Raw genomic sequence first — 57,671 nt, forward strand, 5'->3', positions numbered from 1 at the left:
TAAAGTGGTGAGGAGGGGTGAGACTGGCATGTTCCGTGGAGCTACGTTAGTCAATCTCGACAGCAAAGGGCGTTTATCGGTACCAACCCGATACCGCGACCAGCTGATTGAGAACGCTGCGGGTCAAATGGTTTGCACCATTGACATTAACTCCCCCTGCCTGCTGCTTTACCCCTTGCCTGAATGGGAAATTATTGAGCAAAAGCTGTCGCGACTGTCGAGCATGAACCCGCAGGAACGCCGCGTGCAGCGGCTGTTATTGGGACATGCCAGTGAATGTCAGATGGATAACGCAGGGCGATTACTGATTGCCCCTGTGTTGCGGCAACATGCCGGTCTGACCAAAGAAGTGATGCTGGTCGGGCAGTTCAACAAGTTTGAACTGTGGGATGAAACGACCTGGTATCAACAGGTCAAGGAAGATATCGACGCTGAGCAGTCTGATTCCGCGACATTATCGGAACGGCTGCAGGACTTGTCTCTATAAATATGATGGAAAATTATAAACACAAAACGGTGTTACTGGACGAGGCCGTTAACGGCCTGAATATTCGTCCGGATGGCATCTACATTGATGGCACGTTTGGTCGCGGTGGTCACTCGCGTTTGATTCTCTCCCAGCTTGGAGAGGAGGGACGTCTGCTGGCAATCGATCGCGATCCGCAGGCTATTGCCGTTGCACAGACCATCAATGACCCACGCTTTTCCATCGTGCATGGACCTTTCTCTGCGCTCGCGGAATATGTCGCTGAGCGCGGCCTGACGGGCAAGATCGACGGGATTCTTCTCGATCTTGGCGTCTCTTCACCTCAACTTGATGATGCTGAACGTGGTTTCTCCTTTATGCGAGATGGTCCGCTGGACATGCGGATGGACCCGACGCGCGGTCAGTCTGCCGCTGAGTGGTTACAGACCGCTGACGAAGCCGATATTGCATGGGTCATCAAAACGTTCGGCGAAGAGCGCTTTGGCAAACGTATTGCGCGCGCCATCGTTGAGCGCAATCGCATTGAGCCAATGACCCGCACCAAAGAGTTGGCCGAAGTGATCGCGGCGGCGACGCCGGTGAAGGATAAGCACAAACATCCCGCGACCCGTACCTTCCAGGCGGTTCGCATCTGGGTAAACAGTGAACTGGAGGAAATAGAGCTGGCGCTAAAAAGCTCGCTCGACGTGCTGGCCCCGGGTGGGCGGTTATCCATCATCAGCTTCCATTCGCTGGAAGACCGTATTGTGAAACGCTTTATGCGTGAACAAAGCCGCGGTCCACAGGTACCAGCGGGGCTGCCGATGACGGAAGAACAACTCAGGAAGCTGGGTGGCCGTCAGTTGCGAGCATTAGGCAAGTTGATGCCGGGCGAAGAAGAAGTGGCAGAGAATCCACGCGCCCGTAGTTCAGTGCTGCGTGTTGCAGAGAGGACGAACGCATGATCGGCAGAGTGACAGAGACCCTAAGCAAAGTTAAGGATTCGTTAGGAAGCAACGAGCGCCATGCCTTGCCTGGCGTGATCGGCGACGATCTTTTGCGGTTTGGGAAACTGCCACTCTGTCTGTTCATTTGCATCATTGTCACGGCAGTTACGGTGGTGACCACCGCCCACCATACACGTTTATTGACTGCGCAACGCGAGCAGATGGTACTGGAACGCGATGCGCTGGATATTGAATGGCGAAATTTGATCCTTGAAGAAAACGCGCTCGGCGATCACAGCCGGGTTGAACGGATCGCAACGGAAAAGCTGCAGCTGCAGCATGTTGATCCTTCGCAGGAAAATATCGTAGTACAAAAATAAGGGAAAACGCGACGCATGAAAGCAGCGGCAAAAACGCTAAAACCAAAACGTCAGGAAGAACAGGCCAACTTTATCAGTTGGCGTTTTGCGTTGCTTTGCGGCTGCATTTTACTGGCGCTGGGTTTCCTGCTGGGACGCGTGGCCTGGCTACAAATCGTCGCTCCTGACATGCTGGTACGCCAGGGCGATATGCGCTCTCTGCGCGTCCAGGAAGTGTCGACATCCCGTGGGATGATCACCGACCGCTCGGGTCGTCCGCTGGCGGTGAGCGTGCCGGTGAAGGCAATCTGGGCCGATCCGAAAGAGCTGCATGATGCTGGCGGTATCACGCTTGATAACCGCTGGAAGGCCCTTGCGGACGCGCTGAAGATGCCGCTGGACCAGTTAGCTTCACGCGTGAATACGAACCCGAGAGGGCGTTTTATCTATCTGGCGCGTCAGGTGAACCCTGACATGGCGGACTACATCAAGAAGTTGAAGCTGCCGGGGATCCACCTGCGTGAAGAATCCCGTCGTTATTATCCTTCCGGCGAAGTGACCGCTCACCTCATTGGCTTTACAAACGTCGATAGCCAGGGGATTGAGGGCGTCGAAAAAAGCTTTGATAAATGGCTGACCGGCCAGCCCGGCGAGCGCATTGTGCGTAAAGACCGCTACGGTCGCGTGATCGAGGATATTTCCTCAACGGACAGCCAGGCCGCACACAACCTTGCGCTGAGTATCGATGAGCGCTTACAGGCGCTGGTTTACCGCGAGCTGAACAACGCCGTGGCCTTTAACAAAGCGGAATCGGGCAGTGCCGTGCTAGTTGATGTCAGCACGGGTGAAGTGCTGGCGATGGCCAACAGCCCGTCCTACAACCCTAACAATCTCACCGGTACGCAGAAGGATGTTATGCGTAACCGTACCATCACCGACGTGTTCGAACCGGGTTCGACCGTTAAGCCGATGGTGGTCATGACTGCACTTCAGCGCGGTATCGTCAATGAAAACACCGTACTGAATACCATTCCTTACCGAATTAACGGTCACGAAATCAAAGACGTGGCGCGCTACAGCGAATTGACCCTGACCGGGGTGTTACAGAAGTCGAGTAACGTCGGTGTTTCAAAGCTGGCGTTAGCGATGCCGTCCTCAGCGTTAGTAGAGACTTACTCACGTTTTGGGCTTGGAAAGGCGACCAATTTGGGGTTGGTCGGAGAACGCAGTGGCTTATATCCTCAAAAACAACGGTGGTCTGACATAGAGAGGGCCACCTTCTCTTTCGGCTACGGGCTAATGGTGACACCGTTACAGTTAGCGCGAGTCTACGCAACGATCGGCAGCTATGGCGTTTATCGTCCGCTGTCGATTACCAAAGTTGATCCACCGGTTCCCGGTGAGCGTATCTTCCCGGAATCGACCGTCCGTACTGTTGTTCATATGATGGAAAGCGTGGCGCTGCCCGGCGGCGGCGGCGTGAAGGCGGCAATCAAAGGTTATCGCATCGCCATCAAGACCGGTACGGCGAAAAAAGTAGGGCCGGACGGCCGCTATATCAACAAATACATTGCCTATACCGCAGGCGTTGCGCCTGCAAGCAATCCGCGTTTTGCGCTGGTGGTCGTCATAAACGATCCACAGGCGGGTAAATACTACGGCGGCGCCGTCTCCGCGCCTGTGTTCGGGGCTATCATGGGCGGCGTGTTACGCACCATGAACATTGAACCGGATGCGCTGGCGACGGGCGAAAAAAGTGAATTTGTAATTAATCAAGGCGAGGGTACAGGTGGCAGATCGTAATTTGCGCGACCTTCTCGCTCCGTGGGTGCCAAATGCACCGGAGCGAGCACTGCGAGAGATGGTACTGGACAGCCGCGTGGCTGCTTCTGGCGATCTTTTTGTGGCGGTGGTTGGTCATCAGGCGGACGGGCGTCGTTATATCCCGCAGGCGATTGCGCAAGGTGTGGCTGCCATTATTGCTGAGGCCAAAGATGAGGCAACCGACGGTGAGATCCGTGAAATGCACGGGGTGCCGGTTATCTATCTCAGCCAGTTAAACGAGCGTCTTTCCGCGCTGGCGGGGCGTTTTTATCACGAACCTTCCGACCAGCTGCGCCTGGTTGGCGTGACGGGTACCAACGGTAAAACCACCACCACGCAGCTGATGGCGCAGTGGGCCCAGCTGCTGGGTGAAACCGGTGCGGTGATGGGGACCGTGGGTAACGGCCTGCTCGGCAAAGTGAGCCCGACGGAAAACACCACCGGCTCGGCGGTAGACGTACAGCATGTGCTTGCCGGTCTGGCAGGGCAAGGGGCAACCTTTGCTGCAATGGAAGTCTCTTCCCACGGTCTGGTACAGCACCGCGTCGCGGCGCTGAAATTTGCCGCTTCAGTATTTACCAATCTGAGCCGCGATCATCTTGATTATCATGGTGATATGGAGCATTACGAAGCCGCGAAATGGCTGCTGTTCTCTACTCACCATTCCGGACAAGCGATCATCAACGCCGACGACGAAGTGGGCCGCCGCTGGCTGGCGAAGCTGCCGGATGCGGTTGCGGTGTCGATGGAAGACCATATTAATCCGAACTGCCACGGCCGCTGGCTGAAGGCGGTTGCGGTGAATTATCACGACAGCGGGGCAACAATCCGCTTTGCCTCTTCCTGGGGTGAAGGCGAAATCGAAAGCCGCCTGATGGGCGCGTTTAACGTCAGCAACCTGCTGCTGGCGCTGGCGACGCTGCTGGCGCTGGGTTATCCGATGGCTGACCTGCTGAAAACCTCAGCGCGTCTGCAGCCGGTTTGCGGCCGCATGGAAGTGTTCAGCGCGCCGGGCAAGCCGACCGTTGTGGTTGATTATGCCCACACGCCGGATGCGCTGGAAAAAGCGCTGGAAGCGGCACGCCTGCACTGCACAGGGAAGCTCTGGTGCGTGTTTGGCTGCGGTGGCGATCGCGATAAAGGCAAACGCCCGCTGATGGGGGCTATTGCCGAGCAGTTCGCAGATTTTCCGGTAGTCACCGATGACAACCCGCGTACGGAAGAGCCGCGCGCCATCATCAATGACATTCTGGCGGGCATGCTGGACGCGGGCCGCGCTCGCGTGGTGGAAGGCCGTGCGGAAGCCGTGACGAACACCATCATGCAGGCGCGCGAGAATGATGTTGTCCTGCTGGCGGGTAAAGGCCATGAAGATTATCAGATCGTTGGCAACCGCCGTCTGGACTACTCGGACCGCGTAACGGCAGCTCGTCTGCTGGGAGTCGTGGCATGATTAGCATCACCTTAAGCCAGGCCGCTGCCATCCTGCAGGGCGACCTGCACGGGCAAGACCTGACGATTGATGCCGTAACGACGGACACCCGCAAAATCACCGCAGGCTGTCTGTTTGTGGCGCTGAAAGGCGAGCGTTTTGACGCGCATGATTTTGCTGAACAGGCCAAAGAGAACGGCGCCGGTGCGCTGCTGGTCAGCCGCAAGCTTGAAATCGATCTGCCGCAAATTGTGGTGAAAGATACGCGTCTCGCGTTCGGTGAGCTGGCCGCCTGGGTTCGCCAGCAGGTCCCTACGCGCGTTGTCGCCTTGACAGGATCATCAGGAAAGACGTCGGTGAAAGAGATGACGGCGGCGATCCTTAGCCAGTGCGGCAATACGCTTTATACCGCGGGCAACCTCAATAATGACATCGGCGTGCCGATGACATTACTCCGCCTGACCAAAGAACATGAATTTGCGGTGATCGAGTTAGGGGCAAACCACCAGGGCGAAATCGCCTGGACCGTGAGCCTGACCCGCCCGGAAGCCGCGCTGGTGAATAACCTCGCAGCTGCGCATCTGGAAGGCTTTGGCTCGCTGGAAGGCGTAGCGAAAGCCAAAGGTGAGATTTACACCGGTCTGCCGGATGACGGTATCGCCATCCTGAACGCCGACAACAACGACTGGCTGAACTGGCAGAGCATCATTGGTTCGCGTAAAACCTGGCGCTTCTCGCCGAATGCGGCCAACAGTGATTTTACCGCGACCAATATCCATGTGACGTCGCACGGCACGGAGTTCACCCTCACCACCCCAACAGGTGGCGTCGATGTGCTGCTGCCACTGCCGGGTCGCCATAACATCGCCAATGCGCTTGCGGCGGCGGCGCTGTCGACGGCGGTGGGCGCGTCGCATGAAGCGATTAAAACCGGGCTGGCGAACCTGAAAGCCGTACCGGGACGCCTGTTCCCGATTCAACTTTCGGAAAACAAGCTGCTGCTGGATGACTCCTACAACGCGAACGTTGGCTCGATGACGGCGGCGGTGCAGGTGTTATCTGAAATGCCGGGCTACCGCATCATGGTGGTTGGCGATATGGCAGAGCTGGGCGACGAAAGTGAAGCCTGCCATACCCAGGTCGGTGAAGCGGCGAAAGCGGCGGGGCTGGACTGCGTGCTGAGCGCAGGAAAACTGAGCCAGGCGATTAGCCATGCCAGCGGCGTTGGCGAGCATTTTGCTGACAAAACCGCGTTGATAGCGCGCCTTAAGGCGTTAATTACAGAAAAACAAATTGTGACTGTGTTAGTGAAAGGTTCACGTAGTGCCGCCATGGAAGAGGTTGTGCACGCATTACAGGAGAACGGGACATGTTAGTTTGGCTGGCCGAACATTTGGTCAAATATTATTCAGGCTTTAACGTCTTTTCCTATCTGACGTTTCGCGCCATCGTCAGCCTGCTGACTGCGCTGTTCATCTCGTTGTGGATGGGCCCGCGCATGATTGCCCGTCTGCAAAAACTCTCTTTCGGCCAGGTTGTACGTAACGACGGTCCGGAATCGCACTTCAGCAAACGCGGCACGCCGACCATGGGCGGGATCATGATCCTGACCGCCATCGTCGTTTCCGTGCTGCTGTGGGCGTATCCCTCCAACCCGTACGTCTGGTGCGTTCTGACGGTACTGGTGGGTTACGGGATCATCGGTTTTGTTGATGATTACCGCAAAGTCGTTCGTAAAGATACTAAGGGCCTGATCGCACGCTGGAAATATTTCTGGATGTCGGTCATCGCGCTGGGCGTGGCCTTCGCGCTGTATCTGGCCGGGAAAGATACGCCAGCCACCGAGCTGGTCGTGCCGTTCTTTAAGGACGTGATGCCACAGCTGGGGCTGTTCTACATCCTGCTGGCCTACTTTGTGATTGTCGGTACCGGCAACGCCGTTAACCTGACCGACGGTCTGGATGGCCTGGCCATTATGCCAACCGTCTTTGTGGCCGCCGGTTTTGCGCTGGTGGCGTGGGCGACCGGTAACATGAACTTTGCGAACTATCTGCACATCCCTTATCTGCGTCACGCGGGTGAGCTGGTGATCGTCTGTACGGCGATAGTCGGCGCGGGGCTGGGCTTCCTGTGGTTCAACACCTATCCGGCGCAGGTCTTTATGGGTGACGTCGGCTCTCTGGCTTTGGGCGGTGCGCTCGGCATTATCGCTGTACTGCTGCGTCAGGAGTTCCTGCTAGTGATCATGGGCGGCGTGTTTGTGGTTGAAACCCTGTCGGTGATTTTGCAGGTCGGTTCCTTCAAGCTGCGCGGTCAGCGCATCTTCCGTATGGCGCCGATCCACCACCACTATGAACTGAAAGGCTGGCCGGAGCCGCGCGTGATTGTGCGCTTCTGGATTATTTCGCTGATGCTGGTGCTGATTGGCCTGGCAACGCTGAAGGTACGTTAATCATGGCAGATTACCAGGGCAAAAAAGTCGTTATCATCGGGTTGGGCCTCACGGGGCTCTCCTGCGTGGACTTTTTCCTCGCACGCGGCGTGACGCCACGCGTGATGGATACGCGTGTCTCTCCGCCGGGTCTGGACAAACTGCCTGAACAGGTTGAACGCCACCTTGGTGGTCTGAATGATGACTGGCTGCTGGCAGCCGATCTGATTGTCGCCAGCCCGGGTATGGCGCTGGCGCATCCTTCGCTGAGCGCTGCCGCGGATGCGGGCGTTGAGATTGTCGGCGATATCGAGCTGTTCTGCCGCGAAGCGCAGGCGCCCGTTATCGCGATTACCGGTTCTAACGGTAAAAGCACCGTCACCACCCTGGTGGGTGAAATGGCGAAAGCGGCGGGCAAGAACGTCGGCGTTGGCGGTAACATTGGCTTACCCGCTCTGATGCTGCTGGACAAAGGCTGCGAGCTGTATGTTCTCGAGCTTTCCAGCTTCCAGCTGGAAACGACCTCCAGCCTGCATGCTGCGGCTGCGACGATCCTCAACGTGACTGAAGATCATATGGACCGGTATCCATTTGGCCTGCAGCAGTACCGTGCCGCCAAGCTGCGCGTTTATGAAAATGCCAAAGTCTGCGTTGTTAACGGCGATGACGCGCTGACTATGCCCGTACGCGGTGCAGACGATCGCTGTATCAGCTTCGGTATCACGATGGGGGATTACCACCTGAACCGCCAGCTGGGCGAAACCTGGCTGCGCGTGAAGGGTGAGAAAGTGTTGAACGTGAAAGAGATGAAGCTCACAGGTCAGCACAACTACACCAATGCCCTGGCGGCGCTGGCGCTGGCGGATGCGGTAGGACTGCCGCGCTCCTCCAGCCTGAAAGCGTTAACCACGTTTTCTGGCCTGGCACACCGTTTCCAGCTGGCGCTGGAGCACAACGGCGTACGCTGGATCAACGACTCCAAAGCCACCAACGTGGGAAGCACGGAGGCCGCGCTGAACGGCCTGCACGTTGACGGTACGCTGCATTTGCTGCTGGGCGGCGACGGTAAATCCGCTGATTTTTCCTCCCTGAAGCCGTATCTCTCCGGTGATAACGTCCGTCTTTACTGCTTCGGCCGTGACGGCAGCGAGCTGGCTGAACTGCGTCCTGACGTTGCCGAGCAAACCGAAACCATGGAACAGGCGATGCGCCTGATTGCTCCTCGCGTGAAGCCTGGCGATATGGTGCTGCTCTCTCCGGCCTGTGCCAGTCTCGATCAATTCAAGAATTTCGAACAGCGTGGTGATGTCTTTACCCGACTGGCGAAGGAGTTAGGCTGATGCGTTTATCTCTCCCTCGCCTGAAAATGCCGCGCCTGCCAGGATTTGGGATCCTGGCATGGGTGTTTGCGGCGCTCAAAGGCTGGGTGATGGGCTCTCGTCAAAAAGATAACGACAGCCTTGTCATGTACGATCGCACGCTCTTCTGGCTCACGATGGGGCTGGCGGCGGTTGGCTTTATTATGGTGACGTCAGCCTCAATGCCTGTCGGACAGCGTCTGGCGAATGATCCTTTCCTGTTTGCCAAACGTGATGGTCTTTACATCATCCTGGCGTTTTGTCTGGCGCTGGTGACCTTGCGTCTGCCGATGGAGTTCTGGCAGCGGCACAGTACGGCGATGCTGATCGCCTCGATTATTATGCTGCTGATCGTACTGGTGGTGGGGAGCTCTGTTAACGGGGCATCGCGCTGGATCGCCTTTGGCCCGCTGCGTATTCAGCCTGCGGAATTTACCAAGCTCTCCCTGTTCTGCTACCTGGCTAACTACCTGGTGCGTAAGGTAGACGAAGTGCGTAACAACCTGCGCGGCTTCTTAAAACCGATGGGCGTGATTCTGGTGCTGGCGGTATTACTGCTGGCGCAGCCTGACCTCGGTACCGTTGTCGTGCTGTTCGTTACCACCCTGGCCATGCTGTTCCTGGCGGGCGCGAAGCTGTGGCAGTTCATCGCTATCATCGGGATGGGGATTTCGGCGGTTGTGCTGCTGATCCTCGCCGAGCCTTACCGTATTCGCCGTGTGACCTCGTTCTGGAACCCGTGGGAAGATCCGTTCGGCAGCGGTTACCAGCTGACGCAGTCGCTGATGGCCTTTGGTCGGGGTGAAGTCTGGGGACAGGGGCTGGGTAACTCGGTACAGAAACTGGAGTATTTACCGGAAGCGCACACTGACTTCATCTTCTCCATTATTGCGGAAGAACTGGGTTATATCGGTGTGGTATTAGCGCTATTAATGGTATTCTTCGTCGCTTTCCGCGCCATGTCTATCGGCCGGAAAGCGCTGGAGATCGATCACCGCTTCTCAGGATTCTTAGCCTGTTCAATTGGTATCTGGTTTAGCTTCCAGGCATTGGTTAACGTCGGGGCCGCAGCGGGTATGCTGCCGACCAAAGGTCTGACGTTGCCGTTGATCAGTTATGGTGGTTCGAGTCTGTTGATCATGTCGACAGCCATTATGTTTTTGTTACGCATAGATTATGAGACGCGTCTGGAAAAAGCCCAGGCGTTTACACGAGGTTCACGATGAATCAACCGAAGCGGTTAATGGTGATGGCAGGTGGTACCGGCGGACACGTGTTCCCGGGACTGGCGGTTGCGCACCATTTAATGGATCAGGGCTGGCAGGTACGCTGGCTGGGAACCGCAGACCGCATGGAAGCCGATCTGGTACCGAAGCACGGTATTGAGATCGACTTTATTCGTATTTCCGGCCTTCGGGGCAAAGGCCTCAAGGCAATGCTGCTGGCACCGGTGCGTATTTTTAACGCCTGGCGTCAGGCTCGCACCATCATGAAGCGCTTTAAGCCCGATGTGGTGCTGGGCATGGGCGGCTATGTCTCGGGTCCTGGCGGGCTGGCGGCGTGGTCGTTAGGTATTCCCGTCGTGCTGCATGAGCAGAACGGTATTGCCGGTCTGACCAACAAATGGCTGGCGAAAATCGCCACCAAAGTCATGCAGGCGTTTCCCGGCGCGTTCCCGAAAGCGGACGTGGTGGGTAACCCGGTGCGTGTGGACGTGCTGGCGTTGCCGCTCCCGGATGCTCGCCTGACGGGCCGTGAAGGGCCGGTTCGTGTACTGGTCGTCGGCGGCTCTCAGGGCGCGCGTATCTTAAACCAGACGATGCCGCAGGTTGCCGCAAAGCTGGGGAACGCCGTGACGATCTGGCACCAGAGCGGAAAAGGCGCTCAGCAGACCGTTGAGCAGGCTTACGCAGACGAAGGTCAGCCGCAGCATAAAGTCACAGAGTTTATTGACGACATGGCGGCAGCGTATGCCTGGGCCGATGTCGTGGTCTGTCGTTCAGGTGCGCTGACGGTGAGCGAGATCGCCGCCGCCGGTCTGCCTGCCCTGTTTGTGCCGTTCCAGCACAAAGACAGACAGCAGTACTGGAATGCGCTCCCGCTTGAGAAAGCCGGTGCCGCGAAGATATTTGAGCAGCCACAATTTACCGCCGACGCGGTCGCCACCACCCTGGCGGGCTGGAACAGAGACGCACTGCTGGAGATGGCGCAACGCGCGCGCGCGGCCGCTATCCCTGATGCGACGGAACGGGTGGCAAAAGAAGTGAGCCTGGCAGCCCAGGCTTAACCCTCGCAGCGCGTGTTGCGCTGCACGAATTTTAAGTAGTCGATGGCGTTTAGAGAATGAATACACAACAACTGGCAAAACTGCGTTCAATCGTGCCCGAGATGCGTCGCGTCCGGCACATTCACTTTGTTGGCATCGGTGGTGCTGGCATGGGCGGTATTGCCGAAGTGTTAGCTAACGAAGGCTATCAGATCAGCGGGTCTGACCTGGCGCCAAACCCTGTTACGCAGCAGCTGGCGTCGCTTGGGGCGACTATCTATTTCAACCATCGTCCGGAAAACGTGCGCGATGCGAGCGTGGTGGTGGTCTCGAGCGCCATCTCCTCTGACAACCCGGAAATCGTTGCCGCGCACGAAGCGCGCATTCCGGTGATCCGCCGTGCAGAAATGCTGGCGGAACTGATGCGTTTCCGTCACGGCATCGCCATTGCCGGGACCCACGGTAAAACCACGACCACGGCGATGGTCTCCAGTATTTATGCGGAAGCGGGTCTCGACCCGACGTTCGTCAACGGCGGTCTGGTCAAAGCCGCAGGCGTACATGCTCGTCTGGGCCACAGCCGTTATCTGATTGCTGAAGCGGATGAGAGCGACGCGTCGTTCCTGCACCTGCAGCCGATGGTGGCGATTGTCACTAACATCGAAGCTGACCATATGGATACCTACCAGGGCGACTTCGAGAACTTAAAGCAGACCTTCATCAACTTCCTGCACAACCTGCCGTTCTATGGACGCGCGGTGATGTGCGTAGACGATCCGGTTATCCGCGAGCTGCTGCCGCGCGTGGGTCGTCAAATCACCACTTACGGCTTCAGCGAAGACGCTGACGTCCGCGTGGAAGAGTACAAACAGATTGGCGCGCAGGGACACTTCACGCTGGCGCGTCAGGACAAAGAGCTGCTGCACGTCACGCTGAATGCGCCAGGTCGCCATAACGCCCTCAATGCCGCAGCGGCAGTGGCCGTTGCGACGGAAGAAGGCATTGACGATGATGCGATTCTGCGCGCGCTGGAAAGCTTCCAGGGCACCGGCCGTCGTTTCGACTTCCTCGGTGAATTCCCGCTGGACGCCGTGAACGGCAAAGCCGGCACAGCGATGCTGGTGGACGACTACGGCCACCATCCGACCGAAGTTGACGCCACCATTAAAGCCGCACGTGCAGGCTGGCCTGACAAAAATCTGGTGATGGTCTTCCAGCCGCACCGCTTCACGCGTACGCGCGATCTGTATGACGATTTCGCCAGCGTCCTGTCACAGGTAGACACCCTGTTAATGCTGGATGTGTACGCCGCAGGCGAGACGCCGATTCCAGGGGCCGACAGCCGTTCTCTGTGCCGTACCATCCGTGGGCGCGGTAAAGTTGACCCTATTCTGGTTTCTGACCCTGCACAGGTGGCGGAAATTCTGGCTCCGGTCCTGACAGGTAACGATCTGATTCTGATTCAGGGTGCGGGAAATATCGGCAAAATCGCCCGTACCTTAGCTGAAATCAAACTGAAGCCGCAAACCCAGGAGGATGAGCATCATGGCTGATAAGATTGCTGTCCTGTCTGGCGGCACCTCCGCCGAGCGCGAGGTTTCCCTGAATTCCGGCGCGGCCGTGCTGGCGGGCCTGCGTGAAGGTGGCGTCAATGCGCACCTGGTCGACCCAAAAGAGGTCGACGTGACGCAATTGAAAGCCATGGGCTTCGATAAAGTCTTTATCGCTTTGCATGGTCGTGGCGGTGAAGACGGCACCCTGCAGGGGCTTCTGGATTTGATCGGCATGCCGTACACCGGCAGCGGCGTGATGGCCTCCGCTATCTCTATGGATAAACTGCGCAGCAAGCTTCTGTGGCAGGGCGCGGGGTTACCCGTTGCGCCATGGGTTGCGCTGACGCGTCGCGAATTTGAATTGGGCCTGCCGGATAGCGTTAATACACGCATTGCTGAACTGGGCTTACCGGTTATTGTAAAGCCCAGCCGGGAAGGCTCCAGCGTGGGAATGTCCAAAGTCGACAAAGCTGAAGATCTTTCGTCCGCTTTAGCACTGGCATTTCAACATGATGAAGAAGTTCTGATTGAAAAATGGCTCAGCGGGCCGGAATTTACCGTCGCGATGCTTGGCGAAGAAATTTTACCGTCAATTCGTATCCAACCGGCCGGAACCTTCTATGATTATGAGGCGAAGTATCTCTCTGATGAGACGCAATATTTCTGCCCTTGTGGTCTTGAAGCTGGGCGTGAAGCAGATTTACAGTCCCTGGTGCTTAAAGCCTGGCATGTTCTGGGTTGCCGCGGCTGGGGACGCATCGACGTGATGCAGGACAGTGATGGACAATTTTATCTGCTGGAAGCCAATACCTCTCCGGGAATGACCAGCCACAGCCTTGTGCCGATGGCCGCGCGTCAGGCGGGGATGAGTTTCTCGCAGTTAGTCGTACGCATTCTGGACCAGGCGGGCTGATATGTCTCAGGCTGCATTGAACACGCGCAACCGCGATGACGAGGATGAATACACCTCTTCACGCCGCAGTAATGGAACGCGTCTTGCAGGCATCATTTTCCTGCTCGGGGTGCTGTGCACCGTGTTTATCAGCGGCTGGATGGTCCTGGGCTGGATGGAAGATGCGCAGCGGTTGCCGCTTTCTAAGCTGGTGGTCACCGGTGAGCGTCACTACACGCGAAACGACGATATTCGCCAGTCAATACTGGCGCTGGGCTCGCCTGGCACCTTTATGACGCAGGACGTCAATATTATCCAGAGCCAAATAGAACGTCTGCCATGGATAAAACAGGCGAGCGTAAGAAAGCAATGGCCTGATGAATTGAAGATTCATCTGGTTGAATATGTGCCCATTGCGCGTTGGAATGATCAGCACATGGTTGACGTAGACGGAAATTCCTTCAGCGTCCCGGCCGATCGTGTCAACAAGCAAAATTTACCGATGTTGTATGGCCCTGAAGGCAGCGAAAACGAAGTGTTACAAGGTTTTCGCGAAATGGGGCAGGTGCTGGCGAAGGACAGGTTTACGTTAAAAGATGCAGCCATGACGGCGCGCCGTTCCTGGCAGCTGACGTTAACGAACGGCATTAAGCTCAACCTGGGACGCGGCGACACAATGAAGCGTCTGGCGCGTTTTGTCGAACTTTACCCGGTTTTACAGCAGCAGGCACAGACTGACGGCAAACGGATAAGCTACGTTGATTTGCGCTATGACTCAGGCGCAGCAGTCGGTTGGGTACCGGCTCCGGTCGAGGAACCTAATCAGCAACAGAATCAGGCACAGGTACAGGCAGAACAACAATGATCAAGGCGACGGACAGAAAACTGGTAGTTGGACTGGAGATTGGCACCGCGAAGGTTGCCGCTTTAGTAGGGGAAGTTCTGCCCGACGGTATGGTCAATATCATTGGCGTAGGCAGTTGCCCGTCCCGTGGTATGGATAAAGGTGGGGTTAACGATCTTGAATCGGTGGTGAAATGCGTTCAGCGCGCCATCGATCAGGCTGAATTGATGGCAGATTGCCAGATTTCTTCTGTCTATCTGGCCCTTTCTGGTAAGCACATTAGCTGCCAGAACGAAATTGGTATGGTGCCGATTTCCGAAGAAGAAGTGACGCAGGAAGACGTTGAAAACGTCGTGCACACGGCGAAATCCGTGCGTGTCCGCGACGAACATCGCGTGCTGCATGTCATCCCGCAGGAATATGCGATTGACTACCAGGAAGGGATCAAGAACCCGGTCGGCCTTTCTGGCGTACGTATGCAGGCAAAAGTGCACCTGATCACATGTCACAACGATATGGCGAAGAACATTGTAAAAGCCGTTGAACGTTGTGGCCTGAAAGTTGACCAACTTATTTTCGCGGGTCTGGCGGCAAGTTATTCCGTGCTGACCGAAGATGAACGTGAACTGGGTGTCTGTGTGGTCGATATTGGTGGTGGTACAATGGATATCGCCGTGTATACCGGCGGTGCGTTGCGCCACACCAAAGTGATCCCTTATGCCGGGAACGTTGTGACCAGCGATATTGCTTACGCTTTTGGTACGCCGCCGAGCGATGCAGAAGCGATTAAAGTGCGCCACGGCTGTGCGCTGGGGTCTATCGTTGGCAAAGATGAGAGCGTTGAAGTGCCGAGCGTCGGTGGTCGTCCACCGCGTAGCCTGCAGCGCCAGACGTTGGCAGAGGTGATTGAGCCGCGCTATACCGAGCTGCTCAACCTGGTCAACGAAGAGATTTTACAGTTACAGGAACAGCTTCGTCAGCAGGGCGTTAAACATCATCTTGCGGCGGGGATTGTATTAACCGGCGGTGCAGCGCAAATTGAAGGTCTTGCGGCCTGTGCTCAGCGCGTGTTCCATACGCAGGTGCGCATTGGTGCGCCGCTGAATATCACCGGTTTAACGGATTATGCTCAGGAGCCGTATTATTCAACGGCTGTGGGCCTGCTCCACTACGGGAAGGAATCTCATCTCAGTGGTGAAGCAGAAGTGGAAAAACGCGTCTCAGTGGGGTCGTGGGTCAAACGGCTGAACAACTGGTTGCGAAAAGAGTTTTAATTTTTTTAAGAGACCGGAGAGAATTAGCGGTCTCGGGCGACAGGCACAACGGAGAGAGAAATTATGTTTGAACCTATGGAACTGACCAACGACGCGGTGATTAAAGTCATCGGCGTCGGTGGCGGCGGCGGTAACGCCGTAGAGCATATGGTGCGTGAACGCATTGAAGGTGTTGAATTCTTCGCAGTTAACACCGATGCGCAGGCACTGCGTAAGACGGCTGTAGGCCAGACTATCCAGATCGGCGGTGGTATCACCAAAGGGCTGGGAGCAGGGGCTAACCCGGAAGTCGGTCGCAATGCGGCTGAAGAAGATCGTGAAGCCCTGCGCGCTGCACTGGAAGGTGCGGACATGGTCTTCATCGCAGCAGGTATGGGTGGCGGTACAGGTACCGGCGCAGCACCTGTTGTGGCAGAAGTGGCAAAAGATTTAGGTATCCTGACCGTTGCTGTCGTGACCAAGCCTTTCAACTTTGAAGGCAAGAAGCGTATGGCCTTCGCGGAGCAGGGTATCACCGAGTTGTCCAAGCATGTGGACTCGCTGATCACCATCCCGAACGACAAGCTGTTGAAAGTTCTGGGTCGCGGTATCTCCCTGCTGGACGCATTCGGTGCAGCAAACGACGTGCTGAAAGGCGCGGTTCAGGGTATCGCTGAACTGATTACCCGTCCTGGCCTGATGAACGTTGACTTTGCAGACGTTCGCACCGTGATGTCCGAAATGGGCTACGCGATGATGGGCTCTGGCGTGGCGAGCGGTGAAGACCGTGCAGAAGAAGCGGCTGAAATGGCTATCTCTTCTCCACTGCTGGAAGATATCGATCTGTCTGGCGCGCGCGGCGTGCTGGTCAACATTACCGCTGGCTTTGACCTGCGTCTGGATGAGTTCGAAACCGTGGGTAACACTATCCGTGCGTTCGCCTCTGACAACGCTACCGTGGTAATCGGTACTTCCCTTGACCCAGAAATGAACGACGAGCTGCGTGTGACGGTTGTTGCGACCGGTATCGGTATGGACAAACGTCCTGAGATCACCTTAGTGACCAACAAGCAGACTCAGCAACCGGTAATGGATCGTTACCAGCAGCACGGTATGTCTCCTCTGACTCAGGAGCAGAAACCGGCCGCGAAAGTGGTGAACGACCCAACGCCGCAAACGGCGAAAGAGCCAGATTATCTGGATATCCCGGCGTTCCTGCGTAAGCAAGCTGACTAAGAATTGGCTGGAATTAGGGGATTTGCGCTCTTTGTGCTAAACTGGCCCACCGTTAGTGATATACACTCTCGGTTGGATAGTTAATTTGGCGAGATTATACGATGATCAAACAAAGGACACTTAAACGTATCGTTCAGGCGACTGGTGTCGGTTTACATACCGGCAAGAAAGTCACGCTGACGTTACGCCCTGCGCCGGCCAATACCGGGGTCATCTATCGTCGCACCGACTTGAATCCACCGGTAGATTTTCCGGCCGATGCCAAATCTGTGCGTGATACTATGCTCTGTACTTGTCTGGTGAACGAGCATGACGTGCGGATTTCTACCGTAGAGCACCTGAACGCCGCCCTGGCGGGTCTGGGTATCGACAACATTATTGTTGAAGTCGATGCGCCAGAAATCCCGATTATGGATGGCAGTGCTGCACCGTTCGTCTATCTGTTGCTGGATGCCGGCATCGAAGAACTGAACTGCGCGAAGAAATTTGTACGCATCAAAGAGACCGTTCGCGTCGAAGATGGCGACAAGTGGGCTGAATTCAAACCGTACAATGGTTTCTCGTTGGACTTTACCATCGACTTTAACCATCCGGCGATTGACTCCAGCACCCAACGCTATGCGATGAACTTCTCTGCCGATGCGTTTATGCGCCAGATCAGCCGAGCCCGTACATTTGGCTTCATGCGTGATATCGAATATCTGCAGTCCCGCGGCCTGTGCCTGGGCGGCAGCTTCGATTGTGCCATCGTTGTTGACGATTATCGCGTACTGAACGAAGACGGCCTGCGTTTCGAAGATGAATTCGTTCGTCACAAAATGCTGGATGCTATCGGCGACCTGTTCATGTGTGGTCACAACATCATTGGTGCATTTACCGCGTTCAAATCCGGTCATGCGCTGAACAACAAATTGTTGCAGGCGGTCCTGGCAAAACAGGAAGCCTGGGAATATGTGACCTTCGAAGACGAAGCTGAACTGCCGCTGGCTTTCAAAGCACCAAGCATGGTTCTGGCGTAACGGTTCAAACCTTTTCGTAAAAAAATCGACTGGTTAACCTGGTACTCTCTCCGACCAGGAAGACCAGTCGTTTTTATTTTTACCCTTCTTCGTTTGCCCCGGCGTCATCTCTCGTTTGTCTTACGCAGAAAATGTGTGCGTTAGCTGCATTCTTGACCGTTTTTCCACGCGGCGACACCTCATTCCTGCTGATGTATATTGGCTTTAGTGATACTATCTGGGCGCTAAAAAGAATAACTGAACTCAGCCTCTGCAAGGCTGGCTTATTGGGTGGAGCAGGTGAGCGGAATACTGACGCGCTGGCGACAATTTGGCAGACGTTACTTCTGGCCGCATCTCTTATTAGGGATGGTCGCGGCGAGTTTCGGCTTGCCTGCGCTCTGCAACAGTGCCGAAGCGGCGACGCCCGCAAAAACCTCTACCACCAAACACGATCTCAACACGCGGGTTAACTTTACTAACCTCGCATGGCTTGAAGCCAACCGCCGCCCAAACTTCTCGGTCGATTACTGGCACCAGCACGCTATCCGCACGGTTATCCGCCATCTGTCCTTCGCGATGGCGCCGCAGGCCATGCCTGTTGCGGAAGAGACGCTGCCGGTGCAGGCTCAGCATCTTGCCCTGCTGGACACGCTCAACGCGCTGCTCACGCAGGACAGCCAGCCGCCGGTCATGGTTCGCCAGACGACGCAACGTGCGTTGGTTTCACCGGTTTCATTCTCTGTTTCAACCTGGATTAGCCAGGCCCACGGCATTCGCGCCGGGCCGCAACGCCTCAGCTAAATTAACTTTTTCAATACCTTAATTTATCTGCCCACTCTGGGGCGTTTGAGAATTTATTATGCTAATCAAATTGTTAACTAAAGTTTTTGGTAGTCGTAACGATCGTACCCTGCGCCGTATGCGCAAAGCAGTTACCGTCATCAACGGTATGGAACCGGCGATGGAGAAGCTCTCTGATGACGAGCTGAAAGCGAAAACGGCGGAATTCCGTGCGCGTCTCGAAAAAGGCGAAACCTTAGAAAGCCTGATCCCGGAAGCGTTTGCTGTCGTGCGTGAAGCAAGTAAGCGCGTATTCGGCATGCGTCACTTCGACGTTCAGCTGCTGGGTGGTATGGTGCTTAACGAGCGCTGCATCGCGGAAATGCGTACCGGTGAAGGTAAAACCCTGACCGCAACGCTGCCTGCTTACCTGAACGCGCTGACCGGTAAAGGCGTTCACGTCGTTACCGTCAACGACTATCTGGCGCAGCGTGACGCCGAAAACAACCGCCCACTGTTCGAATTCCTCGGTATGACCGTCGGCATCAACATGTCCGGCCTGCCAGCGCCAGCCAAGCGCGAAGCGTATAACGCGGACATCACCTACGGCACCAACAACGAATACGGCTTCGACTACCTGCGTGACAACATGGCGTTCAGCCCGGAAGAGCGCGTACAGCGTAAACTGCACTATGCGCTGGTGGATGAGGTGGACTCCATCCTGATCGATGAAGCGCGTACCCCGCTGATCATCTCCGGCCCGGCTGAAGACAGCTCCGAGATGTACCGTAAAGTCGACAAAATCATTCCACACCTGCTGCGTCAGGAGAAAGAGGACTCGGATACCTTCCAGGGTGAAGGCCACTTCTCCGTAGATGAAAAAGCGCGTCAGGTGAACCTGACCGAACGCGGTCTGGTGAAAATTGAAGAGCTGCTGGTCGCTGAAGGCATCATGGAAGAGGGCGAGTCCCTGTACTCCCCAAGCAACATCATGCTGATGCACCACGTGACCGCTGCACTGCGCGCCCACGCGCTGTTCACTCGCGACGTCGATTACATCGTAAAAGACGGCGAAGTGATCATCGTCGATGAACACACCGGCCGTACAATGCAGGGACGTCGCTGGTCTGACGGTCTGCACCAGGCTGTGGAAGCCAAAGAAGGTGTGGATATTCAGAATGAAAACCAGACGCTGGCGTCTATCACCTTCCAGAACTACTTCCGCCTGTACGAGAAGCTGGCGGGCATGACGGGTACTGCTGATACCGAAGCGTTTGAATTCAGCTCTATCTACAAGCTGGATACCGTGGTTGTTCCAACCAACCGTCCGATGATCCGTAAGGATATGCCGGACCTGGTGTACATGACCGAAGCGGAAAAAATTCAGGCGATCATTGAAGATATTCGCGACCGTACTGCCAATGGCCAGCCGGTTCTGGTGGGGACCATCTCCATCGAGAAATCCGAAGTGGTTTCGCACGAGCTGACGAAAGCGGGCATCAAACACAACGTTCTTAACGCCAAATTCCACGCCAAAGAAGCGGACATTGTTGCGCAGGCGGGTTATCCGGCTGCAGTGACCATCGCCACCAACATGGCGGGTCGTGGTACCGATATTATGCTGGGCGGTAGCTGGCAGGCTGAAGTGGCGGAGCTGGAAAACCCAACGCCAGAACAGATTGCCCAGATCAAAGCCGACTGGCAGGTTCGTCATGACGCCGTTCTGGCTTCCGGCGGTCTGCACATCATCGGTACAGAGCGTCATGAATCCCGTCGTATCGATAACCAGCTGCGTGGCCGTGCGGGTCGTCAGGGTGATGCCGGTTCATCCCGCTTCTACCTGTCTATGGAAGATGCGCTGATGCGTATTTTTGCCTCCGACCGCGTGTCCGGCATGATGCGTAAGCTGGGGATGAAGCCTGGCGAAGCCATTGAGCACCCGTGGGTGACTAAAGCGATCGCTAACGCGCAGCGTAAAGTGGAAAGCCGCAACTTTGATATTCGTAAGCAGCTGCTGGAATATGATGATGTGGCTAACGATCAGCGTCGTGCAATCTACACCCAGCGTAACGAACTGCTGGACGTGTCCGACGTGAGCGAAACCATCAACAGCATTCGTGAAGATGTGTTTAAAGCCACCATCGACGCGCATATTCCACCGCAGTCTCTGGAAGAGATGTGGGATATCGAAGGCCTGCAGGAACGTCTGAAAAATGACTTTGACCTTGAGCTGCCAATCAAAGAGTGGCTGGACAAAGAGCCTGAGCTGCACGAAGAGACCCTGCGTGAACGTATCTTTGAAACCGCGCTGGACGTCTACAAGCGTAAGGAAGAAGTCGTTGGTGCTGAGATGATGCGTCACTTCGAAAAAGGCGTGATGCTGCAGACGCTGGACTCCCTGTGGAAAGAGCACCTGGCGGCGATGGACTACCTGCGTCAGGGTATCCACCTGCGTGGCTATGCGCAGAAAGATCCGAAGCAGGAATACAAGCGTGAATCCTTCTCCATGTTTGCCGCTATGCTGGAGTCACTGAAGTACGAAGTGATCAGCACCCTGAGCAAGGTTCAGGTGCGTATGCCGGAAGAAGTGGAAGCGATGGAGCAGCAGCGTCGTGAAGAAGCCGAGCGTCTGGCACAAATGCAACAGCTGAGTCATCAGACCGACGACAGCGAAGCCGCAGCGGCGATCGCCGCGCAGACCGGCGATCGTAAAGTGGGTCGTAACGATCCGTGCCCGTGTGGTTCCGGTAAAAAGTACAAGGCGTGCCACGGCCGTCTGAGCTAAGTACATAAAAAAACAAAAAGGCGCAGATATCTGCGCCTTTTTTATGGAAGTGACAATATGAAAATACTGCAAATTGCCGTCGGGATTATTCGCAACCCGCAAAACCAAATCTTCATCACCCAGCGCGCTGCCGACGCCCATATGGCGAACAAGTGGGAGTTTCCGGGCGGTAAAATCGAGTCAGGTGAAACGCCGGAAGAGGCGCTGGTTCGGGAGCTTCAGGAAGAGGTGGGGATCACTCCGCTTGGCGCAACGCTGTTTGATAAGCTTGAGTACCAGTTTCCGGACAGGCACATCACGCTGTGGTTCTGGCTGGTGGAAAACTGGGAAGGTGAACCCTGGGGAAAAGAGGGACAGCCGGGTAACTGGGTGGAACTCCAGGCAAGTGATGCCGAAAAATTCCCGCCAGCTAATGAGCCCGTGATCCTGCGGTTAGTCGCACAACCGTAGGCCTGCTGAGCGAAGCGCCAGCAGGCTTTACAGATTACTGCTGGGTTTCACTCCAGTCATCGCTGTCCGAGAGATCGCCTTCGCTTGGAATGCGTTTCTCTTCCGCCGCCCATTCGCCCAGGTCAATGAGCTGACAGCGCTTGCAGCAGAATGGGCGGAAAGGACTCACTTCGCCCCAGACAACGGTTTTGCCACAGGTTGGGCAGCTTACGGTGGTGACATCAGACATCGGCACTCCTTAACAACAGGCCAGTTCAAAATCGAGACGTTCCGGCACGGTGCCATTTTCACTGTCCAGCGGCATAAAGCGAATCGCAAAGCGGCTCTTATGCCCGGAAATCTGTGGGTAAAGCTGTTCGCCAAGAGACAGATTGAGACGCAGAAGATCGGCATCATCCCCGTTATCCTGGAAGAAACCATTCAGGCTGGTTTGCTTGCGGAACGGCGCAGAGTTACGGATCAGATCGAGGATCAGCGACAGCGTCTGGTGCATTGGCTCCAGGCTTGCCAGCCAGCTGTTCACCTGCGCGTCACGCTGCGCCTGTGGCATATGTAGCCACATATGCAGCGTCGGCAGGTCGAAGCTACAGCAGCCACCAGGGATGCTCAGGCGCTGGCGCACCAGGCCAATCAGGCGGTCTTCACGCAAAAATTGCCCGACGCGCGGCGCGGCCATCAGGATGGTGCTATTGCTTTTCAACTGCTGGCGGAGCGCGTCGATACGGCTCTGATCAACGCCGGGAACTTCTGTCCATGCCTGCAACTTACGCTGCTGACGCTCCAGCTCTTTGAGTAATTCTGTGCGAACATCGCCGCGTTCAATCACATCCAGCAGATCGCCTACGTTGCGGAAGAAGTGCAGCGCCGTGGCATGATCGTTAACAGGCAGATGTTGTGAAAGTTGTTGAATAAGGAATTCGATACGCAGCCAGGTGCGCATTTTTTCGTTGAGCGGATGCTCAAAAAGGATGTGTGTCGACATTATGGTTTTTCCTGTGCAACGGCCTGCGCGGCGAACGTCAGATACTGCGCGTGCAGACGGGCAACATCCGATGCAATGGCATCTGGTGCGCCGTTATTATCAATGACATCATCCGCCACGGCAAGGCGCTGAGCGCGCGTAGCCTGAGCGGCAAGAATTTGTTCAGCATGCTCCCGCGAGACGCGATCGCGCGTCATGGTTCGCTGAATTTGCGTTTCGGGAGAGACATCAATCACCAGCACCCGATCGGCTTTCATATGCAGCTGATTTTCAACCAGTAGCGGAACCACCCACAAGACATAGGGCGAGCGGGCTGCGGCTATCTGACGCTGAGTTTCCTGGTGGATGATGGGGTGGAGCAGGGCATTAAGCCAGACTTTTTCCGCAGAATCGGAAAAAATGCATTCGCGAAGCTGACGGCGATTCAGTGTGCCATCGGTATTGATGATGGTCTGACCAAAATGTTCTGCGATGGCCTTTAGCGCGGGTGTATTGGGCTCTACCACCTGGCGGGCAATGATATCGGCATCAATAATCGTGATACCCAAACGAGAAAAAGCGTCCGCAACGGTACTTTTACCACTACCGATGCCGCCGGTTAATGCGACGATATACCCCATTAAATCAAATCCTGGGAATTATTCATTATTAAAATCAGTTGATTAAAACTCTAAGGTGCGCCAGCAACTGTTTAGCCCCGTTTACCGGCTTTTTACCAGGTAAATTTATAGGATTGTAGCGTAAAAAAAGAGAATTTCGCAGTCTTGCGGAGCAGGTATTAGTGCGTATGATAACGTCACTGGAGTTGTGCTTTTAACATATTTGCCTCTAACCCCAGGAATCCGCACATGCGTATCGAAGAAGATCTGAAGTTAGGTTTCAAAGACGTTCTTATCCGCCCTAAACGCTCTACACTGAAAAGTCGCTCAGACGTTGAACTCGAACGTCAATTCACCTTTAAGCATTCCGGTCAGACCTGGTCTGGCGTGCCGATCATCGCTGCCAACATGGATACTGTGGGAACCTTTGAGATGGCAACTGCCCTGGCACAGTTCGACATTCTCACCGCCGTTCACAAACATTACAGCACTGAAGAGTGGAACGCGTTTGTTGCGTCCGCGTCTGCTGACGTGGTGAAACATGTGATGGTCTCCACCGGTACCTCCGATGCGGATTTCGAGAAGACCAAACAGATCCTGAATGCTAATCCGGCACTCAACTTCGTCTGTATTGACGTGGCGAACGGTTACTCCGAGCACTTTGTGCAGTTCGTCAGCAAGGCGCGCGAGGCCTGGCCGACGAAAACCATCATCGCGGGCAACGTGGTGACCGGTGAAATGTGTGAAGAGCTGATCCTCTCCGGTGCAGATATCGTGAAAGTGGGTATTGGCCCTGGCTCCGTGTGCACGACACGCGTCAAAACCGGCGTCGGTTATCCGCAGCTTTCCGCAGTCATTGAATGCGCCGACGCGGCGCACGGTCTGGGCGGCCAGATCATCAGCGATGGCGGTTGTACCACGCCGGGTGATGTTGCGAAAGCCTTCGGCGGCGGCGCGGACTTCGTGATGCTCGGCGGTATGCTGGCAGGCCACGAAGAGAGCGGTGGTACCGTTGTTGAAGAGAACGGCGAGAAATTTATGCTGTTCTACGGCATGAGCTCTGAATCCGCGATGACCCGTCACGTCGGTGGCGTGGCAAAATACCGTGCGGCAGAAGGCAAAACTGTGAAGCTGCCTCTGCGCGGCCCGGTTGAATACACCGCGCGCGATATCCTCGGCGGCCTGCGCTCGGCCTGCACCTACGTTGGGGCATCCCGCCTGAAAGAGCTGACGAAACGTACAACGTTTATTCGCGTTCAGGAACAGGAAAACCGCGTATTCAATAGCCTGTAATGGCTTCGGCTGGCGCATGTCCGTGCGCCAGCACTGTTCTGCACTAGCCCGCGCTCATCGCATCCCCCAGATGGAAAATCGGCAGGTACATTGCCACCACCAGCGTGCCGATAATGACCCCTGTCACAATCAGAAGCACTGGCTCGAGAAGTGCCGCCAGATTATCTGCCCGTTGAAAGGTCTGTTCCGTGTGATGCCGGGCAAGGTTTGCCAGCATGACGTCCAGCGCGCCTGACATTTCGCCGGTGCGTAAAAGCTGGATACACAGCGGGGTGAAGATGGCCGCTTTCTGAAAGGATGACCAGACGGGGAGGCCTTTTTCAATGTCTTCCCGAACGCTGCGCAGTATTCCCCGCCAGTAGCGACTTTCAACGGTCTCCTCCGCACTCTCCAGTCCCTGTAAAAACGGGATGCCGGCCTGCTGCGTGAGCGACAGCACGGTAAAGATGTGTCCCAGTTTTTGACCTTTTGCCAGTGCGCCCAACACGGGCGTGTGCATCAGCATGCGCTGCCAGCGAGGGTTCTGCCGCAGGGCCCAGGCGGCGGCTAAGGGTGCTAATAACGCGGCGAACAACGTGAGGGCATATGACTGCATAAATGCGGCCATCCCCATGACCATTTGCGTCAGCATTGGAAGCGGAGTGTTAAACGTTTTGTAGATAGCGGCAAACTCGGGCAAGACCAGGGTGACCATCGCCAGCACCACGAGTACGGCCAGCGACAGGACGATCGCCGGGTAGCGCAGCGCCTTTTTCACTTTCGCACTGAGCTGCTGCTGCGCTTTTTGCTGCTGCGCGAGCTGGCGACAGCACTCCTCCAGCTTCCCTGTGAGCTCACCGGTTTTCACCATCGAGACATGCAGCGGGCTAAAAACGGCTGGCCACTTTTTTAGCGACTCAGAAAAGGGGGCTCCCTCACTGAGCTCATCGGCAATGCTTTGCAGCAGCGCCTGCCACGGTTTTAACGGATGCTGTTCTGCCAGCATCTGCAGGCTGTGGGACAATCTCAGCCCGGCCTGCAGAAGCGTTGCGAGCTGGCGAAACATCTCGTAGCAGTGATGTGGCCGCCAGCGGTGTCGCTGAGCGCATCGGGTTAGCGTCAGAGGATGGAGGTCGCTGCGCATCAGCCTGGTGTAGGCGGCATTGCGGTCTGTGGCCCAGAGCGTTCCGCTTCGGGGTTCTCCTTCCTGGGTGAGCGCTCGCCAGCGCCAGAGCCGATTAGCAGCCATCCGGCATGCCCAGGACGCGCACCAGCTCTTCGAGCGTGGTCAGCCCTTGTTCGACGGCCATGCAGCCGTGCTCAAAAAGAGAAATCATTCCCGCCTGCCGGGCGCTCGCCTCTATCACTTCTGTTCCCGCCCCGCTGGCAATGGCCTGCCGCAGAGCATTGTCGATCGCGAGGACTTCAAAAATGGCCACGCGGCCATAAAAACCGTGATAGCAACGATCGCAGCCGGTGGGCTGCCAGCGTGGAAGTGGTCTGGACCATACGGCGCGCGGTAGTTCAGCATGCTCGCTGGCTTCCCGACGACAATGTGGGCATAAGCGCCGGACCAGCCGCTGGGCAATTACCATCGACAGAGCGGAAGATATCATCCAGCGGGCGACGCCCATCTGCTCCAGGCGAATCAGGGTTTCCGTCGTCGAGTTGGTGTGCAGCGTTGACAGCACCAGATGCCCGGTCTGGGCGGCATTAATGGCAATGTCTGCCGTTTCACCGTCACGGATTTCGCCGACCATAATGATGTCTGGATCCTGACGCAGCAGCGCCCGCAGCACGCTCTGGAATGTTAAACCCGCCCGGGGATTAATCTGCGTCTGGTTTAATCCCGCAAGGGGGATCTCAATGGGATCCTCCACGCTACAGATGTTGACGTCAGGGGTGTTACGCGCCTGCAGCGCGCTGTACAGCGTCACGGTTTTACCGCTGCCGGTAGGGCCGGTGACCAGAATCAGCCCCTGCGGCTGGTGGAGGATCTCATTAAAACAGGCCAGCTGTTCAGCACTCATGCCAAGCGCGTTTGGCTCAAGGGCCTGCTGAACCTGATGCAGCAGACGCAGCACAATTTTCTCGCCGCCGCTGCAGGGAAGCGTCGCGATCCGAAACGAGACCGGCGCATTTGCCAGCTCAATCGTAAACTGGCCGTCCTGGGGTAAACGGCGTTCTGCAATGTCCAGGTTACCCAGCACTTTTAAACGTGCGCTGAACAGGCTTGCCAGCGAGGCGGAAAGCGGAGGCTGGGGGCAAAGAACCCCGTCGATGCGTAAACGGATCTGGCACGCGTGCTCCATCGGTTCGATATGAATGTCGGAGGCGCGCTGGTTGATTGCCTGCTGCAGCGTGTGGTTGAGGATATCCACCGTTGAGTGTGTTTGCGATACAACGGGCAGATGCGATTGTGACGTTAGCTGCCGGTGTTTTTCCATGCGCTCAGCGCTCCAGCACTCAATATCAATCCGTTTCTGGGTCGCGAAGCGCAGCGCCTCCATGAGTTCAGCCGCGGGGCTGCCCACGACGGCGATGCTGACCATGTCACTGTCGCTGGTGAGCAGCAGAGCCTGATGGCGCAGGCAAAGCGCCACGAGTTGTTCGGTATTCATTATCCGCTCCTCAGTTGTTGTCGAAGCGGAAAACGTCTTCGCAGGCCTGTTTCAGGGCGCTGTCAGCACTGATGCTGCAGTCGCGCGTCCAGCCCGTCATACCGTTGCCGTCGCTCCACCGTGGCGTCATGGTTACCGTCAGCCCGTTAAGACTCTCCTGTCCTGTTAAGGTCACGATCCCTTTCGCCACGCTCATTCCTGAAACGTAGCGTGTCGTGGTGGGGGAAGGGATACCGTTGCTGCCGGCATCGCAGCTCTCCACGCCACCGTGATCCAGCGCGCAAAGCTCAATAGCCGTACGGTAGGGAACAAAGGTTTGCAGCATATCGGTCAGCGCCGCCTTGCGCAGGTAGTTCTGATAGGCGGGAACGCCGATGGCGCTGAGAATCGCAATGATGCCAATGACCACCATCAGCTCGATGAGTGTGAATCCTTGTTGTCTGTCCATATCTGCTCCTTATGCAAAGTAGCGCTACTTTGTCAGCGGGAAAGAGCAGAAACGAGGGGCAAAAAAGGGAACAGGAAGGGGTCTTCAGAGAATTTATTCAGTGTTGCAGGGAAGAACAGCGGATCTGCGAGCGGGGCTGAAATTCCCCTCTCTGGTGGAGAGGGGAGAATGCGTTACTTGAAGCGCATTGAGAGGTCGAGGGCGCGAACGTGTTTGGTCAGCGCGCCGACGGAGATGTAATCTACGCCGGTTTCGGCGAATTCACGGATCGTTTCGAAAGTGACGTTCCCGGACACTTCAAGCTGGGCACGGCCGTTTGTCAGTTTTACCGCCTCGCGCATCTGCTCTGTTTCGAAGTTATCGAGCATGATGATATCGGCCCCGGCCTTAATCGCCTGCTCCAGCTCTTCCAGGCTTTCGACTTCCACCTCAACAGGCACATCCGGGTGCAGCCAGAAGGCTTTCTCAACCGCCTGACGCACGGAGCCAGAGGCAATAATGTGGTTCTCTTTAATCAGGAAGGCGTCGGATAAGCCCAGACGATGGTTTGCGCCGCCGCCGCAGAGTACGGCATACTTCAGCGCGGTGCGCAGGCCCGGCAGCGTTTTGCGGGTATCCAGCAGCTGGGTTCGGGTACCGGCCAGCAGGTCAACGTAGCGACGCACTTCACTGGCCACGCCTGAGAGCGTTTGTACAAAATTGAGCGCGGTACGTTCGCCGGTCAGCAAGACGCGGGAAGGTCCGTCCAGTTCGAACAGCGGCTGGTTGGCCGTGACTGCATCGCCGTCTTCAACATGCCATGTCACCTGCACGTCATCGCCCGCCAGCTGGGTAAAGACCTCTTCAACCCAACGCTTGCCGCAAAAGACGCCGTCTTCACGGGTGATAATGACCGCGTGCGAGCGTGTCTCTTTTGGCAATAATTGTGCGGTAATATCCTTATCAGCGTTAACGTCACCGCCCAGATCTTCTTTCAAAGCATGGGAGACGCTTGACGGAATATCCATACTAATACGTTCCAGAAGCGCTTCACGTCGGTGGTCGGGGTTGTAGCGGCGAGGCGGCATGATAAAACTCCAAATTGGTAACGAATCATAATATTGAAACATGCTACTCTGAACCGAGTCATTGCACCATACAGAAGGAGTTCCAGCATGTTGTTAGAAAACGGATGGCTGGTGGATGCGCGGCACGTGCCTTCGCCGCACCACGATTGCCGCCCGGAGGATGAAAAGCCCACACTGCTGGTGGTTCATAATATTAGTCTCCCGCCGGGTGAATTTGGCGGCCCGTGGATCGATGCGTTATTCACGGGAACGATTGATCCCGATGCTCATCCCTTCTTTGCTGAAATTGCACATCTGCGCGTATCGGCTCACTGCCTGATTCGTCGTGATGGTGAAGTGGTCCAGTATGTTCCCTTTGATAAGCGCGCCTGGCATGCTGGCGTGTCGATGTATCACGGGCGCGAACGGTGCAACGATTTTTCTATCGGGATTGAACTGGAAGGCACGGATACGACGCCCTACACCGATGCACAGTATCAACAGCTTGCGGCTGTGACCCGCACGCTTATTGGACTCTACCCGGCTATCGCCGAAAATATCACGGGACACAGTGATATCGCCCCGGAGAGAAAAACCGATCCCGGTCCGGCCTTTGACTGGCCCCGGTTTCGCGCCATGCTCGCCGCGTCGTCAGAATAAGGAGATACCATGACGTTGTTTACCATGCTGCTGGTTATCATCGCTGAACGCCTGTTCAAGCTCGGCGAACACTGGCATCTGGATCACCGGCTGGAGGTGTTTTTCCGCCGGATTAAGCACTTTTCTATGCTGCGTACGCTGCTGATGATGGCAGGGGTGATGGTCATTACGTTCCTGCTCCTGCGCTCGCTGTACGGGCTGTTTTTCAACGTGCCGCTGCTGGTGGTGTGGATCCTGCTCGGCGTGCTGTGCATTGGGGCGGGCAAGGTGCGTTTACACTATCACGCCTACCTAAAAGCCGCCTCCCGTGACGATGCCCATGCGCGCGGTGCCATGGCGAGCGAACTGACCATGATCCACGGCGTGCCGCCGGACTGCGACGAGCGCGAGTTTCTGCGCGAGCTGCAAAACGCGCTGCTGTGGATTAACTTCCGCTACTATCTTGCGCCGCTGTTCTGGTTCGTGGTGGGCGGCCCGTGGGGGCCGGTACTGCTGATGGGATATGCGTTCCTGCGCGCCTGGCAGACCTGGCTTGCCCGTTATCTGACGCCGCACGAACGCCTCCAGTCCGGCATTGATGCCATCCTGCACGTGCTCGACTGGCTTCCGGTGCGTCTGGTGGGCGTGGTGTACGCGTTAATTGGTCACGGTGAAAAAGCACTGCCCGCTTGGTTCGCATCTCTTGCCGATCGCCATACGTCGCAGTACCAGGTGCTAACGCGTCTGGCGCAGTTCTCGCTGGCGCGTGAGCCGCATACGGACAAGATTGTAACGCCGAAAGCCGCTGTCTCCATGGCGAAGAAAACGTCGTTTGTGGTGGTGGTGATCGTGGCACTGCTGACGATTTACGGCACGCTGGTGTAAGACAGCGCGCCGCAAAGACTACAGCGTATCCGCGGGCGGGATGCCGAAATCAGGCATCCCGTTTTTATTCCAGCGGACAAGCTTCAGGCGGGTATGGCGGTTCGGATCGTACAGCGGGTCGCCCTCAATTTCGGTGTAATTACGCGCGTGATACACCAGCACATCTTCCCCTTCCGGCGTTTGCGTAAAGCTGTTGTGTCCCGGACCGTACTGGCGGTTTTCGTAACTGGTGACGAAGACCGGGCGCGGGGATTTGTGCCAGTTTGCCGGGTTTTGCGGATCGGCATTCAGGTCTATCCACAGTAGCCCCATGCAGTAGTTCTCGTCGGTGGCGCTGGCGGAATAGCTGATAAATAGCTTATCGCCGTGAATCAGTACCGCCGGGCCTTCGTTGACCCAAAAACCGCGACACTCCCAGTCATACTCCGGCTTGCTGAGCATCACCGGCTCGCCTTTCAGCGTCCAGGGGTTCTCCATTTCGCACAGATAAAGATTGGAGTTGCCGGTGATATCCGGCGATTTTTGCGCCCACAGATACCAGCGTTTCCCCTGATGAACAAAGGTAGTGGCGTCCAGGGCGAAGGTATCGAAAGGCGTTTTGATCTGCCCTTTTTCCACCCACGCGCCGGTGAGCGGATCGCCTTCAGCACATTCAATAGCGAACATACGGTGCTGGAACATCCCGAGCACGTCGAGCGTCTGGGTGTGCGTCGCGGCAAAATAGATGTACCACTTGCCGTCGATGTGGTGCAGCTCCGGCGCCCAGATCAGCTGGCTCATCGGGCCGGTGTCGGGTTTGCGCCAGACCACCACTTCTTCAGCATTACGTAAACCTTCCAGCGACTCTGCGCGGCGGATCGCCAGCCTGTCGTACTGCGGCACGGAGGCGATAAAATAGTACTGCCCCTCATGGCGTAAAATGTACGGATCGGCGCGTTGTTCGATAAACGGGTTTGGCCAGGTTTGCATTCGGCTTTCCTTATTTTGTCTCAGCGGCTTTGAGTTCCTGTAAATCATTCAGCTCGCGGTAGTTAGCGCGACGCTTCTCGAGATCGAACTGGATCTGCTTCATGGTTTCGCGATCAACCTTCAGCAGCCGTACCACGCCAGCGGTAATTAAGTATCCAACGCCGGGAATAACGGTAAACAGCAGCACGATCCCGTTAATGGCGTCCGCGCTTTGCGCTTTTGCGCCTGCGTCATAACCGTACCAGGAGAGCAGGAAGCCGACCATCGCCCCGGCAATCGCCAGCCCCAGCTTGAGGAAGAAGATATTGCCGGAGAAGCTGATCCCGGTAATACGCTTACCGGTTTTCCACTCACCGTAGTCGTCCACGTCGGCCATCAGCGACCAGTGCAGCGGAGACGGGATCTGGTGCAGGATGTTCAGCAGGAAGTAGAGCACCACGATGGTGACGGTGGCTTTCGGGTCGAAGAAATAAAAGGCGGTTGAGAAAATCGCCAGCACGATGTTGGTCCAGAAGAAGACCTTCAGCTTACACCAGCGGTCGGTCAGCACTTTTGCCAGCACGCTGCCGAGCATCATGCCGACCACGCCCAGGCTGATAAACAGCGTGGCGAAGTGGGTGCTCTGGCCCATCACCCAGGTGACGTAATACATGGTGGCCGCCATGCGGATAAAGCCCGGGCAGACGTTGCACAGGGTCAGGAGCAGAATGCGTACCCACTGGTCGTTCTTCCACACGTCTTTCAGATCGTTTTTCAACTCGTCGTTGGTCTGTACCGCCGGGCGCACGCGCTCGCGCACGGTGGCGAAGCAGAACAGAAACATGCAGGTTCCAATCAGCGCCAGCACGGTCATCGCCATCTGATAGCCTTTGGCTTTGTTATCCCCGCCAAACCAGTCGGCCATCGGCAGCAGCGTTAATGAGAGCAGCAGCGTGGCGATGCCGACCAGCACGAAGCGATACGACTGGCAGGCCACGCGTTCTTTTGGATCGTTGGTGATCACCCCGCCTAACGAGCAGTAGGGGATGTTGATTGCCGTATAGGTCAAAGAGAGCAGGAAGTAGGTGACAAACGCATAGATAACTTTGCTGTTATAGCTCCACTCCGGCGTAGTGAACATCAGGATGCTGAACAGCGCGTAGGGGAAGGCGATCCACAGCAGCCATGGACGAAACCGGCCATATTTACTGCGGGTACGGTCGGCAATCGCGCCCATGATCGGGTCCGTTACGGCGTCAATCACGCGGACGGACAGCAGCAGCACGCCAACCAGCGCCGGCGCCAGGCCAAAAATATCCGTATAAAAATAGTTAACAAACAGCATGATGGCGCCGAAGATGATGTTGCATCCCGCGTCGCCCATCCCATAGCCGATCTTTTCTTTTACTGACAGTGTGTTGTTATTCATCGACAGCTCTCCGGTTTACGGTATGGAGAGAATTATTCGCTGGCAAAGGAATATATGCGTTGCAGTATCAGGGCGGTGATATGGATAAATGCGCTGTGGGCGTGAAAGTGTGAGGAAGGTAACAACGCGCGGCACCCGCAAAAGCAGGCGCCGCGGAGAGAGGCTTAGTGGGCCTTCATGGCATTACGGCTTTTCTGACTGAAGAGATAGCCCACACCAAGGATCGCAATCCAGACCGGGATCAGGTAGACGGAAATCGCCATGCCCGGCGTGATCAGCATGATCACCAGCACGGCCGCCATGAATACCAGGCACACCCAGTTACCCAGCGGGTAAAGCAGGGCAGGGAAGCGCGTGGTGACGCCCTGCTGCTGCTTGGCGCGGCGGAACTTGATGTGCGCCAGGCTGATCATCGCCCAGTTAATCACCAGAGCAGAGACCACCAGCGCCATCAGCAGGCCAAACGCTGATTCCGGTGCCAGGTAGTTAATGAGCACGCACAGCGCGGTCACGACCGCCGAAACAAGAATCGTGTTTACCGGCACGCCGCGCTTATCGACGTTGAGCAGCGCTTTTGGCGCGTTACCCTGCTGGGCCAGGCCGAACAGCATGCGGCTGTTGCAGTAAACGCAGCTGTTGTAAACGGAGAGCGCTGCGGTCAGAACAACCACGTTGAGTGCGTTTGCTACAAAGGTATCGCCCAGCTCGTGGAAGATCAGCACAAACGGGCTGGTGTCAGCGGTCACGCGCGTCCACGGCAGCAGGGAGAGCAGCACGGCCAGCGAGCCCACATAGAAGATCAGGATACGGTAGATAACCTGGTTGGTGGCTTTTGGAATGCTCTGCTCCGGGTTGTCGGCTTCCGCGGCGGTGATGCCCACCAGCTCCAGACCGCCGAAGGAGAACATAATGATAGCCATCATCATCACCAGGCCGGTCATGCCGTGAGGCAGGAAGCCGCCCTGTTCCCAGAGGTTGCGCACGGTTGCCTGCGGGCCACCGTTGCCGCTGAACAGCAGCCAGCCGCCAAAGATAATCATCGCCACCACGGCAATGACCTTGATGATGGCAAACCAGAACTCCATTTCCCCGAACACTTTTACGTTGGTCAGGTTAATGGCGTTAATAATGACGAAGAAAGCCGCAGCGGAGGCCCAGGTTGGGATCTCGGGATACCAGAACTGAATGTATTTCCCGACGGCAGTAAGCTCGGCCATGGCAACCAGCACGTACAGCACCCAGTAGTTCCAGCCCGATGCGAAACCGGCAAAGCTGCCCCAGTACTTATAGGCAAAGTGGCTAAAGGAGCCTGCGACCGGCTCTTCAACGACCATTTCACCCAGCTGGCGCATAATCAGAAAGGCAATGAAACCGGCTATCGCGTAACCCAAAATAATGCCGGGACCGGCTGACTGGATAACGGATGCGCTGCCCAGAAAGAGGCCGGTACCAATCGCACCGCCCAGTGCGATGAGCTGTATATGGCGGTTTTTAAGCCCGCGCTTTAGCTGATCGCCGTGCTGTTGAGCTTCCATTTGAAACCTCGTGTGTGGTTGTTATGTTCACGCTGTGCGTGTGTAATTATGAAAATCCATATTCTGTATTTATTTCTTTACGGTTAACGAGACCGAAAAAAGCGGAGATGACTTCCGTAAGCGCAAGAATAGTGGTAAGCGCCTGCGAATGCACCTGCTTTATGAAGGGGTGATGACGACTTGAATAAAAAGAAAGCATTTGTAAATCGGCCCGCTTATTCTTCCTAACCCAACCTATAGAATAGAAATGCGCCGTAAGTGGGCGAATTTTCATTATTTGCGTTGTTGAATCGCTTCAGATTGCAAAAACCCTCGTTTCAATATGGTTAAAACTCCCTCTTAAGGAGTAATCAACTCATTTGTGCAAAGTTACATTTCTGAAACGTTATTTCTGTAAGGTTGTTAAAATGTGCAGGGTTTACTGATTTCAATCAAAACCAATATGGACAGAAGGTGAATACTTTGTTACTTTAGCGATACGAAATAGAAATTGGTAAGACCAATTGACTCCGGGCAAAAAGGCGTAAGACAGGGAATATGGCCTACAGCAAAATTCGCCAACCAAAACTATCTGATGTGATTGAGCAGCAGCTGGAGTTTTTAATCCTCGAAGGGACTCTGCGCCCGGGTGAGAAACTTCCGCCAGAACGCGAGCTGGCAAAACAGTTCGACGTTTCACGTCCCTCTCTGCGTGAGGCGATTCAACGTCTCGAAGCAAAGGGCTTGCTGCTTCGTCGCCAGGGCGGCGGAACCTTTGTGCAAAACAGCCTGTGGCAGAGCTTCAGCGATCCGCTGGTAGAACTTCTCTCTGACCACCCAGAATCCCAGTTTGACCTGCTTGAGACCCGTCACGCGCTTGAAGGTATTGCGGCCTATTACGCCGCCCTTCGCAGCACTGATGAAGATCGCGTGCGTATCCGCGAACTGCATCAGGCCATTGAACGGGCACAGCAGTCCGGCGATTTAGACGCCGAGTCCAGCGCCGTCGTCCAGTATCAAATCGCCGTCACCGAAGCGGCCCACAACGTGGTGCTCCTCCATCTGCTACGCTGCATGGAGCCCATGCTGGCCCAGAACGTTCGTCAGAATTTTGAATTGTTGTATGCCCGTCGGGACATGCTCCCACTGGTAAGCAACCATCGCACCCGAGTATTCGAGGCGATAATGGCCGGGGAACCGGAGCAGGCGCGCGAAGCGTCGCACCGACATCTGGCTTTCATTGAGGAAATCTTGCTGGACCGCAGCCGTGAACAATCGCGTCGCGAACGTTCATTACGCCGCATACAGCAACGAAAGGATTAAGCGCCAGGTACTTTTAGAGCGCGGCAACTAAACGCAGAACCTGTCTTATTGTGTTCTTGCCCAAGAGCACAATGGGACAGGTTCCAGACAAATCAACGTATTAGATAGATAAGGAATACCCCCATGTCAGAACGTCTCCAAAATGACGTGGATCCGATCGAAACTCGCGACTGGCTACAGGCGATCGAATCGGTCATCCGTGAAGAAGGTGTTGAGCGCGCTCAGTATCTGATTGATCAGCTGCTTTCTGAAGCCCGCAAAGGCGGTGTGAAGGTTGCTTCAGGTGCAGGGGCTAGCAACTACGTAAACACGATTGCCGTCGAAGACGAACCGGAATACCCGGGCAATCTGGATCTGGAACGTCGTATCCGTTCTGCAATCCGCTGGAACGCCATCATGACCGTTCTGCGCGCATCCAAGAAAGACCTGGAACTGGGTGGCCACATGGCGTCCTTCCAGTCTTCTGCGACCGTTTACGAAGTGTGCTTCAACCACTTCTTCCGTGCAGCGAACGAGAAAGACGGCGGCGATCTGGTGTACTTCCAGGGCCACATCTCTCCGGGCATCTACGCACGTGCATTCCTGGAAGGTCGTCTGACTGAAGAGCAGATGAACAATTTCCGTCAGGAAGTTCACGGTAAAGGTCTGTCTTCTTACCCGCACCCTAAACTGATGCCTGAATTCTGGCAGTTCCCGACCGTATCTATGGGTCTGGGCCCAATCGGTGCGATCTACCAGGCTAAATTCCTGAAATACCTGGAACACCGTGGTCTGAAAGACACCTCTGAGCAGACCGTTTACGCCTTCCTGGGCGACGGCGAAATGGATGAGCCAGAATCCAAAGGTGCGATCACCATCGCTACCCGTGAGAAGCTGGACAACCTGTGCTTCATCATCAACTGTAACCTGCAGCGTCTGGATGGTCCGGTAACCGGCAACGGCAAGATCATCAACGAACTGGAAGGCATCTTCGCGGGTGCTGGCTGGAACGTGATCAAGGTCATGTGGGGCGGTCGTTGGGATGAGCTGCTGCGTAAAGACACCAGCGGTAAGCTGATCCAGCTGATGAACGAAACCGTTGACGGCGACTACCAGACCTTCAAATCCAAAGACGGTGCCTACGTTCGCGAGCACTTCTTCGGTAAATATCCTGAAACCGCAGCACTGGTTGCAGACTGGACTGATGAGCAGATCTGGGCTCTGAACCGCGGTGGTCACGATCCGAAGAAAGTCTACGCTGCACTGAAAAAAGCGCGTGAAACCAAAGGTAAAGCGACTGTAATCCTGGCCCACACCATCAAAGGTTACGGCATGGGTGATACCGCAGAAGGTAAAAACATCGCTCACCAGGTTAAGAAAATGAACATGGACGGCGTGCGTTATATCCGCGACCGTTTCAACGTTCCAGTGACCGATGAGCAGGTAGAAAACCTGTCTTACATCACCTTCCCGGAAGGCTCTGAAGAGCACAAGTACCTGCACGAACGTCGTCAGGCGCTGAAAGGCTACCTGCCGGCTCGTCAGCCAAACTTCACCGAGAAGCTGGAACTGCCAGCGCTGGAAGATTTCTCTCAGCTTCTGGAAGAGCAGAACAAAGAGATCTCTACCACTATCGCTTTCGTTCGTGCCCTGAACGTGATGCTGAAGAACAAGTCGATCAAAGATCGCCTGGTTCCAATCATCGCCGACGAAGCGCGTACTTTCGGTATGGAAGGTCTGTTCCGTCAGATCGGTATCTACAGCCCGAACGGCCAGCAGTACACCCCGCAGGACCGTGAGCAGGTTGCATACTACAAAGAAGACGAGAAAGGTCAGATCCTGCAGGAAGGTATCAACGAGCTGGGCGCAGGCGCATCCTGGCTGGCTGCTGCGACCTCTTACAGCACCAACAACCTGCCGATGATCCCGTTCTACATTTACTACTCCATGTTCGGGTTCCAGCGTATCGGTGACCTGTGCTGGCAGGCTGGCGACCAGCAGGCTCGCGGCTTCCTGGTAGGTGGTACGTCCGGTCGTACGACCCTGAACGGTGAAGGTCTGCAGCACGAAGATGGCCACAGCCACATTCAGTCTCTGACTATCCCTAACTGTATCTCTTACGACCCGTCTTACGCGTACGAAGTGGCAGTCATCATGCATGACGGTCTGCAGCGCATGTACGGTGAAGCGCAAGAGAACATTTACTACTACATCACCACCCTGAACGAAAACTACCACATGCCGGCAATGCCAGCAGGTGCCGAGGAAGGTATCCGTAAAGGTATCTACAAACTCGAAACCCTCGAAGGTAGCAAAGGTAAAGTTCAGCTGCTGGGCTCCGGCTCTATCCTGCGTCACGTACGTGAAGCGGCACAGATCCTGGCGAAAGACTACGGTGTGGGTTCCGATGTGTACTCTGTGACTTCCTTCACTGAACTGGCGCGCGACGGCCAGGATTGTGAGCGCTGGAACATGCTGCACCCAATGGAAACCCCACGCGTTCCGTACATCGCTCAGGTGATGAACGACGCGCCAGCGGTGGCGTCTACTGACTATATGAAACTGTTCGCAGAGCAGGTTCGTACTTACGTTCCAGCTGATGATTATCGCGTTCTGGGTACTGACGGCTTCGGTCGTTCTGACAGCCGCGAAAACCTGCGTCACCACTTCGAAGTTGATGCTTCTTACGTGGTTGTAGCAGCACTGGGCGAACTGGCTAAACGTGGCGAAATCGATAAGAAAGTGGTTGCGGACGCAATCACCAAATTCAACATCGATGCAGAAAAAGTTAACCCGCGTCTGGCGTAAGAGGTAAAAGAATAATGGCTATCGAAATCAATGTACCGGACATCGGGGCTGATGAAGTTGAAATCACCGAGATCCTGGTCAAAGTAGGCGACAAAGTTGAAGCTGAACAGTCGCTGATCACCGTAGAAGGCGACAAAGCCTCTATGGAAGTCCCGTCTCCTCAGGCTGGCATCGTTAAAGAGATCAAAGTCTCTGTTGGCGATAAAACCGAGACCGGCAAACTGATCATGATTTTCGATTCCGCCGACGGTGCAGCAGCTGCTGCACCTGCGCAGGAAGAGAAGAAAGCCGCTCCGGCCGCCGCTGCTCCAGCAGCTGCCGCGAGCGCGAAAGAAGTCAACGTGCCTGACATCGGCGGTGACGAAGTTGAAGTCACTGAAATCCTGGTGAAAGTGGGTGACACCGTTGCGGCCGAGCAGTCACTGATCACCGTAGAAGGCGACAAAGCCTCTATGGAAGTGCCAGCTCCGTTCGCCGGTACCGTAAAAGAGATCAAGATCAACACCGGCGACAAAGTGTCTACCGGCTCCCTGATCATGGTCTTCGAAGTGGCGGGTGCAGAAGGCGCCGCCGCGCCAGCGCAGGCCGCTGCTCCGGCTCCGGCTGCTGCACCAGCAGCTGCTGGCGGCGCGAAAGACGTTAACGTACCGGACATCGGCGGTGACGAAGTTGAAGTAACCGAAGTGATGGTTAAAGTGGGCGACAAAGTTGCCGCTGAACAGTCACTGATCACCGTTGAAGGCGACAAAGCTTCTATGGAAGTCCCTGCGCCGTTCGCGGGTACCGTTAAAGAGATCAAAATCAGCACCGGCGACAAAGTGTCTACCGGCTCTCTGATCATGGTCTTCGAAGTGGAAGGCGCTGCGCCTGCCGCAGCTCCGGCTGCCGCTCCAGCACCTGCTGCTGCACCGGCTCAGGCTGCTAAACCAGCCGCTGCCCCTGCTGCTAAAGCAGAAAAATCTGAGTTCGCTGAAAACGACGCTTACGTCCACGCTACCCCGCTGATTCGTCGCCTGGCGCGCGAATTCGGTGTGAACCTGGCGAAAGTGAAAGGGACCGGCCGTAAGGGTCGTATCCTGCGCGAAGACGTTCAGACCTACGTGAAAGACGCGGTGAAACGCGCCGAAGCTGCACCTGCTGCAGCCGCTGGCGGCGGTATCCCGGGCATGCTGCCATGGCCGAAAGTGGACTTCAGCAAGTTCGGCGAAATCGAAGAAGTGGAGCTGGGCCGCATCCAGAAAATCTCTGGTGCTAACCTGAGCCGTAACTGGGTGATGATCCCGCACGTTACGCACTTCGATAAGACCGATATCACCGATCTGGAAGCGTTCCGTAAACAGCAGAACGCCGAAGCTGAGAAGCGCAAGCTGGACGTGAAATTCACCCCAGTGGTCTTCATCATGAAAGCCGTTGCCGCTGCCCTTGAGCAGATGCCACGCTTCAACAGCTCCCTGTCCGAAGACGGTCAGAAGCTGACGCTGAAGAAATACATCAACATCGGTGTTGCGGTTGATACGCCAAATGGTCTGGTTGTTCCGGTCTTCAAAGACGTGAACAAGAAGAGCATCACTGAGCTGTCCCGTGAACTGACCGTGATCTCCAAGAAAGCGCGTGATGGTAAGCTGACTGCCGGCGAAATGCAGGGCGGCTGCTTCACTATCTCCAGCATCGGCGGCCTGGGTACCACCCACTTCGCGCCGATCGTGAACGCGCCGGAAGTGGCTATCCTCGGTGTGTCCAAGTCCGCGATGGAGCCGGTGTGGAACGGCAAAGAGTTCGTGCCGCGTCTGATGATGCCAATCTCTCTGTCCTTCGACCACCGCGTGATCGACGGTGCTGATGGTGCGCGCTTCATCACCATCATCAACAACACCCTGAGCGACATTCGCCGCCTGGTGATGTAATCGAAAAGCCGGCCAATCGGCCGGCTTTTTTCTGATAATCTCATGGGGTTTGTGAGGTTATTGGCGAAAGCGACAATTCGTGAGCCGTTTGTTGTTTCAAAATTGTTAACAATTTTGTAAACTGCGGGCGGATAGAACGACCCGGTGGACGACGGGTATAAATTAAGAGGTCATGATGAGCACAGAAATCAAAACTCAGGTCGTAGTACTTGGGGCAGGCCCAGCAGGTTACTCCGCAGCATTCCGCGCAGCGGATTTAGGTCTGGAAACCGTCATCGTAGAACGTTACAGCACCCTCGGCGGTGTTTGTCTGAACGTCGGCTGTATCCCTTCTAAAGCGCTGCTGCACGTAGCGAAAGTTATCGAAGAAGCCAAAGCGCTGGCTGAACACGGTATCGTCTTCGGCGAGCCGAAAACCGATATCGACAAAATTCGTACCTGGAAAGAGAAAGTTATCACTCAGCTGACCGGCGGTCTGGCGGGTATGGCCAAAGGCCGTAAAGTGAAAGTGGTAAACGGTCTGGGTAAATTCACCGGTGCGAACACCCTGGAAGTGGAAGGCGAAAACGGCAAAACCGTGATCAACTTCGACAACGCGATCATCGCGGCAGGCTCTCGCCCAATCGAACTGCCATTCATTCCGCATGAAGATCCACGCGTGTGGGATTCCACCGATGCACTGGAGCTGAAAACCGTTCCTAAGCGTCTGCTGGTCATGGGCGGCGGTATCATCGGTCTGGAAATGGGTACCGTGTACCATGCGCTGGGTTCAGAGATCGACGTGGTTGAAATGTTCGACCAGGTTATCCCGGCCGCTGACAAAGACATCGTTAAAGTCTTCACCAAACGCATCAGCAAGAAATTCAACCTGATGCTGGAAACCAAAGTGACTGCCGTTGAAGCGAAAGAAGACGGTATTTACGTTTCCATGGAAGGCAAAAAAGCCCCTGCAGAACCACAGCGTTACGACGCCGTGCTGGTGGCTATTGGCCGTGTGCCGAACGGTAAAAACCTCGACGCGGGCAAAGCTGGCGTGGAAGTGGACGACCGTGGCTTTATCCGCGTTGACAAACAGCTGCGCACTAACGTGCCGCACATCTTTGCTATCGGCGATATCGTCGGTCAGCCAATGCTGGCACACAAAGGTGTTCACGAAGGTCACGTTGCCGCTGAAGTTATCGCCGGCATGAAGCACTACTTCGATCCGAAAGTCATCCCATCTATCGCGTACACCGAGCCAGAAGTGGCATGGGTGGGTCTGACCGAGAAAGAAGCGAAAGAGAAAGGCATCAGCTACGAAACCGCCACCTTCCCGTGGGCTGCTTCTGGCCGTGCTATCGCGTCCGACTGCGCTGACGGTATGACCAAACTGATCTTCGACAAAGAGACTCACCGCGTTATCGGTGGTGCGATTGTCGGTACCAACGGCGGCGAGCTGCTGGGTGAAATCGGTCTGGCTATCGAAATGGGCTGCGACGCTGAAGACATCGCGCTGACCATCCACGCTCACCCGACTCTGCACGAGTCTGTTGGCCTGGCGGCAGAAGTGTTTGAAGGCAGCATCACCGACCTGCCAAACGCGAAAGCGAAGAAGAAATAAGTTTCTTCAGATGAAAAAAAAGCGGCCATAGGCCGCTTTTTTTATGCGCTGCGTTTAGGGCGCCACCGGCTGCCAGGTTTTATCAGGGCTATAGGCGGCTAGCGCCTGGGCTTTTTGCTCTGAATCGCTGCCGAGATCGGACTGGTACACCTTGTCGTCCTGGTTTATCACAAAGCTCATTACGCCCGTCTGACCATAGCTGACCGGCCAGGCAACCATCGCGAAACCGTGATTATCCGGCAGAATTCGAAAGCGATAGCCGTGATAGCCGGTACCTGGCTCTTTCGGGCTAAACGCCGGGCCGAGGGGGCTGGGCACTTCGCCGGGCGAGGCTGGCCAGTACAAGCCGTCTTTTTTGCCTTTCGAGCTGACAATCTTCTGCGCATATGTCTGGTTCATCGCAAAATAGCTTTGCTGCGCATCAACATAGGCATGTAAGGCTTCAATGGCGGCGAGCTCGTTACGCCCAATTTCTCGGGTCAGGATCTCTTCAGCCCCTTCTTTGATATCGAACTGCCAGCCGGCAGCGGTTTTGATCACCGGGATGGGAAGCTGCCAGCCGCTGTCTCCGACAACCAGATGCGCCGTATCCCCTTCGACAACCGTGTTATGACGGACGTTCCAGTCGCGCAGGAAGCGGTCGACCGCATCCGGATCAACGCCTTCAGGGGGCAGAAAATCGCGCCAGTTTTCTCCAAGCAGGTTGGTCATCGCGCTCTCATTTTGCTCACTGATGGCTCTGGTCAGCGCATCGGTTGCCCGATCGGGTGTGCTAAAGGACTGCTGCGCCATCACCGAGGCCGAAAGCATGAACAACACCATTCCACTGAGTAGTTTACTTTTCATGTCGGTTCCCTTAGCGATGTCGAATTTCACGGCGTTCAGCACGTCCACCAGACGCCTGACGCGGCTGCTGCTGGCGGGCAGCGAGCTGTCTGCTTTGCGCACCGCGCTGCTGCTGCGCCTGCCAGTTCGCGGAGCGGCTGTCGTTACCGCTCAGCGCATTGGCCCGCGGCTGACTGTTTCGCTGCTGGAGAGAACGCTGCTGCGCGGGCTGCGAAGCCCGCTTCTCTTGTCTCTGCGCGGTGGTCTGGCGGTTTTCTCGCTGCTGCGCGGTGCTCCGCTTCGCCGTCTGCGGTTTGGTGTCGTAGCCACGGTAGTTGTTGCGCTGCGAAATCTGCTTCAGCTGCTGACTTGAGGCCTGACGCTGCACATCTTTCGTTCCGGTGCGCGCCGTTTGGGGGAAGGTTTTGCCCGTGGATTTTTCCATCTGGCTCAGCGCGGCCTGACGCTGGCTATCGCGGTTAACCGGTTTTTGCTGCGTTGAGCTGAGCCCTGTCGCCGTGCTGGTGGAGTGGAAGCGAGAGTTGAGCTGGTTAGTCGGGTAGGGCACGCCTTCCCGATAGGCCGGGTTGTGCTGCCAGGTGCGGTTGGCGTCCGTCAGACGCTGTCCGCTGATTTTATTGAAGTTCTCAACGTTGATATTGATATTGTTATCACCGTTGCGGTTATAGCCGCCGTGATTATCCCCGTCGCCATGGTGATGATCCCAGTCATCGTCATCATCCCAGTCGATGTTGCTGAAGATGGCATAAGTTGTGGCCACGCCCAGGCTGAAGCCTAAACCGTTTACGAAGCTGTTGCCAAACTGCTCCCCGGGTGTAGGCGGGAGATAGGTGGGCGGATAGGCGGTGTTTGGCCAGGTCCCGTAAACCGTATTGGGGTTATAGGTGGGGACGTAAACAACCTGCGGATCGGCAGATTCAATTTTGATTACCGTTGGGGCGGGCGCGGACGTCGTGGCTGTCGTTGTCTCAGTGGTGCTGGTTTTCGCTGGCGCCGGTTTTGTCACGGTGGTGACCGTCTGCTGAGGCGTGGACTGTAAAGCGCCGGTCTTCTGCGCCAGCGCGCGCAGGCGCTGAACGGAATCCATCACGTCCTTCGGCTGCGCGAGAAACGCATCACCCAGATTTTGTACCCACGGCGGGTTTTCACCCATCAGGGACATCAGCTGAGGAAACGCGACCAGCGATTTTACGCTGGGATCCCAGGGCTGGCTGGCAACGGCCTGAATCGCGACGTCTCCTTCCATTTTAGGGTTGTCTTTGGACCACTGCGCCGCCTGGATCACGTTGGCCGGATAGGTCGACGCCATTAAAATTTGCGACAGCAGGGCATCCGGGTAGAGCGCGATGGGAGCAACCCATTGATCGATTTGCGCGGCAGTGTAGGTTGGCGCGACAACAGGGGCGGGCTGGGCTGCGGCAGGCGCAGGTGCAGCCGGTTGTTGTGCGACGGGGGCCGGCGCAGCGGGCTCCGTGGCGCGGCCTTTGACAAACATCACGCCTGAGGCGGCAAACAGCCCGGCACTGCACAGAAGGACGAGCAGATGTGGCTTAAAGGGCAACTTCATAAAATGACTCCAACGAGACAAGCGCTGTGCCGTGAGGCGTTACGGTTGGCGTGAGTATTATTCACCCGTCTTTTACTGTTTTGACTTTTATTGGGAAGCGTCCGGTACATCCGGATAAAGAGTGTGTGCATTTATTACACAATTATATCTGATGGAGAAAAAACTGAAGCGTCACGGTGCATAAGAAACCGCATAACGATGCCCTAAGTCGTCGCTACACCATGCTTAACGATTCAGCAAATTTTTTAATGTTGCTTTTTTGTAAACGGATTAACACTGTGTAGAAATCCTGCTATGCTGCCCGACGCGGTATCGGGCATTTACCCTACAAACTGCTGTCTCACAGGAGCGTGAAGAGAACGCCCGCCGCATATGACAATGAGAGCGAGGAGAACCGTCGTGCTAGAAGAATACCGTAAGCACGTAGCAGAACGTGCCGCCGAGGGAATTGTACCCAAACCTTTAGATGCAACCCAAATGGCCGCGCTCGTCGAGCTGCTGAAGAACCCGCCCAAGGGCGAAGAAGAATTCCTGTTAGATCTGCTGATCAACCGCGTACCGCCTGGCGTAGATGAAGCTGCCTACGTAAAAGCCGGATTCCTTGCTGCTATCGCCAAAGGCGAAGCCACCTCCCCACTGGTTACTCCTGAAAAAGCCATTGAACTGCTCGGCACCATGCAGGGTGGTTACAACATTCATCCGCTGATTGACGCGCTGGACAACGACAAGCTGGCACCGATTGCCGCTAAAGCGCTCTCTTCCACGCTGCTGATGTTCGATAACTTCTACGATGTAGAAGAAAAAGCCAAAGCAGGCAACGTCTATGCGAAGCAGGTGATGCAGTCCTGGGCTGATGCCGAATGGTTCCTGAACCGTCCTGCTCTGGCTGAAAAAATCACCGTTACCGTCTTTAAAGTGACCGGTGAAACCAACACCGATGACCTCTCTCCGGCACCGGACGCGTGGTCTCGCCCGGATATCCCTCTGCACGCCCTGGCGATGCTGAAAAACGCCCGTGAAGGCATTGAGCCGGATCAGCCGGGCAGCGTCGGTCCGATCAAACAGATCGAAGCCCTGCAGGAGAAAGGTTACCCGCTGGCCTACGTGGGCGACGTTGTGGGTACCGGTTCTTCCCGTAAGTCCGCAACCAACTCCGTGCTGTGGTTCATGGGTGACGACATCCCTCACGTGCCGAACAAGCGCGGCGGCGGCCTGTGCCTCGGCGGTAAAATTGCACCGATCTTCTTCAACACCATGGAAGATGCGGGCGCACTGCCAATCGAAGTCGACGTGAATAACCTGAACATGGGCGACGTGATTGACGTTTACCCGTATAAGGGCGAAGTGCGTAACCACGAGACCAACGAGCTGCTGGCAAGCTTTGAGCTGAAAACTGACGTGCTGATCGACGAAGTGCGCGCCGGTGGCCGTATTCCGCTGATCATCGGTCGTGGCCTGACCACCAAAGCGCGTGAAGCGCTGGGTCTGCCGCACTCAGACGTGTTCCGTCAGGCGAAAGACGTGGCGGAGAGCGACCGCGGTTACTCTCTGGCGCAGAAAATGGTGGGTCGCGCGTGCGGCGTTGCCGGTATTCGTCCAGGCGCGTACTGCGAACCGAAAATGACCTCCGTGGGCTCTCAGGACACCACTGGCCCAATGACCCGTGACGAACTGAAAGACCTGGCGTGCCTGGGCTTCTCGTCTGACCTGGTAATGCAGTCCTTCTGTCACACGGCGGCCTATCCGAAGCCGGTTGACGTGACCACGCACCACACGCTGCCAGACTTCATCATGAATCGCGGCGGCGTGTCCCTGCGTCCGGGTGACGGCGTCATCCACTCCTGGCTGAACCGCATGCTGCTGCCGGATACCGTGGGTACCGGCGGTGACTCCCATACCCGTTTCCCAATCGGTATCTCCTTCCCGGCGGGCTCTGGTCTGGTGGCGTTTGCTGCTGCGACCGGCGTGATGCCGCTGGATATGCCGGAATCGGTGCTGGTGCGCTTCAAAGGTAAAATGCAGCCGGGTATCACCCTGCGCGACCTGGTTCACGCGATCCCGCTGTATGCGATTAAACAGGGCCTGCTGACCGTTGAGAAGAAAGGGAAGAAAAACATCTTCTCTGGCCGCATCCTGGAAATTGAAGGTCTGCCGGATCTGAAAGTTGAGCAGGCGTTCGAGCTGACCGATGCCTCCGCCGAGCGTTCTGCGGCGGGCTGTACCATCAAGCTGAACAAAGAGCCGATTATTGAGTATCTGAGCTCTAACATCGTGCTGCTGAAGTGGATGATTGCAGAAGGCTACGGCGACCGTCGTACGCTCGAGCGTCGTATCCAGGGCATGGAAAAATGGCTGGCCGATCCGCAACTGCTGGAAGCCGATGCTGACGCAGACTACGCGGCGGTGATCGACATCGATCTGGCGGATATCAAAGAGCCAATCCTGTGTGCACCGAACGATCCGGACGACGCGCGTCCGCTGTCTGAGGTTCAGGGCGAGAAGATCGACGAAGTGTTTATCGGCTCCTGCATGACCAACATCGGTCACTTCCGTGCTGCCGGTAAGCTGCTGGATACCCACAAAGGCCAGCTGCCAACCCGTCTGTGGGTGGCGCCGCCAACCCGTATGGACGCGGCTCAGCTGACCGAAGAGGGCTACTACAGCGTGTTTGGTAAGAGCGGTGCGCGTATCGAAATCCCTGGCTGTTCCCTGTGCATGGGCAACCAGGCGCGCGTAGCCGACGGCGCGACGGTGGTCTCCACCTCTACCCGTAACTTCCCGAACCGTTTAGGTACCGGTGCGAACGTCTTCCTGGCCTCTGCGGAGCTGGCGGCGGTTGCGGCGCTGATTGGCAAACTGCCAACGCCGGAAGAGTACCAGACCTTTGTGGCTCAGGTGGATAAGACTGCGGTGGATACCTATCGCTATCTGAACTTCGACCAGCTCTCTCAGTACACCGAGAAGGCCGACGGGGTTATCTTCCAGACCGCGGTATAAACAGCAAAACCGTCTCATAGAGACGGTTTTTAGTGTTTGCACCCTCTCCCGTGGGAGAGGGACGGGGTGAGGGCATCAGGCCGCTCCGCACCTGACCCATTGCCCGGTGGCGCTACGCTTACCGGGCCTACAAAACCCATCGCAACGTCGGTGGGTTTTTTATTTTCATTCCTCCCACCTCTCACGCTTTTTTTCTTCCTCGCTGCTGCGATAATTACCCTAATGGCTTTGCAGAGGAAAATACTATGGATTACGAATTTCTGCGCGACATCACCGGAGTGGTGAAAGTGCGTATGTCGATGGGCCACGAAGCCGTTGGACACTGGTTTAACGAAGAGGTGAAAGATAATCTCGCACTTCTTGATGAGGTTGAACAGGCGGCAAATACGGTGAAAGGCAGTGAACGCTCCTGGCAGCGCGCCGGACATGAATACACGCTGTGGATGGACGGTGAAGAGGTGATGGTGCGCGCCAACCAGCTCGAGTTTTCAGGTGACGAGATGGAAGAGGGGATGAGCTACTACGATGAAGAGAGCCTGTCGATGTGCGGCGTCGAAGACTTCCTTCAGGTGGTGAATGCCTACCGCGAGTTTATGAAACAGCGGTAACTTCCCGAAGCGTCCTTGCTCCGGGCAATACTTACACGGCCGGAATATTACGGCCGTAGTAGATCTCGCGCATCTCTTTCCAGAGCAGGTCAGTAATCGCCTTACGCTCTTCTTCGCTCAAATCTTCCGGCTTCGTGTGGAACATATAGTGCTTAAGGTCGAATTCCTTCAGTAACATCTTGGTATGGAAGATGTTTTCCTGATACACGTTCACGTCCATCATGTCGTACAGCGATTTCATGTCGTCGGACATAAAGTTCTGAATAGAATTAATCTCGTGGTCGATGAAGTGCTTCATGCCGTTGATATCACGGGTAAAACCACGCACGCGATAGTCAATGGTGACGATGTCCGATTCCAGCTGGTGAATTAAATAGTTCAGCGCGTTCAGCGGGGAAATCACGCCGCAGGTCGACACTTCGATATCGGCGCGGAACGTACACAACCCGCCTTCCGGGTGACTCTCCGGGTAGGTATGGACGCAGATATGGCTTTTATCAAGGTGGGCAACAACCACTTCCGGCAGCGGGCCCGGATGTTCCGTTTTGTCTATAAGCTTAGGATCGACCGGCTCTTCGCTGACCAGTATGGTCACGCTGGCACCCTGGGGTTCATAATCCTGCCGGGCGATGTTCAGGATGTTTGCGCCGATAATGGAACAGGTTTCTGACAGGATCTCGGTCAGACGGTTGGCGTTGTAGAGTTCGTCGATATAGGCGATGTAACCATCGCGTTCTTCCGCTGTTTTGGCATAGCAGATATCGTAAATACAAAAACTCAGGCTTTTCGTCAGGTTGTTAAAGCCATGCAGTTTAAGCTTTTTCAATTAGCTCACCCCCTTAGTGGATAATGCGTCCTGCAGGTACTGCGGCAGGGCAAACGCTGCGGTATGAATAGCCGGGTTGTAGTATCGGCACTGAAGACCGGCCTGATGGAAGCGGGCCTGAATAATTTCGGTGGAGAGATGGCGCAATACGTCGTTGTCCGTTGCCCACGCGAAGGTCATGATCCCGCCGTAGTACGTCGGAATGGCGGCCTGATAGAAGCTGACATCATCGAAATAGGTGCTTAGCTTACGATGGCTGTCGAGCGCTTCATCCTGCTGCAGGAAGCAGACGCCATTTTGTGCGACGAAGATCCCGCCCGGGTTCAGGCAGCGCTTGCAGCCTTCGTAGAAGGAGGAGGTAAACAGCGACGCGCCTGGGCCGATAGGGTCGGTGCAGTCGGAGATAATAACGTCAAAGGTCTGCGAGGTCTGGTTTACAAAGTTAACGCCGTCGTCAATCACCAGGCTAAAGCGCGGATCGTCATAGCTACCGGCGTTGTGGTTGGGCAGGTACTGGCGGCAGAAAGAGACGACGCCCGCATCGATTTCCACCATGGTGATGGTTTCAATGGAACGATGGCGGGAAACTTCACGCAGCATTGCGCCGTCGCCACCGCCGATAATCAGGACATGCTTCGCGTGACCGTGCGCCAGCAGCGGGACGTGGGTCATCATCTCATGATAGATAAACTCATCTCGCTCGGTCGTTTGCACGACGCCGTCCAGCGCCATGACGCGGCCAAAGGCGGCATTCTCGAAGATGATCAGATCCTGGTGATCGGTTTTCTCATGATAGAGCACGTTATCAACGGCAAAATACTGACCAAACTGGTCATGCAGTGTTTCATGCCACAACGTGTGGTCGGCCATAGCGAACTCCTCCTGTGTAAACATCCATTACGCTCACAAAAAATGAGCGAAACATGATAGCTAACTCTAACCGTGGTTGCACGGTCAGAGGTTCAACAGGGGGCGTCGGGAAGGTTATTTCACGTAGGCGAGCAGGCTGAGTGAATCACGAGCCAGCGCTTTGCATTTTTTGACAGTGGGAATACCAATACCGCTTAAGTCACGGTAGCTGTCTTCGCCGAGCGCCTTCATGTCGAAGCTGTCGTAGTTGCTGAGATCCCACTGGTTTTGCTGGGCAAAAAAGACCAGCGCGCGGCGAATTTGCCCGTTGGGTAAATTCTGGTAGCCACAATCATTTTTCAGGAATACAAAAACTGCCGTTAAATCGGCCATATCTTCCGCTTCATTTTCACTTAGCGCATAGCTGTTCGCGCACATTGCCATCAGGCTACCGAACAAAATTGTCCTGAAAAACGTCTTCATTGCTTCTACCACTTCTTCACGGAAAATTAACGTTAGCATACTTGATGCCGGTGCGACGATCTTTATTATTGCCGCTTGACTTGACCTTCCGGTAAGGGGAGGGTTTATGCTCAAAAGATCGCCTGCTGGAAATAAGGAAATGAACATGCAACGTCGTGATTTTTTAAAATATTCCGCTGTGCTGGGGGCTGCCAGCGCATTACCTCTCTGGAGCCGCGCGGTTTTCGCGGCTGACAGGCCTGCCTTACCCATCCCTGACTTACTGACCGCTGACGCCCGCAGCCGTATCCAGCTTGTGGTTCAGGCCGGTAAAACGACATTCGGCGCGCACAACGCCACGACGTGGGGCTATAACGGCAATTTGCTCGGTCCGGCGCTTCAGCTACGTAAAGGGAAAGCGGTGACGGTGGATATCCACAACACGCTCGCCGAAGAGACGACGCTGCACTGGCACGGGCTGGAAGTGCCGGGCGAGGTAGACGGCGGGCCGCAGGGCATCATCAAAGCGGGCGGCACGCGCAGCGTCACCTTTACGCCAGACCAGCGCGCGGCGACCTGCTGGTTCCACCCGCATCAGCATGGCAAAACGGGCCATCAGGTGGCTATGGGGCTGGCGGGGCTGGTGCTGATTGAAGACGACGAAAGCCGCCTGCTGCGCCTGCCGAAACAGTGGGGCATCGACGACGTTCCGGTGATTGTGCAGGACAAGAAATTCAACGCTGACGGGCAAATTGACTACCAGCTGGACGTGATGAGTGCGGCGGTAGGCTGGTTTGGCGACACGCTGCTGACCAACGGCGCTATCTACCCGCAGCACGCGGCGCCGAAAGGCTGGCTGCGCCTGCGCCTGCTCAACGGCTGTAACGCACGCTCGCTCAATTTCGCCACCAGCGATAAACGTCCGCTGTACGTGGTAGCGAGCGACGGTGGCCTGCTGCCGGAGCCGGTGAAGGTGAGCGAGCTGCCGATGCTCATGGGGGAACGCTTTGAGGTGCTGGTGGATATCAGCGACGGCAAGCCGTTTGACCTCGTAACGCTGCCGGTTAGCCAGATGGGGATGGCGGTCGCACCGTTTGATAAGCCGCATCCGGTGCTGCGTATTCAGCCATTGCTGGTGGCCGCTTCCGGCACGCTGCCTGATACGTTAACCACGCTGCCAGCACTCCCGTCGCTTGACGGGCTTACCCAGCGCAAGCTGCAGCTCTCCATGAATCCGATGCTCGACATGATGGGCATGCAGGCGCTGATGGCGAAATATGGCGATAAGGCGATGGCGGGGATGCACCACGGGCAGATGATGGGCCACATGAATATGGACCACGGCAAAATGGGCGGCATGGGGAACATGAACCACGGCGAGCATGGCTTTGATTTCCACAACGCCAATACGATCAACGGCAAAGCGTTCGACATGAACGCGCCGATGTTTGCTGCCGCGAAAGGGCAGTTTGAGCGCTGGGTGATTTCAGGCGAAGGGGACATGATGCTGCACCCGTTCCATATCCACGGTACCCAGTTCCGCATTCTTTCAGAGAACGGCAAAGCGCCGGATGCGCATCGCGCGGGCTGGAAAGATACGGTGAGAGTGGAAGGCGGCGTCAGCGAGGTGCTGGTGAAGTTTGACCACGACGCGCCGAAGGAGTTTGCCTATATGGCGCACTGCCACCTGCTGGAGCATGAGGATACGGGGATGATGCTCGGCTTCACTGTTTAAAACAGTGCGACCTGATGCCCTCACCCTGGCCCTCTCCCACGGGGAGAGGGAACAAACACAAAAACGGCAACCGAGGTTGCCGTTTTGCATCTTTCCGTAGGCCGGGTAAGGCGTAGCCGCCACCCGGCTTTTCAGTTACTTGTTTTCGTCCGGCAACGCATACGCGACGATATAGTCGCCCATCTTCGTGCCAAACGAACCGTGACCGCCCGCAGAGATGACAACGTACTGCTTGCCATTCACTTCATAGGTCATCGGCGTGGCCTGTCCACCTGCAGGCAGACGGCCCTGCCACAGCTTTTCACCGTTGGTCATGTTGTACGCGCGCAGGTAGTTATCTGCGGTTGCCGCGATGAACAGCACGTTACCGGCGGTAGAAATTGGGCCACCCAGCATCGGCATACCCATATTGAACGGCACCGGAACCGGCATCGGGAACGGCATGCTGTCCTGTGGTGTACCAATACGTTTTTTCCACACGATCTGGTTAGTTTTCAGATCCAGACCGGAGATATAACCCCAGGCCGGCTGTTTACACGGCAAACCAAACGGAGACAGGAACGGGTTCAGCGTCACGCCAAACGGTACGCCGTACTGCGGCTGGATGCCGGCTTCGGTACCGCTGCCTTTCGCGTCTTTCGGCTGCTCCATTGGGTTGCCCGGACCGCGTGGGATCAGACGGGAAACGAACGGCAGAGCCATTGGGTTGGCAATCGCCACCTGACGGTTCGGGTCAACGGAGATCCCGCCCCACTCGAACATCCCCAGGTTACCCGGGAAGACCAGCGTGCCCTGCTCAGACGGCGGCGTGAAGATGCCTTCATAGCGCAGCTGGTGGAACATCACGCGGCACACCAGCTGGTCAAACATGGTGGCACCCCACATGTCTGCACCGCTGAGGTCTTTCTTCGGACGGAAGCTCAGGTCAGAGAACGGCTGGGTTTTGCTGACGTAATCGCCTTTCGCCGCGCCCTGCGGAACCGGTTTTTCCGGTGCTGGCACAACCAGCTTACCGTTGCTGCGATCCAGGACGAAGATGTTGCCCGTCTTGGCCGGAGCGTAAATCACCGGCACGGTTTTGCCGTCAACGGTAATGTCCGCCAGCGTCGGCTGGGACGGCATATCCATATCCCACAGATCGTGGTGTACGGTCTGGTAGCTCCACGCCAGCTTACCGGTGGTCGCGTTCAGCGCCACGATAGCGCTCGCATAACGCTCCTGCTCCGGCGTGCGGTTACCGCCCCAGATATCTGGCGTGGTTACGCCCATCGGCAGGTAGACCAGGTCCAGCTTCGCGTCATACGCCGCTGGCGCCCAGGAGTTCGGCGAGTTAAAGGTAAAGGTGTGCTCGTCCGACGGGATCGCGTTTGGATCTTTCGCGCCCGGGTCAAAGGCCCACAGCAGTTTACCGGTGTTCACGTCGAAACCACGGATGACGCCGGAGGTTTCACGCGTGGAGAAGTTATCCGTTACCGAACCGGCAATCACGATGGTTTTATCGGTGATGATTGGCGGTGAGGTGGGCTCATACAGACCCGGCGTGGTGTCCGGCATGTTGGTCTGCAGGTTCAGGATACCTTTGTTGGCAAAGGTTTCGCACAGCTTGCCCGTTTCGGCATTGATGGCGAACAGACGGCCATCGTTCACCGGCAGCATGATGCGGCGAGGACAGTCGGCGATGACTTCCGGGCTGGCATTCTCGGCGCGCGCTTCGTGGTAAGAGACGCCACGGCAGGTGACGTGCTGGAAGGACGGGTTGGAGTTCAGCTGCGGATCGAAGTGCCATTTCTCTTGACCGGTGGCCGCGTCGAGCGCGAACAGACGCTGGTGCGCCGTACACAGGTAGAGCATGTTGCCGACCTTAATTGGCGTCACTTCGTTGGTCAACTCGCCCGGATCGTTCGGCATCTTCAGGTCGCCGGTACGGAATACCCAGGCTTCTTTCAGGTTCTTAACGTTGTCCGCGTTGATCTGCTTCAGCGGAGAGTAGCGTTGACCTTCCTGGTTACGACCATACGCAGGCCAGTCGCCGTCCGCCACCTGCGAGATAGCCGCAGCAGGCGTAGATTCCGCGTTCAGCGTACCGTTGATCTCCTGTGGGTCATTAAAACCGGCCCAGGTCAGAATGCCGCCGGTAATCAGCAGGGCAACAACCAGGCCCGCCACAGCACCGCTGGAAGGCACAATCAGGCGACGCCACACGAACGGCAGGATCAGCCAGATACCGAAGAAGACCAGGATGTCGCTGCGCGGCGTCAGTGCCCAGAAGTCAAAACCGACTTCCCAGACGCCCCAGATCATGGTGGCAAGAAGGAGTGCGGCATACAGCCACAGTGCAGATTGTTTTCTACGCAACAGCAGGACGGTTACGGCAACCATAACCAGACCCGCAATCGGGTAGTACCAGGAGCCGCCTAAAGCGACCAGCCAGACGCCACCGATTAACAGATACAGCGCGCAGAAGGCTGCGAATGCGGCTGTTAATGTCACCAGTAGACGCGGCTGTTTAGAGTTTGTTTCAGCCATAGAAAGTGTACTCGTCAGTTTTTGTTAATAATTTGCTAGCAACTAATTATAGGTATTAACAAGTGTGATCGGAATCACAATATTTGCTTTTTATAACTCATACGCCAGGCTTATCCATTTGCTGATATAATGGCTGGCTTGCGTATCGATGCCGGAAATACATTCACCTGCATTGAAAGATTTTCATTAAAATCATTTGGTTAGTAATATGAAACATACTGTTGAAGTGATGATCCCGGAAGCCGAGATCAAAGCGCGTATCGCCGAACTGGGTCGTCAAATCACCGAACATTACAAGGACAGCGGCAGCGAAATGGTGCTGGTCGGTCTGTTGCGCGGCTCTTTCATGTTCATGGCAGACCTGTGCCGTGAAGTGCATGTGCCCCATGAGGTCGATTTTATGACCGCTTCCAGCTACGGCAGCGGCATGTCCACTACCCGTGATGTGAAAATCCTGAAAGACCTGGATGAAGATATTCGTGGCAAAGATGTGTTGATCGTTGAAGACATTATTGATTCCGGCAACACGCTGTCAAAAGTGCGCGAGATCCTGAGCCTGCGTGAGCCAAAATCACTGGCGATTTGTACGCTGCTGGATAAACCTGATCGTCGTGAAGTGCAGGTGCCGGTAGAGTTCGTGGGTTTCTCGATTCCGGACGAATTCGTCGTCGGTTACGGCATTGACTACGCGCAGCGCTATCGTCATCTGCCGTATGTTGGGAAAGTGGTATTGCTGGACGAGTAGTTGCTGTTTGTTGCCCGGTGGCGCGCAGCGATCCGGGCCTACGAATGGGCACATGTAGGCCGGGTAAGGCGTAGCCGCCACCCGGCTTTTTAACGGGCACTTATTTATGATTGACGTGCTTAAGCTGAAGGTTGGCAATCCCCGAACGGTAACGCTGCTCCAGCGTTTCGCGGTTGGTGGCGGTCACTTCCAGATTGCGCAGCAGACCATCGTGAATACCGTACGCCCAGCCGTGGATAGAGACCTTCTGCCCGCGTTTCCACGCTGATTGCATGATCGTTGAGTGGCCCAGGTTATACACCTGCTCCATCACGTTGAGTTCGCAAAGGGTATCCATGCGACGCTCCTGCGGCATTTCGCCCAGCAGTGAGCTATGTTTGAACCAGATATCGCGGATGTGCAGTAGCCAGTTATCAATGAGCCCCAGCTCCGTGTTTTCAACCGCCGCCTGCACGCCGCCGCAGCCATAATGGCCGCAAATGATGATGTGCTCGACTTGCAGAACGTCCACGGCATACTGAACAACAGAAAGACAGTTGAGATCGGTGTGAATCACGAGATTGGCGACATTACGGTGAACAAACAGTTCGCCGGGTTCAAGGCCGGTCAGGCGCTCCGCCGGTACGCGGCTGTCGGAACATCCAATCCAGAGAAAGCGTGGGTTCTGAGCCTGCGCGAGTTTTCCAAAAAATCCGGGGTCTTCCTCCACCAGCATTTTTGACCATAGTGCATTATTGCTGATGAGTGTATCTATGTTGTTCATGGAGGTTAGCGACCTGTAACCGAGTTATTGCGTTGCGCTACTATAGGGTAACCCGACTTTTAATGAAACCACACGACGTGTGTAAGAACTGAAGGTAAGTTAATTTCATGGCAATTGCACTGGAGCTTGAGCAGCTTAAAAAAACCTATTCGGGTGGCGTTCAGGCGCTACGCGGAATAGATCTTAAAGTAGAGGCCGGCGATTTTTACGCGCTTCTGGGGCCGAACGGGGCGGGGAAATCGACCACCATTGGGATTATCAGCTCGCTGGTCAATAAAACGTCCGGCCGGGTGAGCGTCTTTGGGTATGACCTGCAAAAAGATGTGGTGAACGCCAAGCGCCAGCTGGGGCTGGTTCCGCAGGAGTTCAACTTCAACCCGTTCGAGACGGTGCAGCAAATTGTCGTTAACCAGGCGGGTTATTACGGCGTTGAGCGCAAAGAGGCCCTGGAGCGTAGCGAAAAATACCTCAAGCAGCTCGACCTGTGGGAAAAGCGTAACGAACGTGCGCGCATGTTGTCCGGTGGGATGAAGCGCCGCCTGATGATCGCCCGTGCGCTGATGCACGAGCCAAAGCTGCTGATCCTCGATGAACCGACAGCGGGTGTCGATATCGAACTTCGTCGTTCCATGTGGGGCTTCCTGAAAGATCTCAACGACAAAGGCACCACCATTATTCTGACCACCCACTACCTTGAAGAGGCTGAAATGCTGTGCCGCAATATCGGCATCATTCAGCACGGTGAACTGGTGGAAAACACCTCGATGAAGAATCTGCTCTCCAAGCTGAAATCAGAAACCTTCATTCTCGATCTGGCGGCGAAAAGCGCGCTGCCAAAACTTGAAGGGTACAACTACCGTCTGGTGGATACCTCGACGCTGGAAGTGGAAGTGCTGCGCGAGCAGGGGATCAACAGCGTGTTCTCGCAGCTGAGCGCGCAGGGGATTCAGGTCTTAAGTATGCGTAACAAAGCGAACCGACTGGAAGAGCTGTTTGTCTCTCTGGTACATGACAAACAAGGAGACAAGGCATGACGCATCTTTACTGGGTCGCGCTGAAAAGCATCTGGGCGAAAGAGATTAACCGCTTTATGCGGATCTGGGTGCAAACCCTGGTGCCGCCGGTGATCACCATGACGCTGTACTTCATTATTTTCGGTAACCTGATTGGTTCCCGGATTGGTGAGATGCACGGCTTTACCTATATGCAGTTTATCGTGCCGGGCCTGATTATGATGGCGGTGATCACCAACGCCTATGCCAACGTGGCGTCGTCATTCTTCAGCGCCAAGTTCCAGCGTAATATTGAAGAGCTGCTGGTGGCCCCGGTGCCGACGCACGTCATTATCGCGGGTTATGTCGGCGGCGGCGTGGCGCGCGGGCTGTGCGTGGGGATCCTGGTCACGGCGATTTCGCTGTTCTTCGTGCCGTTCCAGGTTCACTCGTGGCTGTTTGTCGCGCTGACGCTGCTCCTGACGGCGATCCTGTTCTCTCTGGCCGGTCTGCTGAACGCCGTGTTCGCCAAAACGTTTGATGACATCAGCCTGATCCCGACCTTCGTGCTGACGCCGCTGACCTATCTCGGCGGGGTGTTCTACTCCCTGACGCTGCTGCCACCGTTCTGGCAGGCGCTGTCGCACCTGAACCCGATTGTTTATATGATCAGCGGCTTCCGCTTTGGTTTCCTCGGCATCACTGACGTGCCGCTGTTTACCACGGTGGCGGTGCTGGTGGTATTCATCATCGCCTTCTACCTGCTGTGCTGGTATCTGATCCAGCGCGGACGCGGTCTGCGCAGCTAATCTTTTGCCCGGCGACATTCTGTTTGCCGGGCATTTTCTTTGACAGTTATCACCGAAAGCTAACCTTCACTC

General features: G+C 55.9%; 49 protein-coding genes. 32 read left to right on the forward strand and 17 right to left on the reverse strand.

The genetic code is table 11. From position 1 onward, the window contains the following. Positions 1–28: 28 nt before the first annotated feature. The 19 genes from mraZ (at position 29) to mutT (ending at position 21,877) form a co-directional block, all read left to right on the forward strand. Positions 29–487, forward strand: coding sequence for a division/cell wall cluster transcriptional repressor MraZ (gene mraZ / locus AB8846_RS11260; RefSeq protein WP_021240528.1), 459 nt, complete (start codon positions 29–31; stop codon positions 485–487). Positions 488–489: 2 nt separating this feature from the next. Next, on the forward strand, positions 490–1,431 hold the full coding sequence (gene rsmH, locus AB8846_RS11265; protein WP_023310390.1) for a 16S rRNA (cytosine(1402)-N(4))-methyltransferase RsmH: 942 nt from the start codon (positions 490–492) through the stop codon (positions 1,429–1,431). Beyond that, on the forward strand, positions 1,428–1,793 hold the full coding sequence (ftsL, locus tag AB8846_RS11270; protein ID WP_008501989.1) for a cell division protein FtsL: 366 nt from the start codon (positions 1,428–1,430) through the stop codon (positions 1,791–1,793). Before rsmH ends, ftsL begins: the two co-directional genes overlap by 4 nt. A gap of 15 nt (positions 1,794–1,808) precedes the next feature. After that, positions 1,809–3,575, forward strand: coding sequence for a peptidoglycan glycosyltransferase FtsI (locus AB8846_RS11275; protein WP_063143344.1), 1,767 nt, complete (start codon positions 1,809–1,811; stop codon positions 3,573–3,575). Then, a complete protein-coding gene (gene murE / locus AB8846_RS11280; RefSeq protein ID WP_370732724.1) occupies positions 3,562–5,049 on the forward strand; it encodes a UDP-N-acetylmuramoyl-L-alanyl-D-glutamate--2,6-diaminopimelate ligase in 1,488 nt (495 codons plus the stop codon). The genes AB8846_RS11275 and murE overlap by 14 nt, the downstream gene beginning before the upstream one ends. Further along, a complete protein-coding gene (murF, locus tag AB8846_RS11285; RefSeq protein ID WP_370732725.1) occupies positions 5,046–6,404 on the forward strand; it encodes a UDP-N-acetylmuramoyl-tripeptide--D-alanyl-D-alanine ligase in 1,359 nt (452 codons plus the stop codon). Before murE ends, murF begins: the two co-directional genes overlap by 4 nt. Then, positions 6,398–7,480 (forward strand): phospho-N-acetylmuramoyl-pentapeptide-transferase, encoded by a 1,083-nt coding sequence (mraY, locus tag AB8846_RS11290; protein WP_008501985.1) that lies wholly within the window; start codon positions 6,398–6,400, stop codon positions 7,478–7,480. The genes murF and mraY overlap by 7 nt, the downstream gene beginning before the upstream one ends. A 2-nt stretch (positions 7,481–7,482) precedes the next feature. Beyond that, positions 7,483–8,799 (forward strand): UDP-N-acetylmuramoyl-L-alanine--D-glutamate ligase, encoded by a 1,317-nt coding sequence (gene murD / locus AB8846_RS11295; RefSeq protein ID WP_370732726.1) that lies wholly within the window; start codon positions 7,483–7,485, stop codon positions 8,797–8,799. Continuing rightward, entirely contained in the window at positions 8,799–10,043 is a 1,245-nt protein-coding gene (ftsW, locus tag AB8846_RS11300) for a cell division protein FtsW (protein WP_023310395.1), read from the forward strand. The genes murD and ftsW overlap by 1 nt, the downstream gene beginning before the upstream one ends. Beyond that, positions 10,040–11,104 carry an undecaprenyldiphospho-muramoylpentapeptide beta-N-acetylglucosaminyltransferase gene (gene murG / locus AB8846_RS11305; protein ID WP_248165995.1) on the forward strand — a complete coding sequence of 355 codons (1,065 nt, stop codon included), beginning with the start codon at positions 10,040–10,042 and terminating at the stop codon, positions 11,102–11,104. The genes ftsW and murG overlap by 4 nt, the downstream gene beginning before the upstream one ends. 56 nt (positions 11,105–11,160) lie before the next feature. Next, positions 11,161–12,636 (forward strand): UDP-N-acetylmuramate--L-alanine ligase, encoded by a 1,476-nt coding sequence (gene murC / locus AB8846_RS11310; RefSeq protein ID WP_033144631.1) that lies wholly within the window; start codon positions 11,161–11,163, stop codon positions 12,634–12,636. After that, entirely contained in the window at positions 12,629–13,549 is a 921-nt protein-coding gene (locus AB8846_RS11315) for a D-alanine--D-alanine ligase (RefSeq protein WP_370732727.1), read from the forward strand. Before murC ends, AB8846_RS11315 begins: the two co-directional genes overlap by 8 nt. 1 nt (position 13,550) lies before the next feature. Then, positions 13,551–14,393 (forward strand): cell division protein FtsQ, encoded by an 843-nt coding sequence (gene ftsQ / locus AB8846_RS11320; protein ID WP_023334507.1) that lies wholly within the window; start codon positions 13,551–13,553, stop codon positions 14,391–14,393. After that, complete coding sequence (gene ftsA, locus AB8846_RS11325) at positions 14,390–15,646, forward strand: cell division protein FtsA (RefSeq protein WP_023334508.1); 1,257 nt, start codon at positions 14,390–14,392, stop codon at positions 15,644–15,646. The genes ftsQ and ftsA overlap by 4 nt, the downstream gene beginning before the upstream one ends. A 63-nt stretch (positions 15,647–15,709) precedes the next feature. Then, the gene (gene ftsZ, locus AB8846_RS11330; RefSeq protein WP_008501978.1) at positions 15,710–16,861 is read left to right on the forward strand and encodes a cell division protein FtsZ; all 1,152 of its coding nucleotides are present in this window, start codon (positions 15,710–15,712) and stop codon (positions 16,859–16,861) included. Positions 16,862–16,962: 101 nt separating this feature from the next. Then, complete coding sequence (gene lpxC, locus AB8846_RS11335; RefSeq protein WP_008501977.1) at positions 16,963–17,880, forward strand: UDP-3-O-acyl-N-acetylglucosamine deacetylase; 918 nt, start codon at positions 16,963–16,965, stop codon at positions 17,878–17,880. Between the two features lie 279 nt (positions 17,881–18,159). After that, positions 18,160–18,663 (forward strand): secA translation cis-regulator SecM, encoded by a 504-nt coding sequence (gene secM, locus AB8846_RS11340; protein WP_074147218.1) that lies wholly within the window; start codon positions 18,160–18,162, stop codon positions 18,661–18,663. 58 nt (positions 18,664–18,721) lie between these two features. Further along, positions 18,722–21,427, forward strand: coding sequence for a preprotein translocase subunit SecA (gene secA, locus AB8846_RS11345; RefSeq protein ID WP_063143352.1), 2,706 nt, complete (start codon positions 18,722–18,724; stop codon positions 21,425–21,427). 57 nt (positions 21,428–21,484) lie between these two features. Beyond that, positions 21,485–21,877 (forward strand): 8-oxo-dGTP diphosphatase MutT, encoded by a 393-nt coding sequence (mutT, locus tag AB8846_RS11350; protein ID WP_023310403.1) that lies wholly within the window; start codon positions 21,485–21,487, stop codon positions 21,875–21,877. Positions 21,878–21,911: 34 nt separating this feature from the next. Here the strand turns inward: mutT and yacG are convergent, their stop codons facing one another. The 3 genes from yacG to coaE are packed head-to-tail and all read right to left on the reverse strand — an operon-like array spanning position 21,912 to position 23,479. Continuing rightward, positions 21,912–22,106 carry a DNA gyrase inhibitor YacG gene (gene yacG / locus AB8846_RS11355; RefSeq protein ID WP_023310404.1) on the reverse strand — a complete coding sequence of 65 codons (195 nt, stop codon included), beginning with the start codon at positions 22,104–22,106 and terminating at the stop codon, positions 21,912–21,914. Between the two features lie 9 nt (positions 22,107–22,115). Further along, positions 22,116–22,859 carry a cell division protein ZapD gene (gene zapD, locus AB8846_RS11360; RefSeq protein ID WP_331413393.1) on the reverse strand — a complete coding sequence of 248 codons (744 nt, stop codon included), beginning with the start codon at positions 22,857–22,859 and terminating at the stop codon, positions 22,116–22,118. Beyond that, entirely contained in the window at positions 22,859–23,479 is a 621-nt protein-coding gene (gene coaE / locus AB8846_RS11365) for a dephospho-CoA kinase (protein WP_370732728.1), read from the reverse strand. The genes zapD and coaE overlap by 1 nt, the downstream gene beginning before the upstream one ends. 228 nt (positions 23,480–23,707) lie before the next feature. Here coaE and AB8846_RS11370 point away from each other — a divergent pair, with 228 nt between their 5' ends. Beyond that, positions 23,708–24,751, forward strand: coding sequence for a GMP reductase (locus AB8846_RS11370; RefSeq protein WP_063143355.1), 1,044 nt, complete (start codon positions 23,708–23,710; stop codon positions 24,749–24,751). Positions 24,752–24,794: 43 nt separating this feature from the next. Here AB8846_RS11370 and hofC read toward each other — a convergent pair whose 3' ends face one another. The 4 genes from hofC to nadC all read right to left on the reverse strand — a co-directional run bounded on the left by hofC (position 24,795) and on the right by nadC (position 28,866). Next, entirely contained in the window at positions 24,795–25,979 is a 1,185-nt protein-coding gene (gene hofC, locus AB8846_RS11375) for a protein transport protein HofC (protein WP_370732729.1), read from the reverse strand. Further along, positions 25,969–27,351: a type II secretion system protein GspE gene (gspE, locus tag AB8846_RS11380; RefSeq protein WP_370732730.1), complete on the reverse strand. Its 1,383-nt coding sequence runs from the start codon at positions 27,349–27,351 to the stop codon at positions 25,969–25,971. Before gspE ends, hofC begins: the two co-directional genes overlap by 11 nt. A gap of 10 nt (positions 27,352–27,361) precedes the next feature. After that, positions 27,362–27,799 (reverse strand): prepilin peptidase-dependent pilin, encoded by a 438-nt coding sequence (ppdD, locus tag AB8846_RS11385; protein WP_063143358.1) that lies wholly within the window; start codon positions 27,797–27,799, stop codon positions 27,362–27,364. A 173-nt stretch (positions 27,800–27,972) separates the two neighbouring features. Then, a complete protein-coding gene (gene nadC, locus AB8846_RS11390) occupies positions 27,973–28,866 on the reverse strand; it encodes a carboxylating nicotinate-nucleotide diphosphorylase (protein WP_331413371.1) in 894 nt (297 codons plus the stop codon). Positions 28,867–28,953: 87 nt separating this feature from the next. Between nadC and ampD the strand changes: the two genes are divergently transcribed. Both ampD and ampE read left to right on the forward strand, forming a co-directional pair. Then, positions 28,954–29,505, forward strand: coding sequence for a 1,6-anhydro-N-acetylmuramyl-L-alanine amidase AmpD (gene ampD, locus AB8846_RS11395; RefSeq protein WP_370732731.1), 552 nt, complete (start codon positions 28,954–28,956; stop codon positions 29,503–29,505). 9 nt (positions 29,506–29,514) lie between these two features. After that, on the forward strand, positions 29,515–30,369 hold the full coding sequence (ampE, locus tag AB8846_RS11400) for a beta-lactamase regulator AmpE (RefSeq protein ID WP_219324507.1): 855 nt from the start codon (positions 29,515–29,517) through the stop codon (positions 30,367–30,369). Between the two features lie 18 nt (positions 30,370–30,387). Here the strand turns inward: ampE and AB8846_RS11405 are convergent, their stop codons facing one another. The 3 genes from AB8846_RS11405 to aroP all read right to left on the reverse strand — a co-directional run bounded on the left by AB8846_RS11405 (position 30,388) and on the right by aroP (position 34,281). Next, entirely contained in the window at positions 30,388–31,338 is a 951-nt protein-coding gene (locus AB8846_RS11405; protein WP_370732732.1) for a family 43 glycosylhydrolase, read from the reverse strand. A gap of 10 nt (positions 31,339–31,348) precedes the next feature. After that, entirely contained in the window at positions 31,349–32,746 is a 1,398-nt protein-coding gene (locus AB8846_RS11410; protein WP_063143362.1) for a glycoside-pentoside-hexuronide (GPH):cation symporter, read from the reverse strand. Positions 32,747–32,910: 164 nt separating this feature from the next. Further along, positions 32,911–34,281 carry an aromatic amino acid transporter AroP gene (gene aroP / locus AB8846_RS11415; RefSeq protein WP_063143363.1) on the reverse strand — a complete coding sequence of 457 codons (1,371 nt, stop codon included), beginning with the start codon at positions 34,279–34,281 and terminating at the stop codon, positions 32,911–32,913. A 537-nt stretch (positions 34,282–34,818) separates the two neighbouring features. On the opposite strand from aroP, the gene pdhR reads away from it, so the two are divergent. The 4 genes from pdhR (at position 34,819) to lpdA (ending at position 41,874) form a co-directional block, all read left to right on the forward strand. Continuing rightward, positions 34,819–35,583, forward strand: coding sequence for a pyruvate dehydrogenase complex transcriptional repressor PdhR (gene pdhR / locus AB8846_RS11420; RefSeq protein ID WP_008501960.1), 765 nt, complete (start codon positions 34,819–34,821; stop codon positions 35,581–35,583). 123 nt (positions 35,584–35,706) lie between these two features. Further along, on the forward strand, positions 35,707–38,370 hold the full coding sequence (gene aceE / locus AB8846_RS11425; RefSeq protein ID WP_257258722.1) for a pyruvate dehydrogenase (acetyl-transferring), homodimeric type: 2,664 nt from the start codon (positions 35,707–35,709) through the stop codon (positions 38,368–38,370). Positions 38,371–38,384: 14 nt separating this feature from the next. After that, complete coding sequence (gene aceF / locus AB8846_RS11430) at positions 38,385–40,274, forward strand: pyruvate dehydrogenase complex dihydrolipoyllysine-residue acetyltransferase (RefSeq protein WP_370732733.1); 1,890 nt, start codon at positions 38,385–38,387, stop codon at positions 40,272–40,274. A gap of 175 nt (positions 40,275–40,449) precedes the next feature. Continuing rightward, on the forward strand, positions 40,450–41,874 hold the full coding sequence (gene lpdA, locus AB8846_RS11435) for a dihydrolipoyl dehydrogenase (protein WP_063450636.1): 1,425 nt from the start codon (positions 40,450–40,452) through the stop codon (positions 41,872–41,874). Between the two features lie 54 nt (positions 41,875–41,928). On the opposite strand, the gene AB8846_RS11440 is transcribed toward lpdA, so the two are convergent. Together AB8846_RS11440 and AB8846_RS11445 are read right to left on the reverse strand one after the other, a co-directional pair. Then, entirely contained in the window at positions 41,929–42,720 is a 792-nt protein-coding gene (locus AB8846_RS11440) for a DUF2950 family protein (RefSeq protein ID WP_370732766.1), read from the reverse strand. Positions 42,721–42,730: 10 nt separating this feature from the next. Next, positions 42,731–44,287, reverse strand: coding sequence for a DUF3300 domain-containing protein (locus tag AB8846_RS11445; protein ID WP_370732734.1), 1,557 nt, complete (start codon positions 44,285–44,287; stop codon positions 42,731–42,733). A gap of 399 nt (positions 44,288–44,686) precedes the next feature. Here AB8846_RS11445 and acnB point away from each other — a divergent pair, with 399 nt between their 5' ends. Next, the gene (acnB, locus tag AB8846_RS11450) at positions 44,687–47,284 is read left to right on the forward strand and encodes a bifunctional aconitate hydratase 2/2-methylisocitrate dehydratase (protein ID WP_370732735.1); all 2,598 of its coding nucleotides are present in this window, start codon (positions 44,687–44,689) and stop codon (positions 47,282–47,284) included. Between the two features lie 245 nt (positions 47,285–47,529). Continuing rightward, positions 47,530–47,892: a protein YacL gene (gene yacL, locus AB8846_RS11455; protein WP_063143368.1), complete on the forward strand. Its 363-nt coding sequence runs from the start codon at positions 47,530–47,532 to the stop codon at positions 47,890–47,892. 31 nt (positions 47,893–47,923) lie between these two features. Here the strand turns inward: yacL and speD are convergent, their stop codons facing one another. From speD to AB8846_RS11470, 3 genes are all read right to left on the reverse strand, one after another. After that, positions 47,924–48,718, reverse strand: a complete 795-nt coding sequence (speD, locus tag AB8846_RS11460; RefSeq protein ID WP_023334531.1) for an adenosylmethionine decarboxylase — start codon at positions 48,716–48,718, stop codon at positions 47,924–47,926. Next, a complete protein-coding gene (gene speE, locus AB8846_RS11465) occupies positions 48,719–49,588 on the reverse strand; it encodes a polyamine aminopropyltransferase (RefSeq protein WP_023310424.1) in 870 nt (289 codons plus the stop codon). 114 nt (positions 49,589–49,702) lie between these two features. Next, a complete protein-coding gene (locus AB8846_RS11470; protein ID WP_063143386.1) occupies positions 49,703–50,050 on the reverse strand; it encodes a YacC family pilotin-like protein in 348 nt (115 codons plus the stop codon). Between the two features lie 145 nt (positions 50,051–50,195). Here AB8846_RS11470 and cueO point away from each other — a divergent pair, with 145 nt between their 5' ends. Beyond that, entirely contained in the window at positions 50,196–51,764 is a 1,569-nt protein-coding gene (gene cueO / locus AB8846_RS11475; protein WP_370732736.1) for a multicopper oxidase CueO, read from the forward strand. 135 nt (positions 51,765–51,899) lie between these two features. Here the strand turns inward: cueO and AB8846_RS11480 are convergent, their stop codons facing one another. Then, positions 51,900–54,290 carry a glucose/quinate/shikimate family membrane-bound PQQ-dependent dehydrogenase gene (locus tag AB8846_RS11480; RefSeq protein ID WP_370732737.1) on the reverse strand — a complete coding sequence of 797 codons (2,391 nt, stop codon included), beginning with the start codon at positions 54,288–54,290 and terminating at the stop codon, positions 51,900–51,902. Between the two features lie 208 nt (positions 54,291–54,498). On the opposite strand from AB8846_RS11480, the gene hpt reads away from it, so the two are divergent. Further along, the gene (gene hpt / locus AB8846_RS11485; protein WP_008501948.1) at positions 54,499–55,035 is read left to right on the forward strand and encodes a hypoxanthine phosphoribosyltransferase; all 537 of its coding nucleotides are present in this window, start codon (positions 54,499–54,501) and stop codon (positions 55,033–55,035) included. A 100-nt stretch (positions 55,036–55,135) separates the two neighbouring features. On the opposite strand, the gene can is transcribed toward hpt, so the two are convergent. Beyond that, positions 55,136–55,798: a carbonate dehydratase gene (gene can / locus AB8846_RS11490; protein ID WP_008501947.1), complete on the reverse strand. Its 663-nt coding sequence runs from the start codon at positions 55,796–55,798 to the stop codon at positions 55,136–55,138. A gap of 107 nt (positions 55,799–55,905) precedes the next feature. On the opposite strand from can, the gene AB8846_RS11495 reads away from it, so the two are divergent. After that, a complete protein-coding gene (locus AB8846_RS11495; RefSeq protein ID WP_048974999.1) occupies positions 55,906–56,832 on the forward strand; it encodes an ABC transporter ATP-binding protein in 927 nt (308 codons plus the stop codon). Continuing rightward, positions 56,829–57,599, forward strand: a complete 771-nt coding sequence (locus AB8846_RS11500) for an ABC transporter permease (protein ID WP_023334536.1) — start codon at positions 56,829–56,831, stop codon at positions 57,597–57,599. Before AB8846_RS11495 ends, AB8846_RS11500 begins: the two co-directional genes overlap by 4 nt. Positions 57,600–57,671 lie beyond the last annotated feature (72 nt).

Source organism: Enterobacter sp. KB-221C9 (assembly GCF_041320715.1).
GTDB classification, from domain to species: Bacteria; Pseudomonadota; Gammaproteobacteria; order Enterobacterales; family Enterobacteriaceae; genus Enterobacter; species Enterobacter asburiae_D.

Bases quoted from the DNA above. Each gene is read 5' to 3' on its own strand.
- yacG (WP_023310404.1), bottom strand. From the start codon at position 22,106: ATGTCTGATGTCACCACCGTAAGCTGCCCAACCTGTGGCAAAACCGTT.
- speE (WP_023310424.1), bottom strand. From the start codon at position 49,588: ATGGCCGACCACACGTTGTGGCATGAAACACTGCATGACCAGTTTGGT.
- lpdA (WP_063450636.1), top strand. From the start codon at position 40,450: ATGAGCACAGAAATCAAAACTCAGGTCGTAGTACTTGGGGCAGGCCCA.
- murD (WP_370732726.1), top strand. From the start codon at position 7,483: ATGGCAGATTACCAGGGCAAAAAAGTCGTTATCATCGGGTTGGGCCTC.
- mutT (WP_023310403.1), top strand. From the start codon at position 21,485: ATGAAAATACTGCAAATTGCCGTCGGGATTATTCGCAACCCGCAAAAC.
- aroP (WP_063143363.1), bottom strand. From the start codon at position 34,281: ATGGAAGCTCAACAGCACGGCGATCAGCTAAAGCGCGGGCTTAAAAAC.
- AB8846_RS11315 (WP_370732727.1), top strand. From the start codon at position 12,629: ATGGCTGATAAGATTGCTGTCCTGTCTGGCGGCACCTCCGCCGAGCGC.
- gspE (WP_370732730.1), bottom strand. From the start codon at position 27,351: ATGAATACCGAACAACTCGTGGCGCTTTGCCTGCGCCATCAGGCTCTG.
- rsmH (WP_023310390.1), top strand. From the start codon at position 490: ATGATGGAAAATTATAAACACAAAACGGTGTTACTGGACGAGGCCGTT.
- coaE (WP_370732728.1), bottom strand. From the start codon at position 23,479: ATGGGGTATATCGTCGCATTAACCGGCGGCATCGGTAGTGGTAAAAGT.
- mraZ (WP_021240528.1), top strand. From the start codon at position 29: ATGTTCCGTGGAGCTACGTTAGTCAATCTCGACAGCAAAGGGCGTTTA.
- pdhR (WP_008501960.1), top strand. From the start codon at position 34,819: ATGGCCTACAGCAAAATTCGCCAACCAAAACTATCTGATGTGATTGAG.
- secA (WP_063143352.1), top strand. From the start codon at position 18,722: ATGCTAATCAAATTGTTAACTAAAGTTTTTGGTAGTCGTAACGATCGT.
- AB8846_RS11495 (WP_048974999.1), top strand. From the start codon at position 55,906: ATGGCAATTGCACTGGAGCTTGAGCAGCTTAAAAAAACCTATTCGGGT.
- cueO (WP_370732736.1), top strand. From the start codon at position 50,196: ATGCAACGTCGTGATTTTTTAAAATATTCCGCTGTGCTGGGGGCTGCC.
- AB8846_RS11410 (WP_063143362.1), bottom strand. From the start codon at position 32,746: ATGAATAACAACACACTGTCAGTAAAAGAAAAGATCGGCTATGGGATG.
- hpt (WP_008501948.1), top strand. From the start codon at position 54,499: ATGAAACATACTGTTGAAGTGATGATCCCGGAAGCCGAGATCAAAGCG.
- AB8846_RS11440 (WP_370732766.1), bottom strand. From the start codon at position 42,720: ATGAAAAGTAAACTACTCAGTGGAATGGTGTTGTTCATGCTTTCGGCC.
- AB8846_RS11480 (WP_370732737.1), bottom strand. From the start codon at position 54,290: ATGGCTGAAACAAACTCTAAACAGCCGCGTCTACTGGTGACATTAACA.
- can (WP_008501947.1), bottom strand. From the start codon at position 55,798: ATGAACAACATAGATACACTCATCAGCAATAATGCACTATGGTCAAAA.
- ampD (WP_370732731.1), top strand. From the start codon at position 28,954: ATGTTGTTAGAAAACGGATGGCTGGTGGATGCGCGGCACGTGCCTTCG.
- hofC (WP_370732729.1), bottom strand. From the start codon at position 25,979: ATGGCTGCTAATCGGCTCTGGCGCTGGCGAGCGCTCACCCAGGAAGGA.
- mraY (WP_008501985.1), top strand. From the start codon at position 6,398: ATGTTAGTTTGGCTGGCCGAACATTTGGTCAAATATTATTCAGGCTTT.
- AB8846_RS11405 (WP_370732732.1), bottom strand. From the start codon at position 31,338: ATGCAAACCTGGCCAAACCCGTTTATCGAACAACGCGCCGATCCGTAC.
- yacL (WP_063143368.1), top strand. From the start codon at position 47,530: ATGGATTACGAATTTCTGCGCGACATCACCGGAGTGGTGAAAGTGCGT.
- AB8846_RS11275 (WP_063143344.1), top strand. From the start codon at position 1,809: ATGAAAGCAGCGGCAAAAACGCTAAAACCAAAACGTCAGGAAGAACAG.
- aceE (WP_257258722.1), top strand. From the start codon at position 35,707: ATGTCAGAACGTCTCCAAAATGACGTGGATCCGATCGAAACTCGCGAC.
- aceF (WP_370732733.1), top strand. From the start codon at position 38,385: ATGGCTATCGAAATCAATGTACCGGACATCGGGGCTGATGAAGTTGAA.
- lpxC (WP_008501977.1), top strand. From the start codon at position 16,963: ATGATCAAACAAAGGACACTTAAACGTATCGTTCAGGCGACTGGTGTC.
- ftsQ (WP_023334507.1), top strand. From the start codon at position 13,551: ATGTCTCAGGCTGCATTGAACACGCGCAACCGCGATGACGAGGATGAA.
- ftsL (WP_008501989.1), top strand. From the start codon at position 1,428: ATGATCGGCAGAGTGACAGAGACCCTAAGCAAAGTTAAGGATTCGTTA.
- ftsZ (WP_008501978.1), top strand. From the start codon at position 15,710: ATGTTTGAACCTATGGAACTGACCAACGACGCGGTGATTAAAGTCATC.
- nadC (WP_331413371.1), bottom strand. From the start codon at position 28,866: ATGCCGCCTCGCCGCTACAACCCCGACCACCGACGTGAAGCGCTTCTG.
- AB8846_RS11470 (WP_063143386.1), bottom strand. From the start codon at position 50,050: ATGAAGACGTTTTTCAGGACAATTTTGTTCGGTAGCCTGATGGCAATG.
- ppdD (WP_063143358.1), bottom strand. From the start codon at position 27,799: ATGGACAGACAACAAGGATTCACACTCATCGAGCTGATGGTGGTCATT.
- ampE (WP_219324507.1), top strand. From the start codon at position 29,515: ATGACGTTGTTTACCATGCTGCTGGTTATCATCGCTGAACGCCTGTTC.
- AB8846_RS11445 (WP_370732734.1), bottom strand. From the start codon at position 44,287: ATGAAGTTGCCCTTTAAGCCACATCTGCTCGTCCTTCTGTGCAGTGCC.
- murF (WP_370732725.1), top strand. From the start codon at position 5,046: ATGATTAGCATCACCTTAAGCCAGGCCGCTGCCATCCTGCAGGGCGAC.
- murG (WP_248165995.1), top strand. From the start codon at position 10,040: ATGAATCAACCGAAGCGGTTAATGGTGATGGCAGGTGGTACCGGCGGA.
- murC (WP_033144631.1), top strand. From the start codon at position 11,161: ATGAATACACAACAACTGGCAAAACTGCGTTCAATCGTGCCCGAGATG.
- AB8846_RS11370 (WP_063143355.1), top strand. From the start codon at position 23,708: ATGCGTATCGAAGAAGATCTGAAGTTAGGTTTCAAAGACGTTCTTATC.
- zapD (WP_331413393.1), bottom strand. From the start codon at position 22,859: ATGTCGACACACATCCTTTTTGAGCATCCGCTCAACGAAAAAATGCGC.
- ftsA (WP_023334508.1), top strand. From the start codon at position 14,390: ATGATCAAGGCGACGGACAGAAAACTGGTAGTTGGACTGGAGATTGGC.
- AB8846_RS11500 (WP_023334536.1), top strand. From the start codon at position 56,829: ATGACGCATCTTTACTGGGTCGCGCTGAAAAGCATCTGGGCGAAAGAG.
- ftsW (WP_023310395.1), top strand. From the start codon at position 8,799: ATGCGTTTATCTCTCCCTCGCCTGAAAATGCCGCGCCTGCCAGGATTT.